General features: G+C 71.8%; 50 protein-coding genes (1 of these 50 cut by a window edge). 30 read left to right on the forward strand and 20 right to left on the reverse strand.

All coding sequences use genetic code 11. The features are described from left to right. Positions 1 to 276 precede the first annotated feature (276 nt). Positions 277 to 1002 carry an HD domain-containing protein gene (locus ACIBF8_RS09805; protein WP_396782015.1) on the forward strand — a complete coding sequence of 242 codons (726 nt, stop codon included), beginning with the start codon at positions 277 to 279 and terminating at the stop codon, positions 1000 to 1002. Between the two features lie 148 nt (positions 1003 to 1150). Then, positions 1151 to 2644, forward strand: coding sequence for an FAD-binding oxidoreductase (locus ACIBF8_RS09810; protein WP_396782016.1), 1494 nt, complete (start codon positions 1151 to 1153; stop codon positions 2642 to 2644). Between the two features lie 83 nt (positions 2645 to 2727). Here ACIBF8_RS09810 and ACIBF8_RS09815 read toward each other — a convergent pair whose 3' ends face one another. From ACIBF8_RS09815 to mptB, 4 genes are all read right to left on the reverse strand, one after another. Further along, positions 2728 to 3093, reverse strand: coding sequence for a barstar family protein (locus ACIBF8_RS09815; protein WP_396782018.1), 366 nt, complete (start codon positions 3091 to 3093; stop codon positions 2728 to 2730). Between the two features lie 70 nt (positions 3094 to 3163). Beyond that, complete coding sequence (locus ACIBF8_RS09820) at positions 3164 to 3535, reverse strand: ribonuclease domain-containing protein (RefSeq protein ID WP_396782468.1); 372 nt, start codon at positions 3533 to 3535, stop codon at positions 3164 to 3166. Positions 3536 to 3672: 137 nt separating this feature from the next. Next, complete coding sequence (locus tag ACIBF8_RS09825) at positions 3673 to 4896, reverse strand: glycosyltransferase family 87 protein (RefSeq protein ID WP_396782020.1); 1224 nt, start codon at positions 4894 to 4896, stop codon at positions 3673 to 3675. Next, on the reverse strand, positions 4893 to 6329 hold the full coding sequence (mptB, locus tag ACIBF8_RS09830; RefSeq protein WP_396782021.1) for a polyprenol phosphomannose-dependent alpha 1,6 mannosyltransferase MptB: 1437 nt from the start codon (positions 6327 to 6329) through the stop codon (positions 4893 to 4895). Before mptB ends, ACIBF8_RS09825 begins: the two co-directional genes overlap by 4 nt. 109 nt (positions 6330 to 6438) lie before the next feature. On the opposite strand from mptB, the gene ACIBF8_RS09835 reads away from it, so the two are divergent. Further along, a complete protein-coding gene (locus tag ACIBF8_RS09835; protein ID WP_396782023.1) occupies positions 6439 to 7251 on the forward strand; it encodes a hypothetical protein in 813 nt (270 codons plus the stop codon). A 142-nt stretch (positions 7252 to 7393) separates the two neighbouring features. Here ACIBF8_RS09835 and ACIBF8_RS09840 read toward each other — a convergent pair whose 3' ends face one another. From ACIBF8_RS09840 to ACIBF8_RS09855, 4 genes are all read right to left on the reverse strand, one after another. After that, entirely contained in the window at positions 7394 to 8356 is a 963-nt protein-coding gene (locus ACIBF8_RS09840) for a DUF559 domain-containing protein (RefSeq protein WP_396782024.1), read from the reverse strand. A 322-nt stretch (positions 8357 to 8678) separates the two neighbouring features. Next, complete coding sequence (locus tag ACIBF8_RS09845) at positions 8679 to 11768, reverse strand: NACHT domain-containing protein (RefSeq protein WP_396782026.1); 3090 nt, start codon at positions 11766 to 11768, stop codon at positions 8679 to 8681. 172 nt (positions 11769 to 11940) lie between these two features. Then, positions 11941 to 13566 carry an ABC transporter permease gene (locus ACIBF8_RS09850; RefSeq protein WP_396782028.1) on the reverse strand — a complete coding sequence of 542 codons (1626 nt, stop codon included), beginning with the start codon at positions 13564 to 13566 and terminating at the stop codon, positions 11941 to 11943. After that, positions 13563 to 14510 (reverse strand): ATP-binding cassette domain-containing protein, encoded by a 948-nt coding sequence (locus ACIBF8_RS09855; protein WP_396782030.1) that lies wholly within the window; start codon positions 14508 to 14510, stop codon positions 13563 to 13565. Before ACIBF8_RS09855 ends, ACIBF8_RS09850 begins: the two co-directional genes overlap by 4 nt. Before the next feature lie 127 nt (positions 14511 to 14637). On the opposite strand from ACIBF8_RS09855, the gene ACIBF8_RS09860 reads away from it, so the two are divergent. Further along, positions 14638 to 15432 (forward strand): TetR family transcriptional regulator, encoded by a 795-nt coding sequence (locus ACIBF8_RS09860; protein WP_396782032.1) that lies wholly within the window; start codon positions 14638 to 14640, stop codon positions 15430 to 15432. A gap of 44 nt (positions 15433 to 15476) precedes the next feature. On the opposite strand, the gene ACIBF8_RS09865 is transcribed toward ACIBF8_RS09860, so the two are convergent. Beyond that, on the reverse strand, positions 15477 to 17255 hold the full coding sequence (locus ACIBF8_RS09865) for an ABC transporter ATP-binding protein (RefSeq protein ID WP_396782470.1): 1779 nt from the start codon (positions 17253 to 17255) through the stop codon (positions 15477 to 15479). Positions 17256 to 17353: 98 nt separating this feature from the next. Here ACIBF8_RS09865 and ACIBF8_RS09870 point away from each other — a divergent pair, with 98 nt between their 5' ends. Continuing rightward, positions 17354 to 17785 carry a MarR family winged helix-turn-helix transcriptional regulator gene (locus ACIBF8_RS09870; protein WP_396782034.1) on the forward strand — a complete coding sequence of 144 codons (432 nt, stop codon included), beginning with the start codon at positions 17354 to 17356 and terminating at the stop codon, positions 17783 to 17785. A gap of 104 nt (positions 17786 to 17889) precedes the next feature. Further along, positions 17890 to 19674, forward strand: coding sequence for an N-acetylglutaminylglutamine amidotransferase (locus ACIBF8_RS09875; protein ID WP_396782035.1), 1785 nt, complete (start codon positions 17890 to 17892; stop codon positions 19672 to 19674). Positions 19675 to 19691: 17 nt separating this feature from the next. On the opposite strand, the gene ACIBF8_RS09880 is transcribed toward ACIBF8_RS09875, so the two are convergent. Then, positions 19692 to 20825 carry a glutamate--cysteine ligase gene (locus tag ACIBF8_RS09880; protein WP_396782036.1) on the reverse strand — a complete coding sequence of 378 codons (1134 nt, stop codon included), beginning with the start codon at positions 20823 to 20825 and terminating at the stop codon, positions 19692 to 19694. Positions 20826 to 21113: 288 nt separating this feature from the next. Between ACIBF8_RS09880 and ACIBF8_RS09885 the strand changes: the two genes are divergently transcribed. Both ACIBF8_RS09885 and ACIBF8_RS09890 read left to right on the forward strand, forming a co-directional pair. Next, on the forward strand, positions 21114 to 21344 hold the full coding sequence (locus tag ACIBF8_RS09885) for a hypothetical protein (protein ID WP_396782037.1): 231 nt from the start codon (positions 21114 to 21116) through the stop codon (positions 21342 to 21344). Between the two features lie 66 nt (positions 21345 to 21410). Further along, positions 21411 to 22139 carry a hypothetical protein gene (locus ACIBF8_RS09890; protein WP_396782039.1) on the forward strand — a complete coding sequence of 243 codons (729 nt, stop codon included), beginning with the start codon at positions 21411 to 21413 and terminating at the stop codon, positions 22137 to 22139. Between the two features lie 231 nt (positions 22140 to 22370). Here ACIBF8_RS09890 and ACIBF8_RS09895 read toward each other — a convergent pair whose 3' ends face one another. Next, positions 22371 to 25004, reverse strand: coding sequence for a discoidin domain-containing protein (locus tag ACIBF8_RS09895; RefSeq protein WP_396782040.1), 2634 nt, complete (start codon positions 25002 to 25004; stop codon positions 22371 to 22373). A 340-nt stretch (positions 25005 to 25344) separates the two neighbouring features. Then, positions 25345 to 26544 (reverse strand): ROK family protein, encoded by a 1200-nt coding sequence (locus ACIBF8_RS09900; RefSeq protein WP_396782041.1) that lies wholly within the window; start codon positions 26542 to 26544, stop codon positions 25345 to 25347. Positions 26545 to 26781: 237 nt separating this feature from the next. On the opposite strand from ACIBF8_RS09900, the gene ACIBF8_RS09905 reads away from it, so the two are divergent. The 5 genes from ACIBF8_RS09905 to ACIBF8_RS09925 all read left to right on the forward strand — a co-directional run bounded on the left by ACIBF8_RS09905 (position 26782) and on the right by ACIBF8_RS09925 (position 32156). Continuing rightward, positions 26782 to 28080 carry an extracellular solute-binding protein gene (locus tag ACIBF8_RS09905; protein ID WP_396782042.1) on the forward strand — a complete coding sequence of 433 codons (1299 nt, stop codon included), beginning with the start codon at positions 26782 to 26784 and terminating at the stop codon, positions 28078 to 28080. A gap of 70 nt (positions 28081 to 28150) precedes the next feature. Then, complete coding sequence (locus ACIBF8_RS09910) at positions 28151 to 29143, forward strand: carbohydrate ABC transporter permease (RefSeq protein ID WP_396782044.1); 993 nt, start codon at positions 28151 to 28153, stop codon at positions 29141 to 29143. Beyond that, entirely contained in the window at positions 29136 to 29975 is an 840-nt protein-coding gene (locus ACIBF8_RS09915; RefSeq protein ID WP_203122170.1) for a carbohydrate ABC transporter permease, read from the forward strand. The genes ACIBF8_RS09910 and ACIBF8_RS09915 overlap by 8 nt, the downstream gene beginning before the upstream one ends. A gap of 29 nt (positions 29976 to 30004) precedes the next feature. After that, positions 30005 to 31381, forward strand: a complete 1377-nt coding sequence (locus ACIBF8_RS09920; RefSeq protein ID WP_396782045.1) for a GH1 family beta-glucosidase — start codon at positions 30005 to 30007, stop codon at positions 31379 to 31381. 106 nt (positions 31382 to 31487) lie between these two features. Beyond that, the gene (locus tag ACIBF8_RS09925) at positions 31488 to 32156 is read left to right on the forward strand and encodes a TMEM175 family protein (RefSeq protein ID WP_396782047.1); all 669 of its coding nucleotides are present in this window, start codon (positions 31488 to 31490) and stop codon (positions 32154 to 32156) included. Here ACIBF8_RS09925 and ACIBF8_RS09930 read toward each other — a convergent pair. Next, complete coding sequence (locus ACIBF8_RS09930; RefSeq protein WP_396782048.1) at positions 32143 to 32724, reverse strand: NTP transferase domain-containing protein; 582 nt, start codon at positions 32722 to 32724, stop codon at positions 32143 to 32145. The genes ACIBF8_RS09925 and ACIBF8_RS09930 overlap by 14 nt on opposite strands. Positions 32725 to 32850: 126 nt before the next feature. On the opposite strand from ACIBF8_RS09930, the gene ACIBF8_RS09935 reads away from it, so the two are divergent. From ACIBF8_RS09935 to ACIBF8_RS09960, 6 genes are all read left to right on the forward strand, one after another. Next, positions 32851 to 33348 carry a 2Fe-2S iron-sulfur cluster-binding protein gene (locus ACIBF8_RS09935; RefSeq protein ID WP_396782471.1) on the forward strand — a complete coding sequence of 166 codons (498 nt, stop codon included), beginning with the start codon at positions 32851 to 32853 and terminating at the stop codon, positions 33346 to 33348. Then, on the forward strand, positions 33345 to 34328 hold the full coding sequence (locus ACIBF8_RS09940; protein ID WP_396782050.1) for an FAD binding domain-containing protein: 984 nt from the start codon (positions 33345 to 33347) through the stop codon (positions 34326 to 34328). The genes ACIBF8_RS09935 and ACIBF8_RS09940 overlap by 4 nt, the downstream gene beginning before the upstream one ends. Beyond that, positions 34325 to 36415 carry a xanthine dehydrogenase family protein molybdopterin-binding subunit gene (locus ACIBF8_RS09945; protein WP_396782052.1) on the forward strand — a complete coding sequence of 697 codons (2091 nt, stop codon included), beginning with the start codon at positions 34325 to 34327 and terminating at the stop codon, positions 36413 to 36415. Before ACIBF8_RS09940 ends, ACIBF8_RS09945 begins: the two co-directional genes overlap by 4 nt. A 28-nt stretch (positions 36416 to 36443) precedes the next feature. Continuing rightward, on the forward strand, positions 36444 to 36809 hold the full coding sequence (locus ACIBF8_RS09950; RefSeq protein ID WP_396782054.1) for an ArsR/SmtB family transcription factor: 366 nt from the start codon (positions 36444 to 36446) through the stop codon (positions 36807 to 36809). Further along, positions 36809 to 37450 (forward strand): SRPBCC family protein, encoded by a 642-nt coding sequence (locus ACIBF8_RS09955; protein ID WP_396782056.1) that lies wholly within the window; start codon positions 36809 to 36811, stop codon positions 37448 to 37450. Before ACIBF8_RS09950 ends, ACIBF8_RS09955 begins: the two co-directional genes overlap by 1 nt. Before the next feature lie 62 nt (positions 37451 to 37512). After that, a complete protein-coding gene (locus ACIBF8_RS09960; protein WP_396782058.1) occupies positions 37513 to 38028 on the forward strand; it encodes an NUDIX domain-containing protein in 516 nt (171 codons plus the stop codon). Positions 38029 to 38154: 126 nt separating this feature from the next. Here the strand turns inward: ACIBF8_RS09960 and ACIBF8_RS09965 are convergent, their stop codons facing one another. Together ACIBF8_RS09965 and ACIBF8_RS09970 are read right to left on the reverse strand one after the other, a co-directional pair. Beyond that, positions 38155 to 39612 carry an ATP-binding protein gene (locus tag ACIBF8_RS09965; RefSeq protein WP_396782060.1) on the reverse strand — a complete coding sequence of 486 codons (1458 nt, stop codon included), beginning with the start codon at positions 39610 to 39612 and terminating at the stop codon, positions 38155 to 38157. After that, positions 39609 to 41267 carry an FAD-dependent oxidoreductase gene (locus tag ACIBF8_RS09970; RefSeq protein ID WP_396782061.1) on the reverse strand — a complete coding sequence of 553 codons (1659 nt, stop codon included), beginning with the start codon at positions 41265 to 41267 and terminating at the stop codon, positions 39609 to 39611. Before ACIBF8_RS09970 ends, ACIBF8_RS09965 begins: the two co-directional genes overlap by 4 nt. Positions 41268 to 41417: 150 nt before the next feature. On the opposite strand from ACIBF8_RS09970, the gene ACIBF8_RS09975 reads away from it, so the two are divergent. The 6 genes from ACIBF8_RS09975 to ACIBF8_RS10000 all read left to right on the forward strand — a co-directional run bounded on the left by ACIBF8_RS09975 (position 41418) and on the right by ACIBF8_RS10000 (position 47439). Next, positions 41418 to 43655, forward strand: coding sequence for a hypothetical protein (locus tag ACIBF8_RS09975; protein ID WP_396782062.1), 2238 nt, complete (start codon positions 41418 to 41420; stop codon positions 43653 to 43655). 43 nt (positions 43656 to 43698) lie between these two features. Next, the gene (gene smpB / locus ACIBF8_RS09980) at positions 43699 to 44190 is read left to right on the forward strand and encodes an SsrA-binding protein SmpB (protein WP_124856073.1); all 492 of its coding nucleotides are present in this window, start codon (positions 43699 to 43701) and stop codon (positions 44188 to 44190) included. Between the two features lie 123 nt (positions 44191 to 44313). Then, positions 44314 to 44736, forward strand: coding sequence for a molybdopterin-binding protein (locus ACIBF8_RS09985; protein WP_396782063.1), 423 nt, complete (start codon positions 44314 to 44316; stop codon positions 44734 to 44736). Continuing rightward, positions 44733 to 45521 (forward strand): molybdate ABC transporter substrate-binding protein, encoded by a 789-nt coding sequence (gene modA, locus ACIBF8_RS09990; RefSeq protein ID WP_396782065.1) that lies wholly within the window; start codon positions 44733 to 44735, stop codon positions 45519 to 45521. Before ACIBF8_RS09985 ends, modA begins: the two co-directional genes overlap by 4 nt. Positions 45522 to 45604: 83 nt before the next feature. Continuing rightward, the gene (locus ACIBF8_RS09995) at positions 45605 to 46375 is read left to right on the forward strand and encodes an ABC transporter permease (protein WP_396782472.1); all 771 of its coding nucleotides are present in this window, start codon (positions 45605 to 45607) and stop codon (positions 46373 to 46375) included. After that, entirely contained in the window at positions 46372 to 47439 is a 1068-nt protein-coding gene (locus ACIBF8_RS10000; protein ID WP_396782066.1) for an ABC transporter ATP-binding protein, read from the forward strand. The genes ACIBF8_RS09995 and ACIBF8_RS10000 overlap by 4 nt, the downstream gene beginning before the upstream one ends. 95 nt (positions 47440 to 47534) lie before the next feature. Here ACIBF8_RS10000 and ACIBF8_RS10005 read toward each other — a convergent pair whose 3' ends face one another. From ACIBF8_RS10005 to ACIBF8_RS10015, 3 genes are read right to left on the reverse strand one after another with little or no spacing between them, the layout of a single operon-like run. Continuing rightward, on the reverse strand, positions 47535 to 47948 hold the full coding sequence (locus ACIBF8_RS10005; protein WP_396782067.1) for a type II toxin-antitoxin system Phd/YefM family antitoxin: 414 nt from the start codon (positions 47946 to 47948) through the stop codon (positions 47535 to 47537). A 42-nt stretch (positions 47949 to 47990) separates the two neighbouring features. Then, positions 47991 to 48290 carry a GNAT family N-acetyltransferase gene (locus tag ACIBF8_RS10010; protein ID WP_396782069.1) on the reverse strand — a complete coding sequence of 100 codons (300 nt, stop codon included), beginning with the start codon at positions 48288 to 48290 and terminating at the stop codon, positions 47991 to 47993. A gap of 7 nt (positions 48291 to 48297) precedes the next feature. Further along, a complete protein-coding gene (locus ACIBF8_RS10015) occupies positions 48298 to 49611 on the reverse strand; it encodes a hypothetical protein (RefSeq protein WP_396782474.1) in 1314 nt (437 codons plus the stop codon). A gap of 80 nt (positions 49612 to 49691) precedes the next feature. Here ACIBF8_RS10015 and ACIBF8_RS10020 point away from each other — a divergent pair, with 80 nt between their 5' ends. The 3 genes from ACIBF8_RS10020 (at position 49692) to ACIBF8_RS10030 (ending at position 52534) form a co-directional block, all read left to right on the forward strand. Continuing rightward, a complete protein-coding gene (locus ACIBF8_RS10020; protein WP_396782071.1) occupies positions 49692 to 51251 on the forward strand; it encodes an NAD(P)/FAD-dependent oxidoreductase in 1560 nt (519 codons plus the stop codon). Between the two features lie 93 nt (positions 51252 to 51344). Beyond that, positions 51345 to 52028, forward strand: a complete 684-nt coding sequence (locus ACIBF8_RS10025; protein ID WP_396782072.1) for a carbon-nitrogen hydrolase family protein — start codon at positions 51345 to 51347, stop codon at positions 52026 to 52028. Continuing rightward, complete coding sequence (locus ACIBF8_RS10030; protein WP_396782074.1) at positions 52022 to 52534, forward strand: DUF523 domain-containing protein; 513 nt, start codon at positions 52022 to 52024, stop codon at positions 52532 to 52534. Before ACIBF8_RS10025 ends, ACIBF8_RS10030 begins: the two co-directional genes overlap by 7 nt. Positions 52535 to 52537: 3 nt before the next feature. On the opposite strand, the gene ACIBF8_RS10035 is transcribed toward ACIBF8_RS10030, so the two are convergent. Beyond that, a complete protein-coding gene (locus ACIBF8_RS10035; RefSeq protein WP_396782075.1) occupies positions 52538 to 52741 on the reverse strand; it encodes a hypothetical protein in 204 nt (67 codons plus the stop codon). Between ACIBF8_RS10035 and ACIBF8_RS10040 the strand changes: the two genes are divergently transcribed. After that, positions 52728 to 53066: a LysR substrate-binding domain-containing protein gene (locus ACIBF8_RS10040; RefSeq protein ID WP_396782077.1), complete on the forward strand. Its 339-nt coding sequence runs from the start codon at positions 52728 to 52730 to the stop codon at positions 53064 to 53066. The two genes, ACIBF8_RS10035 and ACIBF8_RS10040, sit on opposite strands and share 14 nt — an antisense overlap. Positions 53067 to 53231: 165 nt before the next feature. On the opposite strand, the gene ACIBF8_RS10045 is transcribed toward ACIBF8_RS10040, so the two are convergent. Continuing rightward, complete coding sequence (locus tag ACIBF8_RS10045; protein WP_396782475.1) at positions 53232 to 54110, reverse strand: SAM-dependent methyltransferase; 879 nt, start codon at positions 54108 to 54110, stop codon at positions 53232 to 53234. 199 nt (positions 54111 to 54309) lie between these two features. Here ACIBF8_RS10045 and ACIBF8_RS10050 point away from each other — a divergent pair, with 199 nt between their 5' ends. Further along, positions 54310 to 57445, forward strand: the 5' portion of a protein-coding gene (locus tag ACIBF8_RS10050) for a ThuA domain-containing protein (RefSeq protein ID WP_396782079.1). The gene runs 329 nt beyond the window's last position; the window shows 3136 of its 3465 coding nt (coding positions 1-3136); it begins with the start codon at positions 54310 to 54312; its stop codon lies beyond the right edge, outside the window.

Below are 57445 nucleotides of genomic sequence, written 5' to 3' on the forward strand. Positions count from 1 at the left end.
CCAAACCCCCGCGCGGTCGGGTCTTTTTTGTTTTGGGGGGGGGTAACACCCCCCCCCCACCCCCCCACCCCCCCCCCCCCACCCCCCCCCCCCACGAAACCGAGCTGCCCTTCTCCGCCGATCTTGCACTTTCTGCTGCGACAAAAGTCAGCATTCCGCCTATCTCGACGACCGAAACTGCAAGATCGGCGCGGTGGGACAGGCGCGCCGGAACTCACGGTCGGGTCGGCGACGTTCGGGCTCATCGATGTGGAGAAGATCGGCTATAAGTGACGCATGGACTTCCCGCCGCACCTGGGCAGCATGCCGATGCACGCGATCACCGAGATCCACGGCGAACCGGGCCTGCTGGAGCGTTTCCGCTTGGAGGTCCAGCAGTTCGACGACACCGCACGGGCGCGGTTGACCGCCGCGCTCGACCTCGCCGCCGAGCTGCACCGCGACGATCGACGTGTCCGCGAGCCGTACCTCAACCATCTGCTGCGGGTGGCGATCCGGTTGATGCACCACTACCAGGTGCGCGACGTGGACGTGATCGTCGCCGGGCTGCTGCACGACGCGGTCGAGGACCACTCGGCCGAGCTGGCCGACGGCGACCCGGGCTCCGACCCGACCGCTGCGGCGCTGACCGCGCTCGCCGCGCGGTTCGGGCGGCGGGTGGCCACTCTGGTCGCGGCGGTCACCAATCCGGTGTACGACCCCGAGCGGGACCGCAACGTCCAGTACCGGGAGCACCTGGCGGTCAGCCTGGAGCGGGAGCCCTGGGCCCGGGTGATCAAAGTGTCCGACTTCACCGACAACGGTGTGGGCGTGATCCACACGGTCGGGCCGAAGGTGGTGTCGTCGGCCCGGAAGTACCGGCCGCTGGTGCCGCTCTTCCGGGACCTGATCGGTCGACCGGACACCCCGTTGTCACCGACGGTGAAGCGGCACATCTTCGGTCAGCTCGACCTGGCCGAGGAGCGGTTCAGCGCCATCCTGGATCAGCCCGCCCCGAACTGACCCTCCCCGGATCACCCGACCGGGTTCCGTGACAAGTTCTCAGATCTGCGACGAAGACTCGGGCATTACGGTTGGTTTGCGCCAGATGAGAGGTAAATCCCCTCTCGGTTCACTTTTCGGGCGTACCACCAATCGAGAGGATTCGACCATGCGCGACCTTTCTCGTCGTGATCTGCTCAGAGCAACGGCCGTCGGCGCCGGAGCGGTCGCCATCCCGAGCGTGATCGCCGGCAGCTCGGCGATCGCGGCCGACGGTCCCGGGTGGTCCGCCGACACAAAGTACCCGCCGGCACAGCTGACCGGCCGTATCGTCCGCCCGCAGAGCCCCGACTACGCGGAGGCCAGCCTCGGCTGGGACGAGCTGTTCGTGCACTATCCGCTGGTCATCGTCTTCGCCCAGGAGACCCGGGACGTGGTCAACGCGCTCACCTGGGCGCGGCAGCACGACGTGGCGTTGCGGGTACGCAGTGGCCGGCACAACCTGGAAGGCTGGTCGAACGTCGACAACGGCATCGTGATCGACGTCAGCGAGCTGAAGGACGTCCACATCGACACCGCCACCCGCACGGCGAAGGTCGGCGCGGGGCTCAACCAGTCGGAGGCGGTGACCGCCCTCGGGGAGCACAATCTCGCGGCGACGACCGGCACGGAGGGGACCGTGGGCCTGTCCGGGGCCACCCTCGGCGGCGGCTTCGGCTTCCTCACGCGCTACCTCGGGATGGCGTGCGACAACCTGATCGGCGCGGAGATCGTCGTGGCCGCGGGCGCCGACGGGGCGAAGGTGCTCGAGGTGGACCCGTGGAACCACTCGGACCTGCTCTGGGCCCTACGCGGAGCCGGCAACGGCAACTTCGGGATCGTCACCTCCCTGACCTACAAGGTCGCTCCGCTCAGCAGCGTCGCCTACCTGCAGGTGTCCTGGCCCGGTCTCGGCGACCTGCACGAGGTCTTCGACGCCTGGCAGCGCGTCGCACCTTTCACCGACCCCCGCCTCGGCACCCAGGTGGAGGTCCACCCGGATGAGATCCTGCTGTTCGCGGTGCTCGCGGAGGGGTCCGAGGCAGAGGCCAGGAGGCTGCTGGCGCCGATCCTGTCGATCGGCAACCCCACGGTCACCGCGCAGATCGGCGGCTGGGGCGACGTCTACGCCGGCTTCCAGATCCCGAACGAGGAGGAGCCGGCGAAGTGGAAGTTCTTCTCCCAATTCACCCGCGAGCCGTTCCCTGAGAAGGCGGTCAGCGTGATCCAGGCGTTCATGGAGAAGGCGCCCTCACCCGACAGCAACTTCTTCACCCAAGCCTTCGGTAAGGGGGCGCAACGGCAGGAACCGTTCGGTGGCGCGGCCTTCCCGCACCGCGACGCGCTCTTCTACTCCGAGCCCGGCGTTGGCTGGGGCACCCGCGGCGAGCCCGACAGCGATGACGCCGTCACCCCGATCGCCCAGACCTGGATCGCCGAGTTCAGCCAGGCGCTGCGGCCCTACGTGGACGGCGCCTACGTCAACGTGCCGAACATCGGCATGGCCGAGTGGGAGAAGGCCTACTGGGGGCACAACTTCCTCCGGCTGCGAAAGATCAAGGCGAAGTACGACCCGCACAACGTCTTCCAGTACGAACAGAGCATCCCGCCCGCGACGCACTGACCCGGATGACCGGCGGTGCGGGTGGCACCAACCCGCACCGCCGGGCCACCAACCTCGCGAGCGGCCGTGGGGCTGGGCGGTGGTCAGGAGGGCGCGGCCTCGCCGAGGACGACGCGCAACGGGTGCGGGGCGTTCGCGGCGAGGTTGCCGAGCACGGCGAGCAGCAACGCGTACTGATCGGCCGGCTCGTCGGCGAGCAGGTGGCCGGCGTCGGTGATCAGCAGGGTGAGCGGGCCGGCGTCCAGCCGATCCCGGAGCACGTCGGAGAGGGCGTCCCAGGTCTCCCCCAGGTACGTCGGCAGGGCCAGTGCGGCGGCGAGCGCGGCGAACAGCCCGGCCCTGGTCCGGGTCGCCGCTCCGGGCAGCACCACCGCGCCGGGCACTTCAGGGGAGTCGTCGCGGCAGCCGACCAGCCAATCGGGTCTCCGCCCACCGTCCTCGTCGACCATCACATGCCTCCTGGTCTCGCCGGGCCACGACGCGGGGTCGGCCGGTCGCGGCCGACCGACCCCGGGTCGGTCAGAGCCGGTAGAAGTCGGTGTAGTGGTTGGGCGAGAACCAGGTGACCCCGGTGCTGCGGTTCACCACGATCCGGTACGCGTCCCGGGCGGCGCCCTGGGTACGCGGGTAGACGTCGTACTCGTGGTAGGTGGCGTTGGTGGGCAGTTGACCCTCGTAGTTGTAGAACTGGCCGCCGGCGAAGTTGGACATCCCCCCGCTCCAGGAGTACCAGCCACGGCTGGTCGGGAACCCCTTGGCGGACCAGCCCGAGCGGGCGGTGCGAGCGTCCGCGCAGCGGCTCATGGTGCAGGAGCTGTAGACCGCCGCCGAGGCCGGGTCGGTCAACCGGGGCGAGACCACGGACGGGCCGACCAGCGCGGCGGCGACCATGGCGAGGAGCAGGGCGAGGGTGGTGGTACGCCGGCGGATCGCGCAGAGCGTGGCCAGCGGGGACACGGGGGTGGACACAGGCTGCCTCCAGACCATCCGATCCATCGATCCGCGTGATTGTCGGACCGGACCCAGTCTCACGGCTGCCGGTCGACGGCAACACCCCTCGGCACCCCAACTGCTCCACAATGCTCGGTGAACCCCGGATGATCATCGGTCGCGGTGCGCCCGATCGGGAGCAGCGCGAGCATTCCGATGCTGACCCAGACGTACGCGTTGGCGCCCACAGATCCCCACGGCCCGGCCGACCCGTTGGCGAAGACCCAGATCAGCCCGCTGCTCAGCATGACGTAGCCGGCGACACCGGCACGCGCCCGACGGCGGGCCGTCGCGTCGACCGGCGGCCAGGGCAGCGTGGCCGCGGCGAGCACCACCAGCCCCGGCACCAACCACACCAGGTGATGCACCCAGGTGACCGGGCTGACCAGGCACGCGGCGACGCCGGTCAGCGCGAAGCCGGCCCGTTCGTCGCCGGCGTGCACGGCCCGGCGCACCCGCACCACCCACACGGCCAGCACGGCCACGACCAGTAGCAGCCACAGCCGCCGGTCCGGGTGCGCCGGATCGAGCCGGGCGACCACGCCGAGCAGCGACTGGTTCGACACGTACGCCAACTCACCGACCCGGTCGGTGTCCCACAGCGCCTCGGTGAAGAACGTGCGGCTCGCCTCCGGTGCGAGCGCCCCCGCGAGCACGGTGGCGCCGACGGCGGTGCCGATCGCCGTGGCGGCGGCCCGCCAGCGCCCGGTGACCAGCAGATACCCGATGAAGATCGCCGGAGTGAGCTTGATCGCGGCGGCCAGCCCGGCCCCGACCCCGGCCAGCCGGCTGCCCCGCTCCAGCAGCCACAGGTCCAGGTAGACCAGCGCCACCAGCACCAGGTTGACCTGCCCGAAGCTGACCGTGTCCCGGACCGGGTTGAGCCCGGCCAGCAGACAGCACGCCAGCGCGAACGCGTACCAGCGGGTCCACCCGTGCCGCCGGGCCAACGGGTCCACCAGCAGGCGCAGCAGGAACGCGCCCGCCAAACCGGTGAGCAGCAGGTTCGCCACGATCGTCGGATACCAGGCCAACGCGGCCATCGGCGCCATGCTGACCGCGGCGAACGGTGGATAGGTGAAGCCGTACCCGTTGCCGGTGGTCCACTCGTACAGGTCACCGCCGCGCACCCAGTGCCCGACCGCACCGTGGTAGACACCGATGTCGAACCAGCCCCGATGCCCGGGCAACACCGCGATCGTCACCGCCAGCACAGTGACCAGCCCGAGCACCGTCACCACCTGCCGCCGGCCCGCGTTCACCGGGCCACCTCCGCCGGGGCGGATGGCCCCAGCAGGCGCAGCGAGCCGACCGCGAGCAACCCCACCAGCACCCCGGTGGCGGCCAGCACCGCCTGCGCCACGTCCGGTCCGAAGCCACTGGGCAGCGCCACGAACGCGAGCACCACCGCGCCCAGCGCCGCCGCCGGCCGGGCCCGCCCGTGGGCCGCCGCCGCGATCAACACCAGACCCCAGAGCGCGTACCAGGGCCGGGTCGCCGGGCCGAGCAGCGCCGCCGCCGCCAACACCAGGCCCAGCGCGTACGCCGGACCGAGCCGCCGCCGATGCCACCACGCACCGACCGCCACCGCCAGCGCGGCGGCCACACCCAACGCCAGGCAGAGCCGCATCGGGGCGTCGCCCAGGTGCAGTCCGAACCGTCCGGCCGCGCGCAACGCCACCCGACCCAGCGCGCTGGAGATCGACCAACTGTGCCGGTACATCGGCGTGCCGAGCGCGCCGATCCACCCGTACCCGATGCCGGTGGCCCAGGTGACCGCGGCGGCGGTGCCCAGCGCGAACCCGGCGGTGCGGGCCACCGAGGTCGGTAACCCGCGGTGGCGCGCGGCGAGCGAGACGACCACCAGCAACCCGACCACCGCCGGCACCTTGACCAGCGCGGCGAGGGTGACCAGCACGGTGGCCGTGCCGTAGCGGTGCTCGAAGGCGAGACTCAGCCCGGCCACCAGCAGGCCCAGCATCACCGCCTCGTTGTGCGCGCCGGCGATGAGGTGCAACGGCACGAGCGGGTTGAGCACGCCCAGCCAGAGCGCGGCGGCCGGGTCGACCCCGCAGTGCCGGGCCAGCCGGGGCAGGTACGCCACCAGCAGCGCCACCCCGGCCAGCGCGACCAGGCGCAGACCGAGTACACCCAGCACCAGTTTGCCGCCGGTCACGCCACTGACCACGGCCGCCACCGCGAGGAACACCGGCCCGTACGGTGCCGGTGTCTGCTGCCACATCTGCGGCACCTCACCGGCCAACGCGCCGCCCAACTGGGCCACCCCGTGCCGGTACACGTCGATGTCGGCGAGGACCATCGCGCCCTGCGCCAGGTAGCTGTACGCGTCCCGGCTGAACAGCGGCGGCGCCACCAGCAGCGGCCCCGCCCAGCAGGCCAGGGTGAGCGCCGCGGAGCGCCGGTCGATGACCTCGTCGGGTGCGTGCCGGTGCCGCCCCGCCCACCACCAGGCGGCGACGAGGAGGGTCAGGCCGGCGTACCCGCAGAGCAACCCCGGCCCCTCGAGCTGCCGCAGCGCGCTCCACCAGGCGGCGTGCGCGCCGACCGGGAGCGCGCCGGCGGCCAGTCCGGCGCCGGACAGCAGCGTGGCACCGGCGCCCCCGAGCAGCCGGTACGCGACGACGGTCGGCAGTGTGCGCACCCGGGCAGGATGTCGTTCGCGGCTGACCGGCATACGACGCCCCGACGATCAGCAGACGACGTCGCGATGACGGCGTGGCGGCCGACATATCGGTCACTGGTTGTTAGCGTGAGACGCGGATCCGTGACCGTGGAGGGGTGCCATGACGGACGCCCCCGATGGGAGGCCGAGGCCCGCGGACCAGTGGCGGCACCGGGGCATTCGCGGGCTGACCATCCTCCGCGACGCCGGTGTGCGCGGGTGGCGGTGGTGGGCGCGAAACTGGGATCGCCTGATCGCCGCGCTTCAGGACGAGGCGCCGGTGGGCTCCGCCGCCGCGCCGTCGCCGTCCGGTCCGCTCGTCGAACAACGCGACGCGCCCCGACTGATCGCGGTCCCGGCCCGCGGGTACGTGTACTCGTTCTACATCCGCGCCACGTTCGCCTGGTCGTCACCGGCGAGCCTGCGGTCCGAGGTGCTGAGCTGGTACGTGCAGTACTTCCAACCGAACGCGATCCAGCGGCTGACCCGGCTCGCCGCCGACGCCGCGCGGGACCTGCCCCCGCACCGGGCCGGCGACCTGGAGGTGGCGTTGCAGCGGGCGCTCGCCGAGGATCCGGAGTGGTCCTATGAGCGGGGCGAGGTCGTCATCACCTGCCGCCCCGACGCCGCCGTACGCCTCGACGAACGGATCATGCCGGCGCTCCAGCCACACGTCGACCGCCTGGTCAAGCTGGAATACCAGTTCGACGAGCACCTGCGAAAAGCCCGGTACGCCGAGGAGTTGAGCCGCCGGTGGGCGACGCTCCTGAAGGATCACGCGGACGACCACGACCTGGCCGACGCCCGCGACCACCTGCTCACCGCACAACGAGAAGCGGCACGATGGATCGCCGAACTCCTTCACCACCACCCCGAACACCCCACGGATGCGGCGACCGCGCCACTGATCCCGCCCCAGCCAACCCCCGAGTGAGCCCCCGCCCCCTGCACCCCTCGCCCCGTCACCCTCCACCCCTCGCCCCGTCACCCTCCACCCCTCGCCCCGTCACCCTCCACCCCTTCCATGATCAAGTGATGAAAAGTAGGTCTGCGGGGCCTGTGGGACCTACTTCTCATCACTTGATCACGGGGGCGGGGCGGGCGCGGTTGGCGAGGATGGCCAGGGTCTCCTGGCGGACCTGGGCCGGGTCGGCGGTGAGGCGGCGGTGACTGAAGCGGACGACGAGGATGCCCATGGTGGCGAGCAGGGCGTCGCGACGGAGGTCGATCTCGCGTTCGGCCGGATCACTGTGGCTGGTCGCGCCGTCCAACTCGATGTCGACCCGCTCCGTCTCGGCGAACATGTCGAGGTAGATCGTCCGGACGCCGACCCGTACCCGCTTCTGCCGGGTGAACGTCGGCATTCCCGGTCCGGTGAAGACGTGGTCATGGCCCCAGATCTCCAACGGGCTGCGGCAGCCAGCGGCAAGCCGGTCCAGCACATCACTCAGTGCCGCACGGTCGGGCATTCTCGGCACCTCGGCAAGTGCGGCGGTGAGGCGCTGCGGCGTGGTCAACCGATCGTTGACCGCACGGATGAGCAGGCTCGATCGGTCCACCGGCGGCAACACCGGCCAACAGTCCACCAGGGTCCGGTCGAGCCGGGTGACCGGCACTCCTCCCCGTGTCACCACCTGCGGTGGCGCGATCGCGAAGTCGGAACGGTGGGCTACGACGAGATGCGGCCGATCACGCAGGCCTGACCCTCGCGGCAAGTCGAGATACACCGGCTCCCCCGGTGGCTGGCGGCGCAGGCCCCACATGTCGAGCGCGGTCAGACGACTGAGTGCCCCGCACCCGCCGGCGTAGGCCAACGCCGCGCGTCGGGCGACGTTCCGCTCGACGCGGGCCAGCGTCGGTAGGTCCGCGTTGGTGCAACAGATCAGCGCGGCGTCGCCGTACACCCCAGGCAACAGCCGGATCAGCCGGCCCGCCCTCTGAGCGGTCTGGATCGTCCAGGCCGGGGCCGCCCGCAGCATGTCCCGTCTAGTGACCAGCCCACTACCGCGTACGAGGAGAGATTGTATGCGCGCGTCCACCGGCTCACCCTGCCGCCAAGCACACCCCCTGCGAGGGCTGCTGTGGACAGCGGACGCACCTGTGGATGGCCGTTCGGGTCGCCGTCGATTGTGGTAATTGCCAGTCAAGCCCGTGGGACGACGTCCGCTTGCCTTCCAGACCAGCCACCTTGGAGTGCGAGTCTGTGCCCGAAAGTGATCCGCCATGTCCAGGCGGGCGAGATTCAGGAACGTCAGCCGATTGGGGCCGTTGAAGCGCACAGCCCCGAGGTCGTCCGCTTTCACGCCGCCTTCGAGCTCTCGTCGCCGCACGTACACGATCGCCGGGAATGTCAGGTACCCGTCAGCCGCCGTGCCACATGGGGGCGCTGCGGTTGACGGTCTGCACGACGATGGCCGGCTCGGCGAGGACGGTGACCAGCCGTCGGGACGCCGCGACCGCGAGTGGACCCAACGTCTGGTGCTCGATCACGGCATGGCACAGCTGAAGCCCCAGCTCGGCCAGCTCGCGTCGGCCCAGCTCGATCCGCTGCGGGTGGTCTCGCCGCTCGGCCAGCACCGCCCGGATGCGGCGGCGCAGCTCGGCCTGTTCGTCGGTGTGGTGTCGCATCACCTCGACCGACCAGCGCCACGTCTCGGCGAGCAGCAGCAGGTCGACCCGGTCGGGCGGTTGGTCGGCGAGGAGCAGTTCCTGATGGCAGACGACCAGGGCCGTGGCGGGTTCACCGTTGGCCACGAGCATCCCGGCGAGCAGGCCCGCGCCGATGGGCGCCGGTTCGCCGACGTCCTGGCTGGCCGCCGTGCGTAACAGGTCCAGGCGGGTACGCGCCGCTTCGGTGTCCCCGCCGACATGGTGCAGCACGGCCAGGAACTCCTGCATCCCAGGCGCCGCCGGGCGGGTCGCGAAAGCGGCCTCCGGCGCGTCGGCGGTGGCCGCGTGGCTCAGCTCCTCGGCCGCGACGAGTAGCTGGGCCACCGGCGCGTCGTTCGCGATCAGCTGGGCGACCCGCTGCCGCCGTGCCGCCAACGGCGTCGGCTCGGTCGGCGGTGGGATGAGCGCCAGCAGCCTCGCCAACTCGGTCCACTCCCCCGCGGCCGCGCCGGCCAGCAGCGCCCGGCGCAGCACTGCCACGGTGAGGTCGTCGGCGTGCCCGATGCTCGCGGCCCGCGTCGTCGTGATGTCGGCGAAGACGCCGAGCGCCTCCGGCCAGTAGCCGGCGCGGGCAAGCTCGACACCCAGCTCCTCGCGCAGCCGGCTGCCGCGTCGCGCGCTCACCGACCCGCCGGCGAGTCGGCTCTGCAGGCGGCCGTGCCGGAATCGGTAGGCGCCTGCGCCGTCGCGCAGCAGGCCGACGGTCTCGGCGTACGCCAGGAAGGCGAGCAGCCGGTGCGGCGTCCGGCCACGGACGGCGAGGGCGGCCCGGGTGAGGGCGAAGCGCAGCCACGCCCCGCCGCCGCGTCGGTGCAGCCACCAGCCCAGCCCGAACCCCACCCCGGCGTAGACCAACGACGGTAACGGTGGCACGGCGGACAGCACCCCGGCGAGACGCAGCGCCGCGCTGACGACAAGCAGTCGGAGGGCGCCGGTGGCGGCGCTGACCAGCGCGGAGGCGACGCTGGCGGCGCGGTCGGCTTCCAGGGTTTCGACGACGCTGGTCGCCCCGAGTTCGGCGGCGGGCGCGGCGACGTCCACCCGCAGTCCGGCCCGGACCGCCACGTACGCCCACGTCACCAGACCGACCACGACGGCGGCCCGGACCGGGTCGGACCACGGTGGCAGTCCCGGCACGCGGTCCAGCAGCGCGACCAGTTGCGGGGTGGGTGCGAAAGCCGTGAGGAGGCCGAACGTGAACAGTGCCAGGAAAGCCCCGCCGACCAGTCCGCCGAGCAGTCCGTCGCGAAACGCTCGGAGCCCGCCGATGAACGCCACGCGGCGGGGCCGTTCTCGACCGGCCCGACCCGAGCCGCGGACCAGCGCCACGACCGAGGCCAGCAGGAAGGCCGTCAGCGCCAGGGCATCGGTCTGTCGGACCAGGTCGTCGAGGACATTCCGGGTCGGCGGGTGGGTGACCAACTCCGCCGTCGCCGTGAGGGCGTCCGCGGAGAGGGTCAGCGCCAGCCACACCGCCACCGCGGTACGCGCACCGGCGACGAGCGCCCAGAACGGGCCGGGCTGCGCGCGCGGCAACTGCCACCAGCGGAACTCCCGGACGTCGAGCGATTCCATGTGCGCGGCGAGGAAGCCCAGGTACCGTCGGGCGGTGTCCGGTTCCCAGCGCTGGAGGCCCTGGGAACCGCGACGGGACCGCAGCGCGGCGTCCACCGCCCTGGTCAGCAGGTCGTCCTCGACCGAGCGTTGGCCCCGCTCGCGGGCCAGCGGCACGAGGTCCCGGGGGTCGGTACCCGGCTGGTCGAAGGCGCTGCGGGCCATCGCCACCATCAGCGGGGTGGAGAGCGCGGCGGTCAGCTGCGGGGCGGCCCCGAGGGTGGCGGCGACCGTGGTCCAGTTGTCGACCTGATGCAGCGGTGCCGCGTCGACCAGGTAGTCGGCAACCTCGTCGGGGGCCGGTGGTTCGAGCAGGACCACGGCGGCACCGCGCAGCTTCTCGCCCTGGGTCAGGTAGCGCTCGTAGACCGAGATGCGGCAGGTGAGCACGAAACGCTGGGTCGGCAGTGCGTTGAGCTCGTCGAGGCAGGCGATCAGCCGGTCCTCGGGCACCTCGTCCAGTCCGTCGAGGACGGGCACCACCAGGTCGGTCTCGACGAGGTCGCGTAGCACGGCGTCACGGCGCGGGTGCCCGGCCGCGAGCTTCGGGTAGCGTCGAGCGATCCGGTCGACCAGCCAGTCGTGGAAGCCCTCCCGGTCGGGATCCCAGGAGTCGGCCGGGACCAGCACCGGTACGGGACTGTCCGGCTCGCGGTGCACGGGCAGTTCCCGGGCCATTCGCAGCGCGAGGATGGACTTGCCGGAACCGGCCGGCCCCAACAGCAGCAGCCGCCCGGAGGGTACGCGCCGATAACAGTTCCACAGTGTCCCGTTGCCGCCGGTCAGGTCGACCGGGACGGCATCGCTGGATCGGCCGATGGCCCGCCAGGAGGGTAGGAACCGGTCGGGTGCGGTGCGCCACCGCACCGGCAGCGGATAGGGCTCGTCGACGGTGCGCAGCAACGCCTCGTCGGTCGGGTCGCGGCGGATCAGCTCCACCAGTTCGTCGGCGGCGGCACGCCGGTGGGCGGCGGCCTCGGCGAGCCCCGCCGTTCCGCTGCGAAAGAGCTGATCCAGGAGGACGTAGACGGCGATGACCCCGGCGACGACGCCCCAGGTCCAGTTGACCTTCTCGAAGTCGTACCGCAGCCACACCCACGCCGTGCCGCCCGCTGCCAGCGCGGCCACGACGCCCAGCCATCCCCACTTCCACCCGCGACGCCGCACCGCACGATTGTGATCGACCCGCGCCCGCCAGGACACCCCGCCCGCATCAGGCCGCCGGCACCGCCGCACTCAGTAGGCAGGCGCCGGAAGCTGCGTCAGGAGGTCGCTCATTCGGTCGAGGCGTGTCGAGTCGCTCAGCGAGCCGGCGATCAGCAAGACGATCGAACGCGGGTCAGGACGGGACGTCGCGGTGGCGGAAGGCCGCCACGCCGACGGCGAGCAGGGCCGCGGCCACCGTGGTCAACACCACCAGGGGGAGCACCGCCGGGTCGACCGCGGGCACGGACGGCACATGGGTGTACGGCGAGACGTCGAGCGCGGCCTGGGGCAGCTTCAGCACCGCACCGAGCTGCCCGAGGAGCAGGAAGACCAGCAACACCACCCAGGACAGCACCACCGACCAGCGGGGCAACAGCCCGTAGATCGCGGTCACCACCCCGGCCACCACGAGCAGGGCGGGCAGGCGCAGCAGCGCGGCACCGCCCAGCTCGACGGCCTGGCCGAGCGGATCTCCGGTGGTGATGCCGTAGCCGAGGCCGGTGGTCACACCGGCGAGCAGCAGCAGGGTGAGAGCGCCGAGTGTCGCGGCGAGCACCTGGGTGCCGAGCCAGCGGGTGCGGCTGACCGCCGTGGCGAGGGCGGCCTCCAGCACCCCGTCGGCCTCGTCGCCGCGGACCCGGAGCAGGGCCTGCACGACGTACGCGCCGATGGTGAGGGCGAAGAGGCCGAGCATCGCGGCCAGATAGGCGTTGATCAGGTCGGCGCCGCCACCCATCGCGTTGATCGCCTCGGCGGCGGCCGGGTTCGCGTCGATCATGTTGTCGAACTCGTCGGCGGCGACGCCCATGGAGAGGCCGAGCACGGCCACCCCGACCGCCCAGCCGAGCAGCATGCCGCGCTGCATCCGCCAGGCCAGCCCGGCGGGGCTGAGCAACCGTGGCGCACCGGTCGCCGGGCCACGTCGGGGGGCGATCAGCCCGGCGCCCTGGTCGCGTCGCTCGGCGAGGGCGTACGCCAGCGCCACCCCGGCGAGCAGCAGCGCGACGGGCAGGGCGAGCACCCACCAGCGTTCACCGTCGAACGCTCGGACCTGGTTGCCCCAGCCGAGCGGGGAGATCCACGACGGCCAGGCGCTCTGCACCCGGGTCCCGTCGGCGCTCTGTTCGCCGAGTACGTCACCGGCGGCGCGCAGCACGAAGGAGAGCCCGACGGTGGCGGCGGCCAGCGCGTTGGCGCCGCGTGCGGTCACGGAGAGCTGGGCGGTGACCGCGGCGATGGCGGTGAATGCGACCCCCACACCGCCGATCGCGGCCGCCGCGGCGACCGAGCCGGCGACCGGCAGACCGGAGCCGACCAGCGCGACCGCGAGCAGCACGGCGGCCAGGGTGTTCGCCGCGACGATGACGAGCAGCGCGGCGGTGAGCGACGCGTACCGGCCGACCACGGAGGCACCGAGCAGCTCGGCGCGGCCGGTCTCCTCGTTCTGACGGGTGTGCCGGGTCACCGCGAAGGTGCTCAGCAGCGCGACGATCAGCGCCAGCGTCACGTACGTCTCGGCGACCACCACGGCACCGAGGTCGGTGCCGTGGATGGGGCCGTTGAAGGCGCGGGCGACCAGGCTGGAGGCCGAGGTGGTGGCGTAGCCCAGCCGGGCCGCCTGGTCCGGGTAGATGCCGGCGACGCTGCCGGCGAGGGCGTAGCCGAGCAGGGGCGTGCCGAGGACCCAGATGGCGAGGCGGATCCGGTCGCGGCGCAGCACGAGCTGGGCCAGCGCGGTCGTGCCGGCGAGCGCGTTCACCGGGCACCGGCCTGTGGAGCGTCCGCGGCCTGGGCTGCGGCGACGTGACCGTTGGCGACGGCGGGATCGTCGCCGTAGTGGCGCAGGAAGAGCTGCTCCAGGGTGGGTGGGGTGCTGGTCAGCGCGCGGACGCCGAAGCCGATGAGGTGGCCGAGCAGCGCGTCGAGGTGGGCGGGGTCGACCTCGAGGTGGGTACGGCCGTCGACCTCGTGCACGTCGTGCACGCCGGGCAGCGCGTCCAGGCCGGTGACCGGGCGGGCGGTCTCGACGGTCACCGCCGTGCGGGTGAGGTGGCGCAGCTCGGCGAGGGTGCCGGATTCGACGGTACGACCCTCGCGGATGATGCTGACCCGGTCGCAGAGTGCCTCGACCTCGGCGAGCACGTGGCTGGAGAGCAGCACGGTCGCGCCGGCCTGCTTGACCCGCCGGACCTCGGCCTGGAACACCGCCTCCATCAGGGGGTCGAGGCCGGAGGTCGGCTCGTCGAGCACGTACAGCTCCACCGGGGAGGCGAAGGCGGCGACGATGGCGACCTTCTGCCGGTTGCCCTTGGAGTAGGTGCGGCACCGGCGGGTCGGGTCCAGGTCGAAGCTGTGCAGCAGCTCGTCGCGGCGACGTCGGTCGAGGCCGCCGCGCAGCTGGCCGAGCAGGTCGATGGCTTCGCCGCCGGTGAGGTTGGGCCAGAGACTGACGTCGCCCGGCACGTACGCCAGCCGGTGGTGCAGGCGGACCGCGTCGTGCCATGGGTCGCCGCCGAGCACCTGGGCGTCTCCGGAGTCGCGGCGGAGCAACCCGAGCAGGATCCGGATGGTGGTGGACTTTCCGGAGCCGTTGGGCCCGAGGAAGCCGTGCACCTCCCCCTGCTCGACGTGCAGATCCAGCCCGTCGAGTGCCCGGATGGCACCGAAGGTCTTGACCAGGTTGTCGATCGAGATGACGGGCATAACCCCTCCTGCCGTTTGGCCGCGTCGACCGGTTCCCCGCGTCGACCCACTCCACTGTACTGACCGTCGGTCAGCCCAATCAACGGTGATCGCGCCCACCGGTCAGGGCGTGGCTAGGCTTGCCGGCATGACCGCCGATCCCGCGGACGACACCCGCACCCGGATCCTGCGCGCCGCGCTCGACCTGTTCGCCGAGCACGGCTACCAGCGCACCTCGCTGCGCCAGATCGGTGAACGGCTGCGGCTGACCAAAGCCGCGATCCTGTACCACTTCCCGGCCAAGGAGCACCTGCTGGCCGCCCTGATCGAGCCGCTGCTGGCGGACCTGGAGGCGTTGCTCGACTCGGCGCAGACGCGGCCCACCGAGCTGGCCCGGTGGACGGTGCTGGAGGGGTGGGTGGACGTCATGCTCGCCCATCGGCGGCCGCTCGGCATGCTCTTCCACGACATCGCGCTGATCGGCCGGGGCGACACGTACCACCGCCTCATGGAGATCGCGATGCGGGCCAACGACCTCATCGTCGGGCCGGACGCCGGGCGCCGCGAGCGAGTGCGGGCGGTGCAGGCGGTGGCCGCCTGCAGCGACGCGGTCGTCTTCTTCACCGACGTGCCCGACGAGGTGCTGCGGGCCGACATGCTCGACGGCGTACGCCGACTGCTGGCCCCGCTGCCCGCGGACGCCGCGGCCAACCCGAGCCCGACCACGGTGATCCCGGCGCCCGCGCGCGAGACGCCGGACGGCGCGACCCCGCCGGGCGCAGCGAGCCGGCGCCGTCGGCCGGGACGGCCGCGCGCGCTGGACCGGGAGCAGGTGGAGGCGGCCCGACGGATGCACGCGGCCGGCACCCACTCGGTGGATGCCATCGCCGCCGAGCTGGGTGTCTCGCGGGCGACCGTCTACCGGCACTTGACCGCGCCATAACGAGACAGTTCTACGACGGTTATGAGACGGTTGTGAGCCGACGCTCAGGCCGCGAGGGTGGCGTAGCGGCCGTTGCGGTCCAGCAGGTTGTCGTGGGTGCCGGCCTCGACGATCCGACCGTGGTCGAGCACCGCGATCTGGTCGGCGTCGCGGACCGTGGAGAGCCGGTGCGCGATGGTGATCGTGGTACGGCCCTGGGCGAGCAGGTCGAAGGCCCGTTGCACGGCACGTTCGGTCTCGGTGTCCAGTGCGCTGGTCGCCTCGTCGAGGACCAGGATGCGCGGGTCGCGCAGCAGCGTCCGGGCGATCGCGAGGCGCTGCTTCTCGCCGCCGGAGAACCGGTGGCCGCGTGAGCCGACCATGGTGTCGTACCCGTCGGGCAGCCCGGCGATGAGGTCGTGGACCTGGGCGGCGCGGGCGGCGTCCTCGATCTCGGTGTCGGTGGCGCCCGGCCGGGCGTAGCGCAGGTTCTCCCGGACGGTGGTGTGCAGCAGGTAGGTCTCCTGGCTGACCACGCCGACGATCGCGGCCAGGTCGGCCAGGCGCAGGTCGCGCAGGTCGACGCCGTCGATGGTGATCCGGCCGGCGGTCGGGTCGTGCAGCCGGCTGACCAGCCCGGCGAGGGTGCTCTTGCCGGAGCCGGTCTCGCCCACCAGGGCGAGGCTGGTGCCGGCGGGCACGTCCAGCGTGATCCCGGCGAGCGCGGCGGTGTCGCTACCCGGGTAGCCGAAGGTGACGTCCTCCAGGCGCAGGTGGCCGCGCACCTGGGCCGGGTCCAGACGGACCGGCTCGGCGGGGTCGGCCACGTCGACCGGCAAATCCAGGTACTCGAAGATCCGGGCGAACAGCGCCAGCGACGCGGTGAGCGAGACACCCACGTTGAGCAGCCCCATCAGCGGCCGGAACAGGCCGCCCTGCAGGGCGGTGAAGGCGACCAGGGTGCCGATGCTCAGCGTGCCGGCCGTGCCGGGCAGCCCGGCGGCGAGGTAGATGACCGCCGGTACGGCGGCGAAGATGATGCTCATCGAGGCCATCCGCCAGCGACCGGCCAGCTCGCTGCGCAGCTCCAGGTCGACCAGGCGCGCCGAGGAGGCGGTGAACCGGTCGATCAGCGCGGGGCCGGTGCCGAGGGTCTTGGCCAGCTGCACGCCGCTGATCGAGAGCCCCTCCTCGACGGTGACGTTGAGGTCGGCGAGTTCGCGCTGCCGCTGGGCGGTGATCTCGCGGCGCATCCGGGCGACCCGACGGGTCAGCCAGATGGCCGGCGGCAGCACCACGAGCGAGACGAGGGAGAGCTGCCAGGAGAGCGCGACCATGGCGACCGCGGTGGCGACCACGGTGGTGAGGTTGGCCGCGACGGCGGTGGCGGTGGAGGTGACCACCGACTGCATGCCGCCGATGTCGTTGGTGATCCGGGACTGCACCTCACCGGTGCGGGTGCGGGTGAAGAAGCCGAGTGACTGACGCTGGAGGTGACTGAAGACGTCGGTGCGCAGCCGGTGCATGACCCGCTGGCCGACCTGGGTGGAGATCCAGGTCTGCACGACGCCGAGGGCGGACGTCACCGCGGCGACGGCGACCATGCCGAGGACCAGCCAGACCAGCAGCGTCACGTCGCGCTCCGGGAGGGCCCGGTCGATCACGGTACGCAGCAGGAACGGGGTGGCCATCGCGATGATCGAGGAGGCCACGATGATCGCGGTGACGGCGGCCAGCGCGGGCCGGTGTGGGGTGAACAGCCGGCCGATGCGGCGCAGCGACACCTGACGGGCCTGCGTCTTCTCTTCGGCGCTGACGGTGCGGTGGCCGCGGTCGCGGCCCATCGGGGTGGGTTCCAAGGAGGCACTGCCTTTCCGTTGGGGGCAATGCTGAGGTTACCTCAACGTGAGGGAACAACCACATCTCCTGCTACCGTATTCCGGTGATCGAGCACACCGCCGACAGCGCCGACGACGAGAGCCTGGCGGAGACGTTCTGGGCCGTCGCGTCCCGGTTGCGCCGGCAGACCCGGGACTCGCTGGTGCCCTGGGATGTCACCCCCAGCCAGTCCCGCGCCCTCGGCGTGCTGGCCCGGCACGGCGAGGTACGCCCCGGCACCCTCGCCGAGCACCTGCGCATCGCGCCCCGCTCGGCGACCGAGGTCGTCGACGACCTCCAGGCCCGGGGCCTCGTCGAGCGCCGACCGGACCCCGCCGACCGGCGGGCCACCCTGGTCGCGCTCACCGAGGAGGGCGAGCGGATCAGCATCGCCATCCGGGCCGCCCGCCGGGCCGAGGCGGATCGCTTCTTCGGCCACCTCAACGACACCGACCGGGCCGAACTGGCCCGCATCCTGCGCACCCTGCGCGCCTGACCGGCTGCGGGTTTGCCCGCCGCCCGCACGGGTAGCCAGCGGCCCCGTCCGGTCGGCGGGACCGGCCGGCGCCGGTCGGCGCGAGGTGACAGGAGGCCCGGCTGATGTGCGGGATCAGCGGGGAGGCGCGATTCGACGGCCGCTCGCCCGACGCGGCGGCGGTCACCCGGATGACCGAGGCGATGCGATCACGCGGCCCGGACGACGAGGGCCTGTTCGCCGACGGCTGGGTGACCCTCGGGCACCGCCGGCTGACCATCATCGACCTGTCCGACGCCGGCGGGCAGCCGATGGTCCGCGACGACCTGGGCCTGGCCCTGGTCTTCAACGGCTGCATCTACAACTATCCGGAGCTGCGCCAGGAGCTCCAGAACGCCGGGTACGCCTTCCACTCCACCAGCGACACCGAGGTGATCCTGGTGGCGTACGCGCACTGGGGTGACCGTTTCGTCGACCACCTGGTCGGCATGTTCGCGATCGGGTTGGTCGACCGGGTCCGGCGGCGGCTGGTGCTGGCCCGCGACCGGCTCGGTATCAAGCCGCTCTACCTCGCCGAGACACCGGGGCGGCTGCGGTTCGCCTCCACCCTGCCCGCGCTGCTGCGGGCCGGCGACGTCGACACCGGCATCGACCCGGTGGCGCTGCACCACTACCTGTCCTGGCACTCCATCGTTCCCGCCCCGCGTACGGTGCTGCGCGGCGTCCGCAAGCTGCCGCCGGCCACCCTGCGGGTGATCGAGGCGGACGGGAGCAGCCGCGAGGAGGTCTACTGGCGCCCCGACTACGTACGGGAACCCGCCGACACGGGGATGGACGCCGCCGACTGGCGGGCCGCGATCGGCGACGCGTTGCGCGCGGCGGTCCGCCGACGGCTGGTCGCCGACGTGCCGGTGGGGGTGCTGCTCTCCGGTGGGCTGGACTCCAGCCTCATCGTGGCGCTGCTCGCCGAGGCCGGCCAGGAACACCTCCGCACGTTCAGCATCGGCTTCGACAGCCGCGACGGCGAGTCCGGTGACGAGTTCCACTACTCCGACCTGGTGGCCCGCGCGTACGAGACCGACCACCACCGGATCCGGCTGGCCGACGACGATCTGGCGCCCGCCGTCCGCCGGGCGGTGCTGGCGATGACCGAGCCGATGGGCAGCCACGACGTGGTCGCCTTCCATCTGCTCTCCGAGCAGGTGGCGCAGCACGTGAAGGTGGCCCAGTCGGGGCAGGGCGCCGACGAGGTGTTCGCCGGTTACGGCTACCACCAGCCGCTCACCGAGGCACCACGGCACGGCGCCGCCGAGACGTTCGCCGCCGCGTTCTTCGACCGGGGCCACGAGGAGCTGCGCGACATCGTCGGCCCGGCGTACGCGCTGGAGCACGACGCCAGCCGGGACCTGCTCACCGGGCACCTCGCCGCGCCCGGGGCGCAGACCGCGTTGGACGCCGTGCTGCGCCTGGACACCCACCTGATGCTCCCCGACGATCCGGTCAAGCGGGTGGACAGCATGAGCATGGCCTGGGGTCTGGAGGTGCGCACGCCCTTCCTCGACCAGGACCTGGTCACCCTGGCCGCGCACTGCCCACCGGAGCACAAGGTCACCCAGGGCGGCAAGGGGGTGCTCAAGGAGGTCGCCCGGGAGGTGCTGCCCGCCGAGGTGATCGACCGTCCCAAGGGCTACTTCCCGGTGCCGGCGCTGCGCAACGTGGACGGCCCGGTGCGCGAACTGGTCGCCGAGGCGTTGCAGGCGCCGGCCGCGCGCGAGCGAGGGCTGTTCCGCCCGGAGTACGTGGCCCGGCTGCTCGCCGAGCCGGACCGGGCCGAGGCGGCGGCCGGCAGCAACAAGCTGTGGCAGCTCGGCCTGCTGGAGCTGTGGCTACAGACGCACGACATCCGCTGAGCCACCAACACGGGCGGTCAACCGGCGGCCGTGCGGGTGACCAGGTCGTCGATGACCGCGCGCAGGTCCCCGCTGCGCGCCAACGCGCGGAGCTGCCGGGTCGCGCCGGTGCCGTCGCGGCGCAGCCGGGCCAGCTGCGCCAGCACGTACCCGAGGTCGCCGTGGCGCAGCAGGGCCGGGGCGATCACCGCCATCAGCTCGTCGACGAGCGCCCAGGCCGGGCGGGTGCCGCCGGCGCGCAGGTCGATCAACTCGCCACCGAGACCGTCGTGGGCGGCCCGCCAGTGCGCCGCCGCGACCAGACAGTCGCGGACCGGCGGGGCGGTCACGCCGGCGCGTACGTCGTCGGCGAGGGTCGCGACGAGGGACCGGACCAGCGCGGCGACCAGCACCGCGTCGTCGACCTCGGTGCAGACGTCACCGACTCGCACCTCCACCGTCGGGAACGTCGATGACGGCCGGGCGTACCAGTAGACCATCGCCGCGTCGAGCATGATGCCGGCGGCGATCAGCTGCTCGATCGTGCGGTCGTAGTCGGTGGCCGAGTCGAAGTACGGCGTCGGGCCGATGCTGGGCCACCGTTCCAGTTGCATCGACCGCCAACTGGCGTGCCCGGTGTCGTGCCCGTCGTGCAGCGGCGAGTTGGTGGTGATCGCCTGCACCACCGGCAGCCACACCCGCAGGTGGTTGCAGACCTGCACAGCCAACTCCCGGTCGGGCAGCCCGACGTGCACGTGACAGCCGCACACCGCCGGGTCGTGCGCCACCGGCCCGTACCGGCGCGACATCGCGTGGTAGCGCGGCTCGTCGGGCACCGTCCGGTGCGGCTCGGCCACCGGCGTGGCACCGACCGCCACCAGCCGGGCCCCGGCCGCCGTGGCGGCCTCGACGGCGGAGCGGCGCAACGTCACCAGGTGCTCGCGCAGCTCGGCGAGGTTGGCGCAGACCGGGGTGACCATCTCCACCATGCTGTGCCGGAACTCCTGGCGGCTCTGCTCCCGGGCGGGGCCGCGCAGCGCCGCGAGCACCTGGTCGGCCACCGGCAGGTTCCGGCCGCTGTCCGGGTCGAGCAGCAGGTACTCCTCCTCGACGCCGAACGTGAGGGTGGACAGCTCGGGCGCGGCGTCGACGGCCGTCGGACGGTATGCCATGGTCACCTCCGTCGCCTGCCGCGACCACGAGCGGACCCGCGGCCGGGATCGCTCGGGTTCCCGGCGCGCCCTCCAACAAACGCACGGCCGCGACGGGACGGGCCATACCATCGAGCGAGGCGGCACGGTTGGGACGGAGAGGCCGATGACGGACGATCGGGCCCTACTCCTCAGCCACCACGAGACCTCGTGGGACGGGTCGTACTGGGGAGTCGGCGCGGAGGTCAGAGAGCACCGCGTCCGTCTGAGCGGCGTGGGACCAGGCGGACTTCACGGTCTAGCTCCTGGGTGCAGGCCGAGATCACGTACTGCCTCGGACGCGAGAACGACACCGGGCGGACGATGCTCATCCCGATCCTGCTCGACGACACCGACCTCGACGCCTCCCCGGTCCAGCGTGACCGCCTGGCGGCCGACTTCCGGCGGTGGAGCCCGTCGGCACCTCCGGACGACCGACTGGAGAAGCTCAGGATGGCGATCGACCAGACCATCGACGCCGGCCCAGCCACGTCGGCGTAGCTCACCGGCGTGCCGTGCCCTGCGGCGCACGACTCCCCAGTGGAGGTTGTCTGAGATCATGCAGGAATGCTGATGCGCTGGCGCGGTTCCCGGTGGCTCCACATCACCTTGGGTCTGGTGACCGGTGCCGCCGCTGGATTGGCGGTCTACCTGGCCAGTCGACTGACCGGGCCGGCCCTCTTCACGCTCTGCGGCACGACGGCGGGCGGTGTCGCGGCGGTGGTGGTGTCCGCGTACTCGCGGTTCTTCCAGTTGGCGGAGGTGACCGTCTCGGTCCCGCAGTTCAGCGAACTACGGTTCGCCGTCACCCGGGACAACAAGCAGACCGCGTGGCGGTTGTTCGTCGAGGCGGTCACCCGGGTGTCCGGCCAACCGCTGCCGACCGGCACCGGCCTCGTCCGGGAGGCGCTAACGTCGCTGTACCAACTGTTCGGAATCACCCGGGAGGTCCTGAGCCAGGCGGCGCCGACCATCCGGACCACCGGTCGTCCGACCGTTGAGCACCTCGGGATCGCCATGCTCAACAACGAGCTGCGACCGTTCCTGTCCCGGTGGCACCCACGCCTGCGGGCGTGGGAGCAGGCGCATCCCGACGAGCCCGAGTCGTCCTGGCCGGACGACGCACAGTGCCGCGCGGAGTTGGGGGCGATGCAGCTGCGGCTGTTGCGCTACGTCGAGGGTCTCGGCGAGCTGGCCCAGGTGCCCAACGTCGAGGACGTGATGCGGGGTGTTCTCGCCGACACGCCGACCCTCCCCGGCCAACCGACCCGGCAGTCGGCGGTCACGGACCAGTAGCCCGCCCCCGGCCGGTCAACTCCACCAGCAACCTGGTCAACCGGATCGCCTCGGCGCATAGCTCGACGCGGACCAGGTGCGGGCCGGCGCTACGCCCCGTACCTGCGGGCAGGCCGGTGTGCGGGCACGACCAGGGCCGGCCCGGTCTCGGCGGGACCGGGCCGGCCTCGGCCCACGGTGCGACCCGGCCGACCCGGCCGTCAAACGGCCGGGCCGGCGCGGGCGCCCCGGTCAGGGGTAGGTGGTCAGGTACACCGTCTGGTTGGCCGCGTTCGCGGTGCCACCGGCGTTGTTGATCACCCGATTGATGGTGCCGACGCCACCGAGCGAGACGGTGACCATGTTCGTGAAGCGCACGTTCGGGTTGATCGGTACCTCGAAGGACCGCTCCTCGACCACTGCGGGGTTGACGTTGAAGTAGCTGTAGCTGCCCAACCCCCACGCCTGGTGGCTGGTCACCGAATCAGCGACCTTGTACGCGGCGTAGCCCCGGGTCGACCCGTTCATCCAGGCCGCCTGGTTCGGTACGTCGTACGGCAGCTCGTTCTGGTAGAAGTACGTGCGCCCGCCGTTGCCGTTCCAGATGGTCTGGTACTTCTGGTAGTGCTCGACGAAGAGGCCGTACATGGTCACGTTGTCGCCGTTGACGGTGAGCCCGGTGTCGGCGGTGTTCAGCGTCCACCCGGTCGGTACGCCGCTGGCGGCATGGTCGGCCCGCCACAGCCACAGGTGATCGCCGATCACGTTGTCGCTGTTGACGGTCAGCGTGTTGGTGGCCTTGCCGATGTGCGGGCCGCCGATGCGGAAGAACACGTCGTGCAGCGAGGTCGGGTTGGTGGCGTGGCTCGCGGACGAGCCGGACGGCCCGACCTCCATCAGCACCGGCGAGTTGGTCGTGCCGGCCTCGAACATGAGGCCGGCGACCTTGACGCCGTCCACATCGGCCACCCGCATGCCCACCGCGCCGTTGTCGGCCTGAATGGTGGCCAGGCCGAGGCCGAGCACGACCGTGTCGGCCCGGTTGACCTGGATCGGCTCGGTGACGTGGTGCACGCCCGGGGTGAAGAGCAGGTGCCGCCCCTGGGCGAGGGCCGCGTTGATGGTGGCGGCGCTGGTGCCGGGCTGGACCACGAAGAACTGCGACAGCGAGATGGACGAGCCGGCCGGAGTCTTGTTGTACCAGCTGGTGCCGGTGGAGTTGGCGCGCAGCGAGGGCACGAAGACCCGGTACTCACCGCTGCCGTCGACGTACAGGAACGGCTTCTCCCGCACCTGCGGGGTCTGCGCGATGACGGTGTGCGACGGGTTGGGGAAGCTCGGCGCCGGCGCGCCGACGACGCCCTGGAAGACCATGTTCCAGACCGAGCCGGTCCAGCCGTTGCCGAACTCGCTGTTGCGCGAGTACCACTGCTGCTGTGAGCCGGAGACGACCAGGCCGTCGATGCGGGTGTCGGCCAGCAGGCCGCCGCTGGCCCAGCCGTCGCCGCCGTTCCAGAGCTGGATCTGGTTCTGCGCGCCGCGCAGGTGCATCCGCCGGTACGGCGCGGCCTGGGACACCGCCCACCGCTCCACGGTCTGCCCAGCGGGCAGGGTGACCGAGAGGTTCTCGGCGGCCCGCCAGAAGTTCTGGGTGGCGTTGCCGCCCATCCAGAACGCCTCGGCGCGGACGTGGCCGTTGAGGTTGACATCGTCGGGGCTCATGCCGAGGCCGGCGACCTGGGTGAAGAAGCCGAGGTTGACGTCGGCGGTGTAGGTGCCGGGCTTGAACAGCACCGCGTAGCGCTGCGGGCCGAACTGGTTGGTCTCCTGCTGGGTGAAGAGGGTGTTCAGTCGACTCTGGATCGTCGACGTCGGCGTGCTCGGGTCGAAGACGAACGTGTTCGGGCCGAGGTTGGGGTTGTACGGGTCGGTCGTGCCGACCGGTGGCTCGCTGGTGCCGCCGCCGGTGGTGTTGACCGCCAACTCCCACAGCGAGTAGCCGTAGGCGGTGCCCCGGGCGGTGCCGTACATCCGCAGGTAGCGTCCGCTGCCGGTGACGGTGAGGGACTGCGTGCCGCCGGTGGCCGTGGTGGTGGAGTAGATCGTGGTCCAGGTGGCCCCGTCGGCCGAGGTCTGCAGCTGGAAGGCCCGGGCGTACGCGGCCTCCCAGGTGAGCACCACCCGGCAGATGGTGCGGGTACTGCCGAGGTCGACGCGCAGCCACTGCGGGTCGCTGGCGGCGCTGGCCCAGCGGGTGCCCGGGTTGCCGTCGACGGCCGCGGACGCCGCGAGGCCGGCGTCCTGGGTGGACGAGGCGGTCGCCGGGCTGCCCTGCGCGACGTTGGTGCTGCCGCAGGTGGGCGTGCTGCCGCCGGTCTCGCCGTACACCTGGAACTCCCAGAGCGAGTAGCCGTAGCCGGTGCCCCGGGCGGTGCCGTTCATCCGTACGTACCGGCCGGCGCCGGTGACGGTGAGGTTCTGGGTGCCGCCGGTGCCGGTCGTGGTCGAGTAGATGGTCGTCCAGGTGGCCCCGTCGTCGGAGGTCTGCAGCTGGAAGGCCCGACCGTAGGCGCCCTCCCAGAGCAGGTTGACCTGGCTGATGGTGGCCCGGGCGCCCAGGTCGACCTGGAGCCACTGCGGGTCGCTGAACGCGCTGGCCCAACGGGTGCCGGTGTTGCCGTCGACGGCGGCCGAGGCGGGAGTGCCGGCGTTCTCGGTGGACGAAGCGGTGGCGGGGCGACCCTGGGACAGCAGGGTGGGCGCGGCCTGGGCGGGCGCGCTGGGGCCGGTCGGGGTGAGCGCCGCGACCAGGGCCACGGTGAGCCCGACGAGCAGGTGCCGGACGGCCCGGGGACGCGGGCGTGCGGATGTAGCACGAGATGTCATGACATCGCCTGTCGATAGGGGGTTACGGATGCCGCGCGGGTGGAATCGGGCTCGCCCCGTGGTGCCGTCGGTGGTGCCGCCGATGCGGCACCACAGTTCGAGGTGCCGTCGAGGTGGCACCGCGGGCCGGAGAGCGCTCTCGTAGGAGTGTTGCGGCGAGATTGCGGCGGCGTCAAGACATCGATCTATAACTTCGTTATTTATCCCGAGGATTCTTTTTGTGTAATTTCCCCTCGCCCCCACCGTCGCCCGCAGACGCGCCCGCCCCGGTGATCAAGAGGTTTGCGTCACCCCAGGCGTGATTCCTGACGCAAACCTCTTGATCACCAAGGGGGTGGGGTTAGTGGCGGAGGCCGCCTTCGGTGAGGAAGCGCCCGATCGGGAGCGTGGCCGCGCCCAGCGCCACCGCGTCCACGCCGAGCCGGCACAGCTCGATCGACGCCTGCTCGTACGGCTGGCGCAGCGCCTGCCGGCCGGCGGCCTCCCGGACGGCCGGCAGCAGGTCACCCAGGGCCATTGCCGCCCAGCCGCCGAGCACCACGCGCTCCGGGTTGAACAGGTTGATCAGGTTGGCCACCCCGGCGCCGAGGTAGCCGGCGGTGTCGTCCAGCACCCGGCGGGCGGTGGCCGAGGTCCCGGCGGCGGCGACCAGCGCGGCGATCTGGGACTCCTCGTCCTCGCCCGGCACCGGTCGACCCCGGCGCGCCTCCCGGTACCGGTCGATGATCGCCTCCGCGCCGACGTACGCCTCCAGGCAGCCGCGCGCCCCGCACCGGCAGGCCCGGCCGCCGTACACCAGGGTGGTGTGCCCCCACTCCCCCGCACTGCTGGACGCGCCCCGGTAGGTGGCGCCGTTGGTCACCACCGACGCACCCACTCCCGAGCCGACCAGCGCGAAGACGGCGTGCCGCGCGCCCCGGCCGGCGCCGAACCACATCTCGGCCTGGCCGAGGGTCTTCGCACCGTTGTCGATGTGCAGGGGCAGGTCGGTGCCGGCGCCGATCAGGCGCTCCAGCGGCACCCGGTCCCAGCCGAGGGCCTGGGCGTGCACGACGGCCTCGACGCCCTGCTCGACCACGCCGGAGACGCCGATGCCGACGCCGAGCACGTCGGCCGGGGCCACCCCGGCCGACCCGGTGACCGCGTCGATACCGGCCAGCACGTGCCCGGCCACCAGGTCGGGTTCGGTACGGGCCGGGTCGAGCGGGTACTCGACGCTGGCCAGCAGGGTCATCGCGAAGTCGAACAGCTCCACCCGGACCCGGGTCTCGCCGACGTCCACGCCGATCACGAAGGCGAAGCGGGGCGCGATCCGCAGCAGCATGCTGGGCCGGCCACCGTCGGACTCGGCGGCGCCGGCCTCGGCGACCAGCCCCTCGTCGATCATGTCGGCCACCACGTTGCTGACCGCCGGCTGGCTCAGCCCGGTGCTGCGCACGAGGTCCTGCCGGGTGAGCGGGCCGTCCAGGAAGAGCTTGGTCAGCAGGGCGGACCGGTTGCGCAGCCGCACGCTGCGGTTGGTGGCACGCACCAGCTCCACTCGTCACCTCGTTCCCGTCGGCCGTTCGAGGCGACTGTAACCGCCTCGTGCTTGACGACCCACCGACCAGCAACTTTAATGACGACATAAATTAAGCCGTGATGTAACTCCCGGGAAACGCCGACGGACCCCGACGGCGCACCCCCGATCCCTGTCCGCAGCCGGCCGCCCGTCGCCTCCGACCCCTATCGGCGACGAAGGCCGGCGGACCCCCACCACGCACCGGAAGGGCTGACCGTGTCGAAACGACACCTCGGGATATTCACCGCCGCCGTACTGGCCGCCGCCTCGCTGACGGCCTGTGGCGGCTCCGGCGACGACTCCGCCGCAGCACCCAAGACGCTCACCTACTGGGCCAGCAACCAGGGGCCCAGTCTGGAAGCCGACAAGACCATCCTCCAGCCGGAGCTGGACAAGTTCGAGAAGCAGACCGGCATCAAGGTCAACCTTGAGGTGGTCCCCTGGTCGGACCTGCTCAACCGCCTGCTCGCGGCCGCCGCCTCCGGCAAGGGCCCGGACGTGGTCAACATCGGCAACACCTGGTCGGCGTCCTTGCAGGCCACCGGCGCTCTGGTCGAATTCGACGACGCCACCCTGCAGGCCGTCGGCGGCAAGGACCGGATCGTGCCCGCTGCGCTCGCCGCCGCCGGCGCCCCCGGCAAGCCGCCCGCCGCCGTGCCGCTCTACAGCATGGCGTACAGCCTGTACTACAACAAGAAGTCGTTCGCCGACGCCGGCATCACCGCACCGCCGACCACCTGGGAGCAGCTCGCCGAGTACGGCAAGAAGCTGAGCACCGGCGGCAAGTGGGGCCTGGCGATCGAGGGGGCCAACCCGTCGGAGAACGCCCACCACGCCTTCACCTTCAGCCAGCAGTACGGCGGTGAGTGGTTCGACTCGGCCGGCAAGCCGACCTTCGACACCCCGCAGAACGTCTCGGCGATCAAGCGGTACATCGACTTCATGGCCGCCGACAAGATCACCAACCCGAGCAACGCCGAGTACGCGCAGAACCAGTCGGTCTCCGACTTCGCCAACGGCAAGGCGGCCATGCTGCTCTGGCAGTCCGCCGGCTCGAACCTGAAGACGCAGAACATGCCCGCCGAGGCGTACGGGGTGGCCCCGGTGCCGTTCCTGGCCAACCCGCCGGCCGGCGGCAAGAAGGTCAACAGCATGGTCGCCGGGATCAACATGGCGGTCTTCAAGCACACCAAGAACAAGGACGGCGCGCTGAGCTTCGTCAAGTTCATGACCAGCGACGAGGAGCAGACGATCCTCAACAAGACGTACGGCTCGCTGCCGGCGGTGAAGACCGCGGCCGCCGACCCGGCGTTCACCGCCCCGGAGCAGAAGACCATCCAGGAGACCCTGGTCACCACGGCGGCCCCGCTGCCGCAGGTGCCCGACGAGAGCACCTTCGAGACCCTGGTCGGCACCGCGATGAAGGAGTTGTTCGCCGACGCGGCGAGCGGCAAGCCGGTCACCGAGGAGTCGGTGAAGGCCAAGCTGACCGACGCGCAGCAGAAGATGCGCTGACCCAGGCGTCACCGGTGGCCGTGGTCGGGTGCTGAGCCCGGCCACGGCCACCGCCTCCGAGAGGACCCCGATGGCAACCAGCACCGCCGCGCCGGACGCCGACCGGCGCGAACCCCGGGCCGGGTCGCCGGCCCGGGGGTCGGCCCGCCGGCCCCGCGGCCCCCGCCGCTCACTCCTGCCGTACCTGCTGCTCGCACCGGCCATCGTGCTGGAACTCGCCATCCACGTGATCCCCATGGTGGTCGGGGTCTGGATGAGCCTGCTGGAGCTGACCCAGTTCCACATCCGCGACTGGTCCACCGCGCCCTTCATCGGGCTGGAGAACTACCGGGCGACGCTCAACCTGAACAGCGCCGCCGGCAAGGAACTGCTGCACTCGTTCTGGGTGACTCTGGCCTACAGCCTGCTCTCGGTCGGGTTCGCCTGGCTGCTCGGCATCTCCGCGGCGGTCGTCCTGCAACGGCCGTTCCGGGGGCGGGCGATCCTGCGGGCGCTGTTCCTCACCCCGTACGCGCTGCCGGTCTACGCCGCCGTGATCACCTGGAGCTTCCTGCTGCAACGCGACACCGGCCTGGTCAACCACGTGCTCGTGGACCAGCTCGGGCTGATGAACGATCGGCCGTTCTGGTTGATCGGCGACAACAGCTTCTGGTCGCTGCTGGTGGTGTCGGTCTGGCGCAACTGGCCGTTCGCGTTCCTCTGCCTCATGGCCGGTCTGCAGAACGTGCCCGGAGAGCTGTACGAGGCGGCCGCGATCGACGGCGCCGGGTTCTGGCGCCGGCTGCGCTCGGTCACCCTGCCGATGCTGCGGCCGGTCAACCTGGTGCTGCTGCTGGTGCTGTTCCTGTGGACGTTCAACGACTTCAACACCCCGTTCGTGCTCTTCGGCGGCTCCGCGCCGGAACAGGCCGACCTCATCTCCATCCACATCTACCGCAGCTCCTTCAAGACCTGGGACTTCGGCTCCGGCTCGGCGATGTCGGTCGCGCTGCTGCTGTTCCTGCTGGTCGTCTCGGCCGCGTACCTGCTGATCACCAACCGTCGGAGGGACGACCATGCGTGAGACCGCCGGTGAGCGCTGGGGTCGGCGCATCGTGCTGACCCTGCTCGCCCTCTTCGTCGTCATCCCGCTCTACGTGATGGTCACCTCGGCGGCCAAGCCGTTGCAGGACGTGCAGAACGGCTTCACCTGGTGGCCCAGCCGGCCCACCCTGCAACCGTTCATCGACATGTGGAGTACCGTGCCGCTGGCCCGGTACCTGGTGAACAGCCTGGTGGTGTCGAGCATCGCGGCGGTCTGCTCGGTGGCGGTGGCCATCTTCGCGGCGTTCGCGGTCAGCCGGTACCGTTTCCGGGGCCGCGGGGTCTTCTCGGTGACGGTGCTGTCCACGCAGATGTTTCCCGGCATCCTGTTCCTGTTGCCGCTGTTCCTCATCTACGTCAACCTGGGCAACGCCACCGGCATCGAGTTGTACGCCAGCCGCACCGGCCTGGTCATCACGTACCTGACCTTCTCGCTGCCGTTCTCGATCTGGATGCTGGTCGGCTACTTCGACTCGATCCCCCGGGGTCTGGACGAGGCGGCGCAGGTCGACGGCGCGGGTCCGCTGCGCACCCTGTTCCAGGTCATCCTGCCGGCCGCCGTGCCGGGCGTCGTCGCGGTCACCGTGTACGCGTTCATGACCGCGTGGGGCGAGGTGCTCTTCGCGTCGGTGATGACCGACGAGGGCAGCCGCACCCTGGCCGTCGGCCTGCAGGGCTACTCCACCCAGTTCAACGTCTACTGGAACCAGATCATGGCGGCCTCGCTGGTGGTCAGCATCCCGGTCGTCGTCGGGTTCCTTGCCCTACAGCGTTACTTCGTCGCCGGCCTCACCGCCGGCGCGGTCAAGTGAGTCATCCAACCCCAGAGGAGAACCGACCCGTGCCCGACCTGTCCAAGCTGCCACCCGACTTCCTCTGGGGTGTCGCCACGGCGGCGTACCAGATCGAGGGGGCCGTCGACGTCGACGGCCGGTCGCCGTCCATCTGGGACACCTTCTCGGCGACCCCCGGCAAGGTCGACAACGGCGACACCGGCGCGGTGGCGTGCGACCACTACCACCGGTGGCCGGAGGACCTGGCGCTGCTACGCCGACTCGGCGTGGACGCGTACCGCTTCTCGGTCGCCTGGCCCCGGGTCATGCCCGACGGCGTGGGGCGGGTCAACCCCGCGGGGCTGGACTTCTACGATCGGCTCGTCGACACGCTGCTCGCCGACGGGATCCGGCCGTTCGTCACCCTCTACCACTGGGACCTGCCGCAGGTCCTGCAGGACTCCGGCGGTTGGCCGGAGCGCGCCACCGCCGAGGCGTTCGCCGACTACGCGGCGGTGGTCGCCGGCCGCCTCGGTGACCGGGTGGCTGACTGGTGCACGGTCAACGAGCCGCTCTGCGTGTCCTGGATCGGGCACCTGGAGGGGAACATGGCCCCCGGTGAGCGGGATCTGACCCGCGCGGTGCACACCTCGCACCACGTGCTGCTCGGGCACGGCCTGGCCACCCAGGCGATCCGCGCCAACGCAGCCCGGCCAGCCTCGGTGGGTCTGGTGCTCAACCTCAGCCCGATCGAGGCGGCCACCGACCGACCGGAGGACGTCGCGGCGGCCCGCCGGGCCGACGGGCACGTCAACCGGTGGTGGCTGGACCCGATCCACGGGCGCGGCTACCCCGCCGACATGATCGCCACCTACGGGGTGGAGCCGCCGGTACGGGGCGACGATCTGGCGGTCATCGCCACGCCGACGGACTTCCTCGGGGTGAACTACTACTTCCGTCAACTGGTCGTCGACGACCCGACCGGCCCGGCCCCGTACGCCCGGCAGGTGCCGGTGCCCGGCTCGGTGGAGACCGCGATGGGCTGGGAGGTGTACCCGGCGGGCCTGGAGCGGCTGCTCGTTGACGTGCATGAGGAGTACCGACCGGGCCGGATCATCGTCACCGAGAGCGGCTCGGCGTGGCCGGACGAGGTCACCGCGGACGGCACGGTGGAGGACAAGGAACGCACCGACCATCTGGAGCAGCACCTGGCGGCGTGCGCGTCGGCGGTGGCCCGGGGAGTTCCCCTGGACGGCTACTTCGTCTGGTCGCTGCTGGACAACTTCGAGTGGGCGTACGGCTACGACAAGCGCTTCGGGTTGGTGCACGTCGACTACGCCACCCAGCGCCGGACGGTGAAGGCCAGCGGTCTGCGCTACGCCGAACTGATCCGCGCCCATCAGCAACTCGCCCGCACCACCAGCACCGCGACGCCGGTGGCCTGAACCGAAAAAGGTGCGGCCGCCCGGGGTGTCGACCCCGGGCGGCCGTTCCCGTTGCGATCGGCGGAAACCGCCACGGGTGGCCACCCGCACTGGCTAGCCTGCGGCAATGTCCGCAGCACCCGACGAAGCCCCGCAGCCCGATCCCACGGGGCGGGTGTCCGACACCGACCGGCTGACCGCTTTCAGCGACGGCGTCTTCGCCATCGTCATCACGCTGCTGGTCATCGAGCTGCGGGTGCCGGAATACCACGAGGGCGAACTGCTGACCGGTCTGCTCGACGAGGGTGCCTCCTACCTGGCCTTCGTGGTGTCGTTCGTCTACATCGGGGTGCTCTGGCTCAACCACCACGCCCTGCTGCGGCTGGTCCGCGGCACCACGCTCACGCTGAGCTGGATCAACCTCGGCGTGCTCTTCGGCGCGGTGATCATCCCCTTTCCCACCGCGGTACTGGCGTCGGCGTTCACCCACGGTGACGTCGACGACCAACGCGCGGCCGTCGCCCTGTACGCGCTGGCCGCGGCGTTGATGTCGGCCCCCTGGCTGGTGTTCTTCGGCTACCTGCATCGGCACCCGGCGCTGCTCGAACGGCGGGTCAGTCCCGGGTACGTGCGGACGCAACGGCTGCGTCCGGTCACCGGTCTGATCCTGTACGGGCTCAGCGGTCTGCTCGGCTGGTTCGTCAACCCGGTGCTCGGTCTGATCGGCGTCATCGTCATGATCACTTACCACGCGATCACCAGCGAGGGGCTGCCCCGGTGGCTCACCCGTCGCTGACCGCCAGAAGCCGATCCAGGTCGGCGGGGGTGTCCACGTCGACCGGGGAGCCGACATCGTCACAGGGCACCTCGACCACCAGGTCCGGCCGGTCCCGCAGCAGGTCACGGGCGCCCCGATCGCCGACGGCGTACTCGCGCAGCAGCGGCCAGGTCGGCCGACCCAGCAGGATCGGGTGCCCCGGCTGGCCCGCGTAGGTGGCGACCGCGACGACCGCGCCCTCGGCGTACGCCGCCCGCACCCGGCACACCGCGACCGGGCTGAGCAGCGGCTGATCCACGAGAATCACGACGGCGGCCACTGCGTCGTCCGGCAGCGAGGCCAGGCCCCGCAGCAGCGACGAGCCCAGCCCGTCGGGCCAGCGGTCGTGCCGGACCGGCACCGCCGGGGACAGGTCGGGCACCTCGTCGGCGCCCGCGCCGAGCACCACGTGCACGGGAACGCAACCGCCGTCGCCGAGCAGCCGGATCCCGCGCCGCACCAGCGGCTCACCGGCCAGCTCGACCAGCGCCTTCGGTCGGCCGTAGCGCCGCCCCGCGCCGGCGGCCAGCAGCAGCCCGGCGAGCACCGGCGTCACCTCCCGTACGAACGGCTTTGCGTTATTCGCCCTGAGATATACCAACAAAGCTAGTCTGGGCCGGTGCAGGGCGGACCGGAGAACGCGACGACGATCGACGAACGGCACTCGTCCCGGGTGACGGTCGAGGTCAATGGCGCGTCCCGCGAGGTGGCGCTGGACAACCGCACCACCCTGCTCGACGCGCTGCGCGAGCACCTCGGCCTGACCGGGGCGAAGAAGGGCTGCGACCACGGCCAGTGCGGCTCCTGCACCGTGCTGCTGGACGGCCGCCGGGTGAAGAGCTGCCTGGTCTTCGCGGTCACCGTGGACGGCCGGTCGGTGCTGACCGTCGAGGGGCTGGCCGGGCCGGACGAGCTGTCCCCGTTACAGGCCGCGTTCATCGCGAACGACGCGTTCCAGTGCGGCTACTGCACGCCCGGGCAACTCTGCTCCGCCCGGGGGATGCTCGACGAGGTCTCCCGGGGTTGGCCCAGCGCGGTCACCGGCGACCTGAACGCGCCCGCCGAGCTGACCGACGCGGAGATCCGCGAGCGGATGGCCGGCAACCTGTGCCGCTGTGCGGCGTACCCCCACATCGTCGCGGCCGTGCGCGAGACGGCGGCGTCGTCGTGAGGGCGTTCCGTTACCACCGGCCCGCCGACGTGGCGGAGGCGGTCGCCGTGCTGGCGGCCGAACCGCAGGCCGCGTACCTGGGCGGCGGAACAAACCTGGTGGACCTCATGAAACTCGGGGTACAGCGCCCCGACGTGTTGGTGGACGTGACCCGGCTGCCGCTGGACAGCGTCGAGGAACTGCCCGACGGGGGGCTGCGGATCGGCGCGACAGTGCGCAACAGCGACCTCGCGGCCCACCCGGCGGCGCGGCGCGACTATCTGGTGCTGGCCCGCGCCCTGCTCGCCGCCGCCTCCGGACAGCTGCGCAACATGGCCACCACCGGCGGCAACCTGTTGCAGCGCACCCGCTGCGTGTACTTCCAGGACACCGGCAAGGCGTGCAACAAGCGGGAGCCCGGCAGCGGTTGCGCCGCCCGGCACGGCCAGAACCGCGACCTGGCGGTGCTGGACTGGTCCGAGCAGTGCGTCGCCACCCACCCGTCCGACCTGGCCGTCGCGTTGGCCGCCCTCGACACGGTGGTGGAGGTGCACGACCCCGGCGGCCCCCGGGACATCCCGATCGCCGACCTGTACCGCTCCCCCGGCACCCACCCGGAACGGGAGACCACCCTGACCCGGGGCACGCTGATCACCGCCGTCCGGTTGCCGGCGCTGCCGGCCGCACGCCGCTCGACGTACCTCAAGGTGCGCGACCGGGCGTCGTTCGCCTTCGCCGCCGGCTCGGTGGCCGCGGTGCTGGACCTCGACGGTGACGTGGTCCGCGACGTGCGACTGGCGTACGGGGCGGTGGCGCACCGGCCGTGGCGGGCGTACCGGGCCGAGGAGGAGCTGCGCGGTCGCCCGTTCAGCCCCGAGCTGGCGGCGCGGGCCGCCGACGCGGAGCTGGCCGAGGCGCGCCCGCTGCGGCACAACGGTTTCAAGCTGCCGCTGACCCGGGCCATCACCGTCCGGGCGCTCACCGAACTGGCGGCGTCGTGAGCACCGACGCGGTCGGACGGGCGTACCCCCGGTTGGAGGGCCCCGCGAAGGTCACCGGCACGGCCCGGTACGCGGTGGAGTACCCGGTCGACGGGATCACCTACGGCTGGGCGGTGCCGGCGGCGGTGGTGCGGGGCCGGATCACCCGGGTCGACACGACGGAGGCGTTGGCGTCGCCCGGCGTGCTGGCCGTGCTGCACCACGGCAACGCGCCCCGGATGGCGCCCGGCCCGCAGCCGGAGCTGTGGCTGTTGCAGGATCCGATGGTGCACTACCGGGGGCAGTACGTCGCCGTGGTGGTGGCCACCAGCCTGGAGGCGGCCCGCGAGGGCGCCCGACTGGTCCGCATCGACTACGACGCCAGCCCGCACAGCACCGTGCTCACCGACGACCACCCCAGCCTGTACCAGCCGGACCAGGTCAACCCCAGCTATCCGACGGACACCGCCGAGGGCGACTTCGACGCCGGGTACGCGGCCGCCCCGGTGCGGGTGGACGTCACCTACCGGACGCCGGCGTACCACAACAACCCGATGGAGCCGCACGCCACCACGGCGCAGTGGCAGGACGGGCGGCTGGTGGTGCACGACTCCACCCAGGGCGCGACGCCGGTACGGGCCACCCTCGCCGAGATGTTCGAGCTGCCGCCGGAGTCGATCCGGGTGATCGCCGAGCATGTCGGTGGCGGCTTCGGCAGCAAGGGGTACGCCAAGGCGTCGGTGGTGCTGGCCGCCCTCGCCGCCCGGCACGTGGACCGGCCGGTCAAGCTGGCGCTGACCCGGCAACAGCTGTTCGGCCCGGTCGGGTACCGCACCCCCACCATCCAGCGGGTCCGTCTCGCCGCCGACGCCGACGGTCGGCTCACCGCGATCTGCCACGACGCGATCAGCCAGACCTCGACCGTCCGGGAGTTCGCCGAACAGACCGCCGTCTACACCCGCAGCATGTACGCCGCACCGCACCGACGCACCACGCACCGGTTGGCCCGCCTCGACGTGCCCACGCCGTTCTGGATGCGTGCCCCCGGCGAGTGCCCCGGCGCGTACGCCCTGGAGTCCGCGCTGGACGAGCTCGCCATCGCCGTGGGCATCGACCCGGTGGAGCTGCGCATCCGCAACGACACCGAGGTCGACCCCGACCAGGGACGGGCGTTCACCAGCCGCAACCTGGTGGCCTGCCTGCGCGAGGGCGCGCAGCGGTTCGGCTGGGCCGACCGTGATCCGTCGCCCCGGTCCCGGCGCGACGGGCGCTGGCTGATCGGTTCGGGGGTGGCCGGGTCGAGCTACCCGGCTCGGGCCCGTCCCTCCTCGGCGACGGCCACCGCCCGGCCCGACGGGAGTTTTCTGGTCCGGATCAACGCCACCGACATCGGCACCGGTGCCCGGACGGCGATCTGGCAGGTGGCCGCCGACGCCCTGGGGGTCGCGCCGGATCGGGTGGAGATCCGGATCGGGGACACCGATTTGCCGGCGGCGGCGCTGGCCGGCGGCTCGATGGGCACCGCCAGCTGGAGCTGGGCGGTGATGCGCGCCGCTCAGGCGCTGCGCGAGAAGCTGCGCGACGGCGGGCCGCCGACCGGCGAGGTGACCGCCGAGGCGGACACCACCGACGAGGTGGGCGGGCAGCCCGCGCTGCCCCGGTACGCGTACGGGGCGCACTTCGTCGAGGTGCGGGTCGACGTGGACACCGGCGAGGTGCGGCTGAACCGGATGCTCGGGGTGTTCGCGGCGGGCCGGGTGGTCAACCCGACGACGGCGCGCAGCCAGCTCATCGGCGGCATGACGATGGGGTTGTCGATGGCGCTGCACGAGGAGGGCCTGCTCGACGAGCGGTACGGCGACTGGGTCAACCACGACCTGGCCACCTACCACATCACCGGCTGCGCGGACGTGGAATCCATTGAGGCGTACTGGCTGGACGAGCGGGACGACGAGCTGAACCCGGCCGGGGTGAAGGGCATCGGCGAGATCGGCATCGTCGGCAGCGCGGCGGCGGTCGCCAACGCGGTGCACCACGCGACCGGCGTACGGATCCGCGAGCTGCCGATCCGGCTGGACAAGCTCATCGGAGTATCAGACTTGGCTTAAATAAGCCACTGGTGATACAACTGTCAGCGTGCACGCCTTCGACGTGCTGGGCGATCCGGTCCGGCGCCGCATCCTGGAGCTGCTCGCCGCCGGCGAGCAGACCGCTGGCGCGGTCAGCGCGGTCATCCGCGACGAGTTCGGCATCTCCCAGCCCGCCGTGTCCCAGCACCTCAAGGTGTTACGCGACAACGGCTTTGCCACCGTGCGGCCGGAGGGCACCCGGCGGCTCTACGCGGTCGACCCGCGCCCACTGCGCGAGGTCGACGGTTGGCTGGAGCACTTCCGCCGGTTCTGGACCCCGCCCCTGGCGGCACTCGCCACCGAGCTGGCCCGGGGCCGACGCGAGCGTCGGCTGCGCGGGCCCGCCGACCCACCCGACGAGAGGAACACCTGATGTTCGACGCCACCGAGCAGATCAACGCCGTCCAGCGGAAGGTCGGCAGCCGCACCCTGGCAGCCGGCGAGGCCCGGGTCACCACGATCAGCCAGACCTACCAGGCGACAGCCGAGGACCTGTGGGACGCCTGCACCAGCGCCGAGCGCATCCCGCGCTGGTTCCTGCCGATCTCCGGCGACCTGCGGCTGGGCGGCACGTACCAGCTCCAGGGCAACGCCCACGGCACCATCGAGAGCTGCGAGCCGCCGCACCGCTTCACCGCCACCTGGGAGTACGGCGACGAGGTCAGCTGGATCGAGGTACGACTCACCCCGGTCGACGACGAGCGGACCCGGCTTGACCTGGACCACATCGCGCACGTCGACCAGGACCGGTGGGCCCAGTTCGGGCCGGGCGCGGTCGGCGTCGGCTGGGACCTCGGGCTGCTCGGCCTCGCCTCGCACCTGGCCGGCGACGGCAGCGGGATCACCCCGGAGCAGAGCGCCGAGTGGACCGCCTCCGACGAGGGACGACGGGCCATGGAGCTGAGCAGCCACCTGTGGTGCGAGGCCAGCATCGCCGCCGGCACCGACGCCGACGAGGCGAAGGCCGCCGCCGAACGCACCACCGCCTTCTACACCGGCGCCCCGGCGGCCTGAGCGCCCGACGGTCGGGCGGCGGCGCGGCGGTCTGGGCGGGGATCGGAGTAACGTGCTGCGGCATGACCGGCACGCCGTACTCGCACTGCTCCTACTGCGGCGCCGCCTACCCGACGGCCGCCGGATGGCCGCGAGTCTGCGCGATCTGCGGCGAAACCGTCTGGCGCAACCCGCTGCCGGTGGCGGTCGCGGTGCTGCCGGTGCGCACAGCCGAGGGCCTGGGTGTGGTGGTGGTCCGCCGGGACATCGAGCCGGCCCGCGGCCTGCTCGCGCTGCCCGGCGGCTTCATCGAGTACGGCGAGGAGTGGTCCGACGCGCTCGTCCGTGAGCTACGGGAGGAGACCGGCCTGATCGCGGCGGCCGAGGACGCCCGGCTGTTCGCGGTGCACGGCGCACCGGCCGGCGGCACAATGATGATCTTCGGAGTGCTGCCCGAGCGGGCGGCCAAGGACCTGCCACCGTCGGCGCCGACCGAGGAGGCGACCGAGTGGCTGGTGCTCACCGACCCGGTCGAGCTGGCGTTCTCCACCCACACCCGGGTACTCGCCGACTTCCTCACCCCCAACCGCGTTCCCTAACCCACGCCCCCCACTGCGCCGATCTTGCGCTTTCTGTCGCGACCAATGCCACAAAGCCGGCGTTTCGTCGACACAAAGTGCAAGATCGGCGCAGTGGGGGGCGTGGTGGCACCAGACCCGCGTCAATCACCCAGGCGGCGCGTCGCCCGGCTCGTCCGGTGGAGCCTCGGTGATCGGCAGCAGGACCCGGAAGGTGGTCCGACCGGGCTCGGTCTCCACCCGGATGTCGCCGTGGTGTTTGTGCACCACGATCCGGTACGAGATGTCCAGCCCCAGCCCGGTGCCCGCGCCGACCGGCTTGGTGGTGAAGAACGGCTCGAAGATGCGCGGACGCACCTCGGGCGGGATGCCCGGCCCAGTGTCGGTGATCTCCACCGCCAGCATGTCGTCGACCCGTCCGGTGCGGACGGTCAGCACACCCTTCTCCCCCATCGCGCCCAGGGCGTTGTCGATCAGGTTGGTCCACACCTGGTTCAGCTCGGCCGCGTACGCCGGGACCGGCGGGAGGCTCCGGTCGTACTCGCGGACCAGCTTGACCTCGGCGGGGATCTTGCCCTTGAACATCACCAGCGTGGCGTCGAGCAGGTCGTGCACGTCCACCACCCGGTGCGGCGCGCGGTCCAGCTGCGAGTACTGCTTGGCGGCGCCGACCAGCCCGGAGATCCGGGTGACCGCGTCACCGATCTCCCGCATCAGCAGTTCGGTGTCGACGGTGTAGGTGAGCCAGCGCACCGCCGCCTCCAGGTCGGCCGCGCCGACCGCGGCCTTCACCTGGCCCAACCAGGCCGCGTCGAGCCCACCGCCGACCAGAATCGGCGCCAGGTCCCAGGCCCCGCCGACCCCGTGCTCCTCCAGCCAGTCGGTGAGGGTGTCCTCGGCGTCGGCGGTGGCCATCGGGGTCAGCTTCGGCGCGGTGGCGACCCGGGCGACCGCCTCCTCCTGCAACGCGACCAGACCGTGCAGGGCACTGCCGTCGAGCCGACCGTCGGCGATCATGGCCAGTTTGTGCCGCATCCCGGCGACCCGGTCCCGCAGCACCGACGTGGCCCGCACCGCCGCCGCGGCCGGGTTGTTCAGCTCGTGGGTCAGCCCCGCCGAGAGCGAACCGAGGGCCAGCAGCCGCTCCCGTTCGCCGACGATGGCCTGACTGTCCCGCATCCCGAAGAACAGCCCTTCCAACAGGTGCATGGGCATCGGAAACCAGGACCGCAGGGCCTCGGCGAAATCCTCCGACGGCAGCACGAAGAAGTCCGCGTCGGTCACCGCCCGCAGCGAGTTGCGGTAGACCTGGTCGACCTGGTCACCCAGGTACGCCTGAGTGGCCCCGCCGTACACCCCGCGCTGGTCGGTGCGGCTGACCTCGACGTCGTCACCGCGCACCAGGCGGCTCAACGCCACCGCCCCGCGCACCAGCACGAAGAAGCAGGTCGCGGGCTCGCCCTCGCCGTACACCAGGGTGCCCCCGGCGCGCTGCTCGACCCGGCCACGTTCGGCCAGCCAGTCGAGCTGCCTGTCGTCGAGCGCCTCGAACAGGAACAGGGTGCGCAACTGCGCCGGTGTCAGCCGTTCACTATCCGTGCTCATTGGGCCTCCAGGTAGCGGTGCACGAGCGACACCGCCATCGCGCCCTCACCGACGGCGGAGGCAACCCGCTTGACCGACGCGGCCCGCACGTCGCCGGCGGCGAACACCCCCGGCACGCTGGTCTCCAGGTGGTACGGATCGCGCGACAGCGACCAGCCAGCTGGCCGCCGCCCACCGACGAGCAGATCCGGGCCGGTCACGATGAAGCCACGCCCGTCGCGGACCAGCACGCCGTCCAGCCAGTCGGTACGGGGCTCCGCGCCAATGAAGATGAACAGCCAGGAGGTGTCGACCGAGCGGGCCTCCCCGGTGCGGGTGTCGCAGAGGGTGAGCCGTTCCAGGTGGTCCTCCCCCGCGCCGCCGACCACGGCGGTGTGCGGGTGCACGGTGATCTTGTCGATCCGTTCCAGCTGGTCGATCAGGTAACGCGACATCGAGGCGGTCAGGTCCGCGCCGCGGATGAGCAGGTGCACCCTCGACGCGTACCGGGAGAAGTGGACCGCCGCCTGGCCGGCGGAGTTGGCCCCACCGACGATGTAGACATCCTGCTCGACGCAGCTCGGCGCCTCGGTCGCGGCGGCGCCGTAGAACACCCCCCGCCCGGTGAGGTCGGCCAGCCCAGGGGCGTCGAGCACCCGGTACGACACACCGGTGGCCAGCACCACGGTGTGCGCGGCGATCTCGGTGCCGTCACCGAAGCGCAGCAGCCGGGCGCCGCCGGCCTCGCTGAGACCGACCACCTCCCGGGCACTGAGCAGCTCGGCGCCGAACTTGACCGCCTGCCGCCGGGCCCGATCGGTCAACTGCGCGCCGGAGACGCCATCCGGGAAGCCCAGGTAATTCTCGATCCGGCTGCTCTGCCCGGCCTGACCGCCGGTCGCCCGTCGCTCGACGAGGACGGTGCGCAGCCCCTCCGACGCGCCGTACACCGCCGAGCCGAGACCGGCCGGGCCACCGCCGATCACCACCAGGTCGTAGAAGTCGCACGCCGGCACCACTGTCAACCCGGCCAGCGCGGCCAGCTCGGCCTCGCTGGGGGCGACCAACGCCTTGCCCTCGGGCGTCACCACCAGCGGTACGTCCGCCTCGGTGGCCCCGGCCGCGTCGAGCAGCCGTACGCCCTCCGGGTCGTCGGACAACAGCCACCGGTACGGCACCAGGTTGCGGGCCAGGAAGTCGCGAACCTTGAACGACGGCGCCGACCAGCGGTGCCCGACGACCCGGATCTCGACGCTGGCCGCGTCCGGGGTGACCGCCCACGCCTCCAGCAGCCCGTCGACCACCGGGTACAGCTTCTCCTCCGGCGGGTGCCAGGGCTTGAGCAGGTAGTGGTCCAGGTCGACCACGTTGATGGCCTCGATCGCGGCGTCGGTGTCCGCGTACGCGGTGAGCAGCACCCGGCGGGCGGCCGGGAAGATGTCCATGGCCGCCTCCAGGAACTCGACGCCGGTCATCTCCGGCATCCGGTGGTCGGCCAGCAGCAGCGCCACCTGTTCGCCGCGCAGCTTGACTTCGCGCAGCGCGTCCAGCGCCTCCGGCCCGGAGGAGGCCCGCAGCACCCGGTAGCGGTCGCCGTAGCGGCGCCGGACGTCCCGGGCCACCGCCCGGGACACCACGGGGTCGTCGTCGACGGTCAGGATCACCGGATTCGCCATGGCGCCATGAAATCACCTGCCGTGGGTCGACCGCACCATCGCCAGGGGCGGGCCACGGTTGATCGCGTCCCGGATGGGTAAGCCGGGGAGCCGCGCGGGTGGCCGGACATCGACGACCCGCCCGGCTGCCGCGCACACCTCGGGGGGCCCATGGCGGACGCGACACCGACCGGACCGACGACGTCGGGCGGGATCGTGGAGCTGCGGGTGCACGGTGTCTCCGGCGCGGGGGCGGACCAGGTGTTGGACCGGCCGCACGTGCACCAGGTCGCCGGGGACCGCAGCGGAGGGTTCTACCGCCCGCGTCCCGGTTATCCGGACTCGACCGGGACGGACGGGGTGACGCTGGAGGCGTACCGCTGGAGTGACCTGCCGTCCGGCACGGCGGTGCGGACCCTGTCGCTGGTCTTCCTGCTGCCGTTCATGCTCTGCAACGTGGCGCTCTGGATGCGCCCGGCGAACACCGTCTCGCAGCGTGGCTTCATGGCGCTGTGCCGGGTGCTCGCCCTCACTCTCACCGTGCTCTACGTGCTCTCCATCGTCGGGGTGGCGCTGGACCTGATCGCGTGGCGCTGCATGGACACCCCGTCGTGCCTGGCCGGTCGGAGCTGGCTGTCCTGGCTCGGCGGACGCCCCACCGGGCTGCGCCTGGGCGTGCTGGCGCTCGTGCCGGTCGCCGCCATCGGGCTCGTCTGGTGGCTGGGCGCCCGCCCCGGCCATTCGTTCGACGCGTTCCGAACGCCGTCGAGCCAGGCGTCGAAACACCGGTTGAGCGCCGTCGGCCAGTGGGACGGCGAGCCTCTCGTCGGGCGGCTGCGCTCGGCCCACGTCGCGGCGGCGTTCGCCACGCTGGACGGCAGCCTGCTGACCGCGCGGGCCAGCCAGCACTCCTCGTGGGTGATGGTGATCCTGTTGACGGCCACCGGGGTGGTGCTGCTGGTCTGCCTGGCCCTGGTGACCGTGGTCCCGAGCATCGACCGGACCGGCCCCGCGCCCCGGGTGGACGGCGTCTTTCGCGGGCTGCGCACCATCACCGTCGGCCTGACGATGCTGGTGATCGTGCACATCGTCATCAGCCCGGCGCCGTGGCCGCAGGTTGGTGCACTGCCCGGTTACGGCGCGATCGTCGCCTGGCTCTTCGTCAGCCAGACCGTGCTGGTGGCGGCGCTCGCCGTGCTGGTGATCTGGCGGCGGGGTGGTGGGCAGCGCAGGTCACCTATCCGCGCGTTGGGATCGCCGGTCTTCATGACGATCTCGGCCGGGCTCGCCGTGGCGTTCTCCGCCGAGCTGGTCTACCGGATGGCGGACCTGCTCGATCGCCAAGGGACGACCGCGGACGGCCTGGAGACCAGCCCTCCCCTGGCGTACAAATGGGCGATCTTCGGGTTTTTCCTGGCGGTGGTGACCGCTCTGCTGGTGGCCGGCCTGGTGACCAGGCTGACCCGGCGCGAACGGCGGCGGGCCGCCCAAGCGATCGTGGCCGCCGACTTTCCGCACGCGCCGCCGCAGGCGGCGGACCGGCTGCGGCGGGTCGAGCAGGCGGTGGCCCGGGCCCGTTTCACCGAACGGCTGGAACCACTCTTCGTGGTGTACGCCGGCCTGGCGGCGCTCGGCCTGGCCACCAGCGTGCTCGGCCTGCTCCAGCTGTTACCGGGCGACGTGGCGCAGCGCTACGTCGGGATTCCGGAGGGCATGGTCAACTTTCTGATCGGGTCGGGTAGCTACGTGATCGCCGCGATCCTGCTCGGCCTGGTGGTGAGCGGCATCTTCGCCTACCGGACAGCGCAGTTCCGTCGATACGTGGGGGTGCTCTGGGATCTGGGCACCTTCTGGCCTCGGGCCGCGCACCCGTTCGCACCGCCCTGCTATGCCGAGCGGGCCGTGCCGGAGCTGGCCAAGCGGATCTCCTACCTGGTGGAGCAGGGGCACGGCGTGCTGCTGACCGGACACAGCCACGGCTCGGTGTTGCTCGCCGCGACGGTCCTGCAACTGCCCACCCGGGTCACCGACCGGGTCGCCCTGCTGACCTACGGCTCACCGCTGGGCCGGCTGTACTCCCGGCTGTTCCCGGCGTACGCCGACGAGCCGGCGCTGCGGGAGATCGGCGACCGGGTCGGCTGGCGCTGGATCAACCTGTGGCGCGACACCGACCCGATCGGCGGGTGGATCTTCGCCTCCCACCGGCCCGGGGAGGCCGAGACCCTGACCGGGCCGGCGGCGACCGTGGATCGGCGGTTGACCGACCCGCAGGACGTGGTGCCGGCACCCAGCGACAGCGTTCCCCCACCGATCCTGGCGCACTGGCCGTGTGAGTCGCAGGAGGCATTCGGGGAGGCGGTCCGTGACCTGACCGCGCGACTGCGCGCCGAGCGCCCGGCGCGCGACTGAGCCGGCCGGTACGGTTGCTCCACCGGCCGGATATCGTCGCCTGGTGACCCCGTCCAAGCCACCAGCGCGCCGGTTGATCGCCTCCAACAAGAAGGCCCGGCACGAATACACCGTGCTGCGCACCTATGAGGCCGGCATCGTGCTGGTCGGCACCGAGGTGAAGTCGCTGCGCGAGGGACGGGCCTCGCTGGTGGACGCGTTCGCGCACGAGCGCGACGGCGAGATCGTGCTCTACGGCCTGCACATCGCCGAGTACGCCTACGGCACGTGGACCAACCACGCCCCACGCCGCAACCGCAAGCTGCTGCTGCACCGGGCCGAGATCGACCGGATCCTGGACAAGGTCCGCGAGGGCGGAGTGACCCTGGTCCCGCTGTCGATGTACTTCGAGAACGGCTTCGCCAAGGTCGAGTTGGCCCTGGCCAAGGGCAAGCGTTCCTACGACAAGCGGCAGACGCTGGCCGAGCGCGACGCCAACCGGGAGATCGCCCGCGAGCTCGGCCGGCACCTCAAGGGCCACCCCCGCCGGCCCTGACCTTCTCTTGCGCCAAGTCGCAGAGACGATTTCGCAACTGCAGGGAGCCGATCCCTATTTGGTAGGCAGATACCGTCCGCCTTGGGCTTTCCTCCTCGCAATTGCGGACGCTAGGGTGGGCCGGTGACGACGTACCGGATCGGGGAGGCCGCCGATCTGCTCGGCGTCAGCGCCGACACCATTCGCCGCTGGGTGGACGCCGGGCGGCTGACGGCCGGGCGCGACGAGCACGGCCACCGGGTGGTCGACGGCGTGGACCTGGCTGCGTTCGCCCGCGCGCAGGCCGCCGATCCGGACGCGGGCGCCGAGTTCTCCTCGGCCCGTAACCGGCTGCGCGGCATCGTCGTCGACGTCCGCAAGGACACGGTGATGGCCCAGGTCGACATCCAGGCGGGCCCGTTCCGGGTGGTGTCGCTGATGAGCCGGGAGGCCGTCGACGAGCTCGACCTGCGGGTCGGGTCGGTGGCCGTCGCGGTGATCAAGTCGACCACGGTGGTGGTGGAGCGGGCCGCACCCGCCGCGACCAGGGCACGGTCGGGCGGATGAGGGCGCGGGTAACCACGGCGGTGGTCGTACTGATGGTCACCGCCCTGGCGGTGGCCGGCTGCGGTGCGGGCGACGACGAGGCGACCGGCGGCACCGCTGACGGCCGCGTCACCGGCCCGGTGACCGTGTTCGCGGCCGCTTCGCTGACCGAGTCGTTCACCCGCATCGGGAAGGACTTCGAGGCCGCCAACCCCGGCAGCAACGTGACCCTCAACTTCGCCGGCAGCTCCGCGCTGGCCCACCAGATCAACCAGGGCGCACCGGCGGACGTGTTCGCCTCGGCCGCCCCGGCGAACATGACCACGGTCACCGAGGCCGGCAACGCCGACGGCACGCCGAGCATCTTCGCCCGCAACCAGTTGGTGATCGCGGTGTCCCGGGGCAACCCGAAGGGGGTGACCGGCCTGGCCGACCTGACCAGCCCAGGTGTGAAGGTGGCGCTCTGCGCGCGCCAGGTGCCGTGCGGCGCGGCGGCCCGCACCGCTCTGGACGTTGCCGGAGTCGCCCTCACGCCCGTCACCCTGGAGCAGGACGTGAAGGGTGCGCTCGCCAAGGTGAAGCTCGGCGAGGTGGACGCGGCGCTGGTCTACCGCACGGATGCGCGAGCGGCGAGCGCCGACCTGACCGGCGTGGAGTTTGCCGAGTCGGCGCGGGCGGTCAACGACTACCCGATCGCCGCGCTGAAGGACGCGCCGAACCCGGCCGGCGCGCGGGCCTTCGTCGCGTACGTCCGCTCAGCGCCGGCGCAGGCGATCCTGGCCGAGGCGGGGTTCCAGGCTCCGTGAGCCAGGTCCGCAACGACACCGCAGGCGAGCGTGCCGACAACGCACCCCGCGAGCGGCAGGCCACGCCCCGACGGCGGGGGCGGGTGCCGGCGGCGTTACTGATCCCCGCCGGGCTGGGGTTGCTGTTCCTCGTCCTGCCGTTGGCCGGGCTGGTGATCCGGGCACCGTGGACGACCCTGCCGGGGCGGCTCACCGAGCCGGGTGCGCTGACCGCGCTGCGGCTGTCGGTGCAGACCGCCACGCTGGCCACCGCCCTCTGCCTGCTGCTCGGAGTGCCGCTCGCCTGGGTGCTGGCCCGGGTCGAGTTCCCCGGCCGTCGACTGGTACGCGCACTGGTCACCGTGCCGTTGGTGCTGCCGCCGGTGGTCGGTGGGGTGGCGCTGTTGCTGGTCTTCGGCCGGCGTGGGCTGCTCGGCGGCTGGCTCGACGCCACGTTCGGCATCACCCTGCCGTTCACCACCGCGGGTGTCGTGCTGGCCGAGTCGTTCGTCGCCATGCCGTTCCTGGTGATCGCCGTTGAGGGTGCGCTACGCGCTGCCGACCACCGCTACGAGGAGGCCGCCGCGACGTTGGGCGCCAGCCGGTGGACCACCTTCACCCACGTCACGTTGCCGCTGGTGGCACCCGGTCTGGCCGCCGGGGCGGTGCTCTGCTGGGCGCGGGCGCTCGGCGAGTTCGGTGCCACCATCACCTTCGCCGGCAACTACCCCGGCCGGACGCAGACCATGCCGCTCGCCGTCTACCTGGCGTTGGAGACCGACCTGGAGTCCGCGATCGTGCTCAGTCTGGTGCTGCTCGTCGTGTCGGTGGGCATCCTGGTCGCGCTGCGGGATCGCTGGATGACCAGCGCATGAGCGGTCGACTCCTGGACGCCCGGCTCGTCGTCGACCGGGATGCCTTCCGGCTCGACGTGCCGCTGCGGGTGGCGCCGGGCGAGGTGGTGGCGCTGCTCGGCCCGAACGGCGCCGGCAAGACCACCGCGTTGCGCGCGCTGGCCGGGCTGCATCCGCTCACCGACGGGCATGTCACCCTCGACGGCGTCGACCTGGACCGCCCGACCACCGGGGGTTGGGTGCCCACCGAACGCCGGCCGATCGGCGTGGTCTTCCAGGACTACCTACTCTTTCCGCACCTCAGCGCATTGGACAACGTGGCCTTCGGGCCGCGCCGGCACGGCGTCGACCGGCGGGCCGCCCGTGCCACCGCGCGGGACTGGCTCGCCCGGGTGGGGCTCGACGCGCAGGCGCAGCGCCGCCCCCGGCAGCTCTCCGGTGGGCAGGCGCAGCGGGTGGCGCTGGCCCGCGCGCTGGCCGTGGCACCGTCGCTGCTGCTGCTGGACGAGCCGCTCGCCGCGCTGGACGCCCGCACCCGGCTGGACACCCGCGCGGAGCTGCACCGGCATTTGTCCGCCCATCCGGGCGCGACGGTGCTGGTCACCCACGACCCGCTGGACGCACTGGCGCTGGCCGATCGGCTGGTCATCGTCGAGGGCGGCCGGGTGGTGCAGGAGGGCGACGGGCCGAGCGTCACCGCCCGCCCGCGCACCGACTACGTGGCCCGGCTGGTCGGGTTGAACCTCTACCGGGGTCGCGCCGACGGTCACGGGGTACGGGTCGCGCCGCAGCTGACCCTGACCGTCGCCGACCGGTTGGACGGCGAGGCGTTCGTGGCGTTCCGCCCGGCCGCGGTGGCCCTGCACCCGACCCGGCCGGAGGGCAGCCCGCGCAACACCTGGGCGGGCACGGTGGCCGGCGTCCAGCGTCACGGCGACAACGTACGGGTGCAGGTCGACGGGCCGATCGGGGTGGCCGCCGACGTCACGCCGGCCGCCGCCGCGCAGCTGCGGCTGATCCCCGGCCAGCGAGTCTGGGTGGCGGTCAAGGCGACCGAGACGCACGGCTACCCGGCCACCGGCTGATCCCGGGTCGCCGGCGCGCCCGGACCCGCCGACACGGACAGCCGACGCGGCGGACAGCCAACACGGACAGCCGACGCGGCGGACAGCCAGCGCGGTCAGCCAGCGAGCAGGTCCGCGTGTGCGGCGCGCAGCCGGGCCAGCGTCGGGTCGCTGCCTGGGACGACCCGGCGATCCAGCTCGGCCCAGACCTCGGCCAGTGCCGCCCGGACCGCGCCCAGCTCGGCGGCGTGCCGCTGACTGCTGCGGCGGTGTTGCTCGTCGAGGCGACGAGCCCAGCCAGCGGTGACCGCGGCGAGCCGATCGGCGTCGGCGCGAGCCTGCGCGCCGCTGCGGGCGGCCGCGGCGGGAACGATCGCGGCGACCGGGCGGGGATCACCGTCGCGGGTGACGACGGTGACCGCGTCGGTCAGCTCGGCCAGCGCGACGAGCTGGCTGAACCGGGTGCGCGCCTCACGCAGCGGCACGGAACGCGGCGGGTCGGAATGAGGGGTGAGCGCGGGGACGGCCATGGATACATGGTGCCGCCCGGGTACGACAACTATCCGCCGTCGTCAGTGGACGGTGCGTGGCGTGGCAAGCCACTCGTCGGCCAGCACCGACCAGACCTCAAGGTCGATCCGACCGTGTGGACCTGGGCTGACCTGGCGCAGCGTGCCGTCGAGGCGCAGGCCGAGCCGGCTGGCGAGGGCCTTGCTGCGGGTGTTGTCGGCGCTGGTACGCCACTCCACCCGCTGGATGCCACGCTCGCGCACCGCCCAGTCGACGATCCGGCGGACCGCCGGGGCGACCAGGCCTCTGCCCTGCGCCGCCGGGCTCGCACAACCGCGTCGGCGGGGGTCGCGCCGGGGCACGGCCGGATCAGATGATCATGTGGGTCCAGTAGCTGAGCCAGAGCACGAACAGCACGCCCTGCACCACGGCGAGGGTCGCGGTCAACCACACGTCGACGCTGGCCTGGCGGGCCCAGCGGGCCAGCACCAGCGCCACCGGGAAGGCGGCGAGCAGATAGCGCAGCAGGCTCTTGTACACCGGCGGGCCCATCGACAGCGGCACCAGCACCATGAGGACGCCGTACACCAGGTAGGCCAGTTCCCGGCGACGGAACCCGGCGACCAGCACGGCCAGGACGGCCACGGCGAACCACACCCGGGCCGCGTCGCGCGGCTCCCCGGCCAACCCGTTCAGCAGCACCGGGATCGGGTTCTGCACCTCGATCCCCCATCCGGTCTGCTGGGCGTGCTGGTAGGCGAACCAGTCCCCGCCCCGCCACCGGCAGTACGCCATGAAGGTGAACCACCCGGCGGGCAGCAGCAGCAACGGCCAGCCGATCCGTAGGTAGCCGAGCAGGGCCCGCGGTCCGAGTCGCCAGTCGTGCTGGCGGAGCAGCACCAGGACCAACGGCAGCGTCACGAGCAGGCCGACGGAGCGGCTCATCGCCAGGAAGTAGCCGACCACGCCGACCAGCAGCCACCGGCGCCGTTCGGCGTAGTAGAAGGCGGCCAGCGTGAGACAGACGAAGAGCGACTCGGTCAGCGCGGCCTGAAACAGGAACGCGGTCGGCAGCAGCACCAGGTACCGGGTGAACCGGCGGGCCGCGCCCGCGTCGCCGAGCAGCAGCTCCGCCAGCCGGTAGCCGTACCAGAGCGCCAGCAGGAACGCGACGTTGCTGATCAGCAACAGGGCGAGGGCGGTGTCACCGCCGAACAGCACGCCGACCGGCCGAGCCAGGAACGGGTACAGCAGGGGAAAGCCGAAGTCCACCCACGGCCCGCTCAGGGGCAGGGTGCTCAACCGCAGGTAGAGCAGCGAGTCCCAGGCGAACCAGAACGAGATCCACCGGTGCCCGGAGATGTCGCGCTGTTGCGCCCACATCACCGCCTCGTCCGGCGGCGGCGCGCCGGGGACCCCGTCCCAGGCGTGCAGGACCAGGAGACCGAGCAGCGTGAGCAGCAGCTTCGCGCCGAGGAACAGGCCGATGACGTACGGCCAGGGCGGCGGCACCCGACGGGCCAGGCACGCCGCGCCACGGCCTGCCGCGACCGCACGGGCGGCCAGCGCCGCCGCGCCGCTCCGCCACCGCCGCATCCGCCCGCTTCCCCCGCTCCCCCGGCCGCGCGGGGTGCCGCTCTTCTCGTTGTACGCCTCCGCGAGCCCCGCCGAAGCGAGGACCATCAACCACCAAGTGTGACATTCTGCGCAGAACGGGTAGTCGCCGCACCTCGACCATGGCGGTGAGCAGGGAGCGCGACAGCATGAGCGAGCAGCACGGCACAGTGATCATCGGTGCGGGGCCGGCAGGGCTCACCGCGGCGTACGAGCTGCTCCGGCACGGTCGGTCGGTCCAGGTGTTCGAGGCCGACGAGGTGGTCGGCGGGATCAGCCGGACGGTGGAACGCGACGGGTGGCGGTTCGACATCGGCGGGCACCGGTTCTTCACGAAGGTGCCCCGGGTGGAGGCGTTCTGGCACGAGATCCTGCCGGACGAGGACTTCCTGACCCGACCCCGGATGAGCCGGATCTTCTACCGGGGCGCGCTGTTCAACTACCCGCTCAGCGCCGTGAACGCGCTGCGCAACCTGGGCCTGCCGGAGGCCGCCCGCTGCCTCGGCTCGTACGCCCGCGCCCGGCTGCGGCCACCACGGGACCAGTCGCACTTCGAGGGCTGGGTGTCGGCCCGGTTCGGCTGGCGGCTCTACTCGATCTTCTTCAAGACGTACACCGAGAAGGTCTGGGGCATGCCCGCGGACCGCTTGCAGGCCGACTGGGCGGCACAGCGGATCAAGAACCTGTCGCTGGCCACGGCGATCCGCAACGCGCTGCTGCCCCGGCGTCGACGCACCGACGTGACCAGCCTGATCGAGCAGTTCCAGTACCCGAAGTACGGGCCGGGAATGATGTGGGAGCGCTGCGCCGAGCAGGTCCGACAGCGGGGCGGGCAGCTGTCCACCGGCAGCTGGGTCACCGCCGTGCACCGCGACCCGGCCCGCCGGCGGGCGATCAGCGTGACGGTCAACGGCGCGGGCGGGCAGCGTACCGAGGCGGCCGACCATGTGATCTCGTCCATGCCGATCTCGGAGCTGGTGGCCGCACTTCACCCGCCGGCCCCGCCGGAGGTGCTGGCCTGCGCGGCCGACCTGCGCTACCGCGATTTCCTGACGGTCGCCCTGGTGGTGCCGGCGGAGTTCTCGTTCCCGGACAACTGGATCTACGTGCACGATCCGGGGGTGCGGGTGGGCCGGATCCAGAACTTCGGCTCCTGGTCGCCGTACCTCGTCAAGGACGGGCGCACCTGCCTCGGCCTGGAGTACTTCGTGTTCGAGGACGACGACATGTGGTGTACCCCGGATGCCGACCTGGTGGCCCTCGCCACCGCGGAGCTGGAGCGGTTGGGGTTGGTTAAACCCGGCGTGGTGGAGGCCGGCTACGTCGTGCGCATGCCCAAGGCCTACCCGGTGTACGACGAGCGCTACCAGCACAACGTGGACGTGATCCGAGCCTGGCTGACCGAGGCGGTGCCGAACGTGCACCCGGTGGGCCGCAACGGCATGCACCGCTACAACAACCAGGACCACTCGATGCTGACCGCGATGCTCACCGCCGAGAACATCGCCACCGGCAGTACGCACGACGTCTGGTCGGTCAACGTCGAGCAGGACTACCACGAGCAGTCGTCCGGTGTCGACAGTCGACGCGGTACCGGCCGGGACGCTCCGGTGCTGCCCAGCCGGATCATCACCGCCCCGATCACCGCGCCCGAGGGCGCCCGCGCGGCCGGTGACGGCGGCCGGTCGGCACAGGTGCCGCTGGTCTGACGTACCGCGGCTGAACGCCGACGTACCCCCTTCAGGCCACGCCCATGATCACGGGCTGCGGCTGACGGTGGCGCTGGCGATAGGATGTGGGTTGTGCGTATCGCTACGGCTCAGCCCGCAGTTGTGGCCTACGACGTCGCCGCGAACGCGGTCACGCACGCGAGGGTCATTCGAGACGCCGGGGCGAGGCTGGTCGTCTTCCCGGAGCTTTCGCTGACCGGGTACAACCTCGATGCCCCAGCGGTTTCCTGTGATGATCCACGGCTGGCGCCAATCCGTGAGGTGTGCGCCGACACCGGTGCCGTCGCACTGGTCGGCGCACCGATAGTCGAGGCCGATGGCCGCTCATACATCGCGACGCTGCTCGTCGACGGCGCAGGCGTGACCGTGGCCTACCGTAAAATCCACCTTCATCCACCAGAGGACGAACGGTTCACCCCGGGAACCGAGCACGTCGTACTCAAACTCGATGGACTACGTCTTGGTCTGGCCATCTGCCGGGACGCGTCGCTTGCGCAACACGCCGCCGCCACGGTCGGTGCGGGCGCGGAGGTCTACGTGGCGAGCACGCTCAACTCGCCGGCCGACCCACGCGATGCGCGGATGTACGCGCGGGCGACCACGCATCGGATCCCTGTGGTGCTGTCCTGCGGAGCGGGACCGGACGGACCCTTGCTCGGCGGCGGCGGCTCCGGATTCTGGAGGTCGGACGGCACGGTGATCGCCCAGGCTGGCAGTTCCCCCGGCGAAGTGGTCGTTGCGGACGTCCCATGTTGAAGGTACTGGTCAGCGGCTGCCTGGGCGGCGCCGCGATCCGCTTCAACGAAACCAGCGTGCCGGTGAGTTCACCGATCTGGCGGAAGTGGGCAGCCGAGGGACGCCTCGTATCGTTCTGTCCCGAACTGGCTGTGGGGTTTCCGGTTCCTCGGCCGCCGGCCGAGATCGTGGGCGGCAGCGCGGCCGACGTCCTCGACAGCGGTGCGTGGGTGCGGGAAGCCTCCGGCCGCGACGTCACGCACCTGTTCCGCGCGGCCTCGCGCCGGGCGATCGACGCCGACGTGGCCCTCGCCGTCCTGGTCGACGGCAGCCCCACGTGCGGGAGCAGCTATGTCCACGACGGGACCTTCAGCGGAGTCACCGTACCCGGGCGTGGCGTGGCCGCCGAGGCGCTGCGTCGCCACGGCATCCCGGTGTTCGCTCATCATGAGTTGGAACAGGCGGCGGCAGCCCTCGCGGAGATGGAACGCCACAGCGACCCCTCGACCATGACCCGCCCAGGTTGACGCTTAGCGCGGCAGGTGCGTGCAGTGGGCCACCGTGGCGTCGTCCGGGACCTGAGCACCGGGGCCGTCGCCGGCCTGGGATTCGGCCTGCCGGACGCGACGGATGAGGCCGACTGGTCCGTTGGCGGCGAGCAGTTCCAGGACGCCGGGCCAGTCGGTCAGGCCGTACGGGCCGACGATGCGGCTGGCGCCGTTGCTGAGCAGCACGACGCTGGTCAGGTCAGCGAGGGACCGGGCGCAGACCGATCAAGCATTCTCCGCCGCCGACCTCACCCGCGACGTCGCGTTCGAGGTGACCGCCGCCGACCTGATGGCCTCGGTCGTCGCTGCGGGTCTCGGCGTCGCCATGCTCCCCTCCGCCTACGTGCCACGGCTCACCGGCGTGACCACCATTGAGGTCGCCGATGGGCCGACCCGGGTCGAACACCTCGTCTGGAGCCGCCTGGGCCGGACGCCCGCAGTAAACGCCTTTCTCGCTGTTCTGAAGATCCCGACCGGGCCGCCTCCGGAGCAGCAGCGACCCGTCCCGTGAGCCGAGCACGGCCTGCGGTCGCAAAGGTGATCGGCGAGTAGTCGCGCAACTGTTTTCGGCTGAGCGGACCTGCAGCATCGGGGCCAGTCGGCCAGGCCGTACCAGCGCCGACGAAGTCCTCGATCGTCCAACCGGCACTGGACAAGCCCCGGCCCGCACAACCGGTCAGGGCTTACGGGCCACCGCGCCGTAGATGGAGGCGTCGGCCAGGGCCGGCCGCTGCTCCGGTGGCACCTGCGGACGCCACTCGGTGACCGGGACGACGCCCGGCTCGGCAAGCTCGAGGCCGGTGAAGAAGCGGGTGAACTCGGCGCGGTCGCGGGATACGGCGTCCTGCTTCATCCGGCCGGCGGCGAACTCGGCTTCCATTTGCTCGACGATCTCGGTAGGGATGTGGTCGGTGGTGAAGTGGGTCAGCGCCAGCCAACTCCCGGAGGGCAGCGCGTCGAGCAGCCGGGCGACCTGCTCGTGTGGGCGGTCGTCGTCGGTGAGGAAGTGCGTCACGGCGACCAGCACCAGGGCCACCGGACGGGACAGGTCCAGGGTGGCGTGCAACTGGGGGTCGGCGAGGATCTTCTCCGGGTCGCGCAGGTCGGCGTCGAGGTAGGCGGTGGCCCCGGCCGGGTCGCTGGTCAGCAGCGCCCGGGCGTGGACCAGCACCATCGGGTCGTTGTCGACGTAGACGACCCGGGATTCGGGGGCGACGGACTGGGCCACCTCGTGGGTGTTGTCGGCGCTCGGGATGCCGGTGCCGATGTCGAGGAACTGCCGGACGCCGGCCTCCTCGGCGAGGAACCGGACCGCCCGGCCGAGGAAGGCCCGGTTCTCTCGGGCGAGCGTGCGCACCCCCGGGTAGACGGCAGCAATCTGGTCGCCGGACTCCCGGTCGACGGCGAAGTTGTCCTTGCCACCGAGCCAGTAGTTGTAGCGGCGAGCCGGATGCACCACCGTGGTGTCGACCCGGTCGGCACCCCGACCTGCGGGCAATTCCGATGTGGACGGCACCGTCACGAGACCTCCCCAGGTCGACGGGACACGCCGCATCCGCAGGGTCACGGGACGTATCCAGGGGACATTTTAAGCCGTACCCATCGGCCCATGGGGCCCACCGACGCACGGACGCCGCCCGGTCGGGAAACCGCTTACCAGACGGCTATTGACGGTCGTCACTGGCTGTCAGTACCGTGATGCGGGCAGCGAGAAAGCGCTTTCCGATCCTCACCGTCCGACAGGGAGCGCCCCCATGCCCCGACATCTCCGTGCGTTCTGCCTGATCCTGCTCGCCATCGCCACCGTGGTGAGCACCACCACCGCCGTGCCCGCCGAGGCTGCCCCGCGCTTCCGGGTGTTGGTCTTCTCGAAGATCACCAACTTCTACCACGACTCGATCCCGGCCGGCATCGCCGCGATCCAGCAGCTCGGCGCCGCCCACAACTTCGAGGTCGTCGCCACCACCGACGCGGCCGCCTTCACCGATGCCAACCTCGCCACCTTCGACGCCCTGGTGTTCAACAACACCAACTCCACCCCCGCCTCCGGTGACCTGCTCAACGCCAGCCAGCGGGCGGCGTTGCAGACGTTCATCCGCAACGGCGGCGGTTGGGCCGGCCTGCACGCCGCCTCGGCCAGCGAGCGCGACTGGCCCTGGTACGAGGGCCTGGTCGGCACGATCTTCGACTACCACCCCGACTTCTCGTCCACCGGCGGCACCTTCCCCGGCCGGGTCAAGGTGCTCGACCGGGCGCACCCGTCGACGCGCAACCTGCCGGAGCTCTGGGAACAGAGCGAGGAGTGGTACAACTGGCGGACCAATCCGACCGGGAACGTGCACACCCTCGCCCAGATCAAGGTGCGCGACGGCATCAACGGGCTGGACGAGGGCGTCGACCACGCGTACTCCTGGTGCCAGCGCTACGACGGCGGCCGGTCCTGGTTCACCGCCGGTGGGCACGCCAGCTCCCAGTTCAGCACCCCGACGTTCCTGGAGCACCTGCGCTACGGCATCGAGTGGGCGGCCGGCGCGGTCGCCGGTGACTGCTCGGCCACCAAGACCAGTAACTTCGAGCGGGTGGGGCTGGTCACCGAGAACCTGGCCGACCCGTTCGAGTTGGCCGTCGCCCCGGACCGGAAGGTCTACTACATCCAGCGGACCGGCGCACTGAAGGTGATCAACTCGGACACCCTCCAGGTCACCACGCTGCTGGACTTCGCGTACACCCCGGCGATGACCGACCAGTCCGACGGGCTGCTCGGGATGACCCTGGACCGCAACTTCGCCAGTAACGGCTGGATCTACCTGCTCTGGTCGGACAAGACCCTCAAACAGCTCAACCTGTCCCGGTTCACGGTCGCCAACAACAGCGTCGCGCTCTCCTCGGAGAAACGCCTGCTGACCATCCCCACCTACCGGGGTGAGGGCCGGGCCAACTCGCACATGGGCGGGTCGCTGGCCATGGACGGGGCCGGGCGGCTCTACGCGGCGATCGGTGACAACACCGACCCGTTCGCCTCCAGCGGCTACACCCCGATCGACGAGCGCGCCGGCCGCGCCGCCTGGGACGCCCAGGGCACCGCCGGCAACACCAACGACCTGCGCGGCAAGATCCTTCGGATCACCCCCCAGTCCGACGGTACGTACACCGTGCCCAGCGGCAACCTCTTCCCGGCTGGCACGGCGAAGACCCGGCCGGAGATCTACGCGATGGGCATGCGCAACCCGTTCCGGATCACCGTCGAGCCGCAGACCAACGCGGTGCTGGTGGCCGACTACGGCCCGGACGCCCGCGCCGCCGACCCCAACCGTGGTCCCGAGGGGACTGTCGAGTTCAACCGGATCACCAGCGCCGGCAACTTCGGCTGGCCGTACTGCGTGGGCAACAACATCCCGTTCAACGACTACAACTTCGCCACCAATACCTCCGGGCCGAAGTTCAACTGCGCCGCACCGGTGAACAACTCGCCCAACAACACCGGCCTGACCACCCTGCCGGCGGCGAAGTCGGCGCTGGTCTGGTACGCGTACTCCGCCTCCACCCAGTTCCCCGAGCTGGGTACCGGTGGCGGTGGGCCGATGAGCGGTCCGGTCTACGACTACGACCCGGCCAACACCCGCACGACGAAGTTCCCGGAGTACTTCGAGGGCAAGTGGATCACCTACGAGCTCACCCGCAGGTGGTTCAAGACGCTGTCGATCCACAAGACGGCGCAGACGTTCAGCAACGCGCGCTTCGGTCCGACCGCCGTCGGCGACCTCCAGTCGATCAACGGCATCTTCGACAACATGAGCTGGATCCAACCCTTCGAGGCGGAGTTCGGCCCGGACGGCTCGCTCTACGTCATCGACTTCGGCGAGGGCACCGGCAGCGGTCGCGGCGGCACCAATGCCGGCGCCGGCATCTACCGGATCGACTACGTGGCCAACGGTCGGCCGCCGACCGCGAAGATCACCGCCACCCCGGACAGCGGACGCACACCGCTCGCGGTGACGTTCTCCTCCGCCGGGTCGACCGCCGGTGACGGGTCGGCACTCAGCTACGCCTGGGACTTCACCAACGACGGCAGCACCGACTCCACCGCCGCCAACCCGAGCTTCACCTATTCGACCGCCGGGAAGCACACCGCCCGGCTGACCGTGCGCAACGGCGGCAACGGGTTGACCGCCACCGCGGTCACCGACGTGGTGGTCGGCAACACCCGGCCCACGGTGACCATCACCGTGCCCGACGGCGGCTTCTTCGACTTCGGCGACAAGATCCCGTACACGGTGACGGTCACCGACCCGGAGGACGCCACCATCGACTGCGCCAAGGTGACCGTGCAGACCCAGCTCGGCCACGACCAGCACGCCCACCCGTTGGATATCTACACCGGCTGCTCCGGGCTGCTCGCCACCGAGGCGGACGCCGGTGACGGCCACGGACCGGGGCAGAACCTCTACACCCTGATCACCGCGCAGTACACCGACGGCGGCGCGGCCGGCGGCGTACCGGCGCTGACCGGCTCGACCCGCGTCCAGTTGCAGCCCAAGAGCAAGGAGGCCGAGCACTTCAGCGCCCAGTCCGGCATCACGGTCAACGACCGGGCCACCGCCCGCGCCGGCAAGCGGCTCGGCGAGGTTGACCACAACGACTGGGTGGCGTTCGGGCCGGCGGACCTGCGCAACATCGGCTCGGTGACGCTCGGGGTGACCAACGGCGGCCTGGGCGGCACCATCGAACTACGGACCGGCTCGCCCACCGGCACGCTGATCGGCACGGCCACCATCGGCTCGACCGGCGGGTGGGACAACCTGGTCTCCCCCACCGTCACGCTGTCCAACAAGCCCACCGGCACCACCACCCTGTACGCGAAGTTCGTCAACCCGGCCCAGGTCGGCGGCA

It is taken from the genome of Micromonospora sp. NPDC050276 (assembly GCF_044459545.1).
In the GTDB taxonomy this organism is placed as follows: Bacteria; Actinomycetota; Actinomycetes; order Mycobacteriales; family Micromonosporaceae; genus Micromonospora.

Excerpts from the sequence above, each read along its gene's own strand:
- ACIBF8_RS09880 (WP_396782036.1), bottom strand. The coding sequence starts at position 20,825 with ATGGCATACCGTCCGACGGCCGTCGACGCCGCGCCCGAGCTGTCCACC.
- modA (WP_396782065.1), top strand. The coding sequence starts at position 44,733 with ATGAGGGCGCGGGTAACCACGGCGGTGGTCGTACTGATGGTCACCGCC.
- ACIBF8_RS10005 (WP_396782067.1), bottom strand. The coding sequence starts at position 47,948 with ATGGCCGTCCCCGCGCTCACCCCTCATTCCGACCCGCCGCGTTCCGTG.
- ACIBF8_RS10000 (WP_396782066.1), top strand. The coding sequence starts at position 46,372 with ATGAGCGGTCGACTCCTGGACGCCCGGCTCGTCGTCGACCGGGATGCC.
- ACIBF8_RS09820 (WP_396782468.1), bottom strand. The coding sequence starts at position 3,535 with ATGGTCGCCGCCGCGCTGGTCGGCCCGTCCGTGGTCTCGCCCCGGTTG.
- ACIBF8_RS09815 (WP_396782018.1), bottom strand. The coding sequence starts at position 3,093 with ATGGTCGACGAGGACGGTGGGCGGAGACCCGATTGGCTGGTCGGCTGC.
- ACIBF8_RS09895 (WP_396782040.1), bottom strand. The coding sequence starts at position 25,004 with ATGACATCTCGTGCTACATCCGCACGCCCGCGTCCCCGGGCCGTCCGG.
- ACIBF8_RS09960 (WP_396782058.1), top strand. The coding sequence starts at position 37,513 with ATGACCGGCACGCCGTACTCGCACTGCTCCTACTGCGGCGCCGCCTAC.
- ACIBF8_RS09855 (WP_396782030.1), bottom strand. The coding sequence starts at position 14,510 with ATGCCCGTCATCTCGATCGACAACCTGGTCAAGACCTTCGGTGCCATC.
- ACIBF8_RS09965 (WP_396782060.1), bottom strand. The coding sequence starts at position 39,612 with ATGAGCACGGATAGTGAACGGCTGACACCGGCGCAGTTGCGCACCCTG.
- ACIBF8_RS09865 (WP_396782470.1), bottom strand. The coding sequence starts at position 17,255 with ATGGGCCGCGACCGCGGCCACCGCACCGTCAGCGCCGAAGAGAAGACG.
- ACIBF8_RS09925 (WP_396782047.1), top strand. The coding sequence starts at position 31,488 with ATGTCCGCAGCACCCGACGAAGCCCCGCAGCCCGATCCCACGGGGCGG.
- ACIBF8_RS09805 (WP_396782015.1), top strand. The coding sequence starts at position 277 with ATGGACTTCCCGCCGCACCTGGGCAGCATGCCGATGCACGCGATCACC.
- ACIBF8_RS09835 (WP_396782023.1), top strand. The coding sequence starts at position 6,439 with ATGACGGACGCCCCCGATGGGAGGCCGAGGCCCGCGGACCAGTGGCGG.
- mptB (WP_396782021.1), bottom strand. The coding sequence starts at position 6,329 with ATGCCGGTCAGCCGCGAACGACATCCTGCCCGGGTGCGCACACTGCCG.
- ACIBF8_RS10015 (WP_396782474.1), bottom strand. The coding sequence starts at position 49,611 with ATGGTCCTCGCTTCGGCGGGGCTCGCGGAGGCGTACAACGAGAAGAGC.
- ACIBF8_RS10045 (WP_396782475.1), bottom strand. The coding sequence starts at position 54,110 with ATGCGGCGTGTCCCGTCGACCTGGGGAGGTCTCGTGACGGTGCCGTCC.
- ACIBF8_RS10030 (WP_396782074.1), top strand. The coding sequence starts at position 52,022 with ATGTTGAAGGTACTGGTCAGCGGCTGCCTGGGCGGCGCCGCGATCCGC.
- ACIBF8_RS09810 (WP_396782016.1), top strand. The coding sequence starts at position 1,151 with ATGCGCGACCTTTCTCGTCGTGATCTGCTCAGAGCAACGGCCGTCGGC.
- ACIBF8_RS09860 (WP_396782032.1), top strand. The coding sequence starts at position 14,638 with ATGACCGCCGATCCCGCGGACGACACCCGCACCCGGATCCTGCGCGCC.
- ACIBF8_RS09890 (WP_396782039.1), top strand. The coding sequence starts at position 21,411 with ATGCTGATGCGCTGGCGCGGTTCCCGGTGGCTCCACATCACCTTGGGT.
- ACIBF8_RS09975 (WP_396782062.1), top strand. The coding sequence starts at position 41,418 with ATGGCGGACGCGACACCGACCGGACCGACGACGTCGGGCGGGATCGTG.
- ACIBF8_RS09970 (WP_396782061.1), bottom strand. The coding sequence starts at position 41,267 with ATGGCGAATCCGGTGATCCTGACCGTCGACGACGACCCCGTGGTGTCC.
- ACIBF8_RS10020 (WP_396782071.1), top strand. The coding sequence starts at position 49,692 with ATGAGCGAGCAGCACGGCACAGTGATCATCGGTGCGGGGCCGGCAGGG.
- ACIBF8_RS09910 (WP_396782044.1), top strand. The coding sequence starts at position 28,151 with ATGGCAACCAGCACCGCCGCGCCGGACGCCGACCGGCGCGAACCCCGG.
- ACIBF8_RS09915 (WP_203122170.1), top strand. The coding sequence starts at position 29,136 with ATGCGTGAGACCGCCGGTGAGCGCTGGGGTCGGCGCATCGTGCTGACC.
- ACIBF8_RS09955 (WP_396782056.1), top strand. The coding sequence starts at position 36,809 with ATGTTCGACGCCACCGAGCAGATCAACGCCGTCCAGCGGAAGGTCGGC.
- ACIBF8_RS09875 (WP_396782035.1), top strand. The coding sequence starts at position 17,890 with ATGTGCGGGATCAGCGGGGAGGCGCGATTCGACGGCCGCTCGCCCGAC.